Origin of the sequence: Streptomyces sp. NPDC004126 (assembly GCF_050275515.1) — a bacterium.
Taxonomy (GTDB): Bacteria; Actinomycetota; Actinomycetes; order Streptomycetales; family Streptomycetaceae; genus Streptomyces.
Genome location: NZ_JBNNPF010000004.1, coordinates 222347 through 263486, shown reverse-complemented (window position 1 = coordinate 263486; position 41140 = coordinate 222347). Strand labels below are relative to the sequence as shown.

Sequence of the window (41140 nt, the reverse complement as noted above, 5' to 3'; positions counted from 1 at the left end):
GTAAGCCACCACGGTCGCCACCGCGGTCGTCACGGTTGAAACCACCCGACGGACGGTCATCGCGGCGGAAGCCACCACGGTTGTCGTCACGACGGTCGTCACGGCGGAAGCCACCCGACGGACGGTCGTCGCGGCGGAAGCCACCACGGTCGCCACCGCGGTCGTCACGGTTGAAACCACCCGACGGACGGTCATCGCGGCGGAAGCCACCACGGTTGTCGTCACGACGGTCATCGCGGCGGAAGCCACCGGAGGGACGGTCGTCGCGGCGGAACCCGCCACGGTCGCCACCGCGGTCGCCACCGCGGTTGTCGCGGCGCTCGTAGTTGCCCCGGTCGTCGCGGCGCTCGAAGGTGCGCTCCTGGGCGACGGGCTCGGCGACGGCGGCCACGGCGGCGGCGACCTCGGCCTCGGCGGCCTCGGCGACCTCGGCGACGGCGGCCTCCGGGTCCTCACCGCGCTCGCGGGCGGAGCGGGCGACGAGGCGGTCGGCCTCCTCGCGCAGCTCGGCGGCGCGACGGGTCGCGCGCTCCAGCTGCTTGGTCAGGTCGGCGACCTCGCGCTCGGCCTGCTTGGCGGCGTTGTTCGCGGAGTCGGCCTGGACCTCGGTGAGCGAGCGCGCACCGGTGATCTCGGCGACCTCCGGGTCGAACGCGCCGGCGCCCTGGACGATGTGGCGCGAGGCGTCGACGCCCGCGTCCTCCATCAGGCGGAAGATCTGGCGGCGCTGGTGCGGCAGGGCCAGGGAGACGACGACACCGGACTTGCCGGCACGGGCGGTACGGCCCGAGCGGTGCAGGTAGTCCTTGTGGTCGCCGGCCGGGTCCACGTTGAGGACCAGGTCGATGCCGTCGACGTGGATGCCGCGGGCGGCGACGTCGGTGGCGACGAGCGCGTTGACGTAGCCGTCCTTGAAGTCGGCGAGGACGCGGGTACGGGCGCCCTGCGTCATGCCGCCGTGCAGCGCGTCGGCCTTCACGCCGGCCTCGATGAGCTGCTCGGCGATGCGGTCGGCGCCCAGCTGGGTGCGGACGAAGATGATGGTGCGGCCCTTGCGGGCGGCGATGGCGGCGGTGACCGGGGCCTTGTCCTTCGGCTTCACGACGAGGACGTGGTGGGTCATGGTCGTGACGTTGCCCTGGGCGCTGTCGACCTCGTGGCTGACCGGGTTGGTCAGGTAGCGCTTGACCAGGGTGCCGATCTCGTTCTCCATGGTGGCGGAGAAGAGCATGCGCTGGCCGCCGGCCGGGACCTGGTCGAGCAGCTCGGTGACCTCGGGCAGGAAGCCCAGGTCGGCCATCTGGTCGGCCTCGTCGAGGACCGCGACCTCGACGTTCTCCAGGGAGCAGGCGCCGCGGTTGATGATGTCGCGCAGACGGCCGGGGGTGGCGACGAGGATGTCGACACCGCGCTCCAGGGCGTAGATCTGGTTGCCCATGGAGGTACCGCCGCAGACGACCTTCATCTTCAGGCCGAGGACGTCGCCGTAGGGCTGGAGGGCGTCGGCGACCTGCATGGCGAGCTCGCGCGTCGGGGTGAGGATGACGGCGCGGGGCTTCTTCTTCTCCGTGTAGCCGTCGGCCAGGCGGGCCAGGGTCGGCAGACCGAAGGAGAGGGTCTTGCCGGAGCCGGTGCGGCCGCGGCCGAGGATGTCCTTGCCGGCCAGGGCGTCCGGGATGGTCGCGGCCTGGATCGGGAACGGGGTGGTGACACCGTTCTGGCCGAGCTTGCGCACGACGCCCTCGGGCAGACCGAGGTCCGCGAAGGTGATGGTGGGCTCGGCGTCGTCGGCGTCGGCGTCGGCCGCGTCCGCCTCGGCGGTCACGTCGGCGACGTCCGCCACGTCCGCCTCGAGGGCCTCGATGATCTCGTCGCGCTCGATGGCGTCCATGGCCTCGGTGACCGCGAGGGTCTCGGCGTCGACGATCTCGGTGGAGTCGTTCTCGGGCATGACGGAACGGTCAGAACTGGAAATGGACATGCGAAATGCGAAACCTTCCGGAGTCTCGGCACGCGCCCAAACTCCGTGAATCGCAAATCGACCGCCTCAATGCGGTCAGCCACGGCTAGGGAGAGTACGCGCCACACGGCGCTCTTCGGATTCGGCGCCGGGCAATGGGATCAAACGATCTATAACCATACGCACCCTCCCGGGGGTCTGGCAAGTCGCCCCCCGGGCCACGCCCCTGACCTGCGACGATTCCCCCGGGACGGGTTACGCGAACTCCGGACGGGTGCCCCAGAACCCCGCAGAACGGGGCAGAGCACCCCTAGGCCAGGGTCGCCCCGGGACCCGCGTCGGACGACCCGCTCGGTGTGGGTTCCGTCACAGTGGGGGTGGGGTCCGGCGTGGGGGTGGTCGTCCCGCCCGAACCGGTTCCGGAGCCGCCGGAACCGGATCCCGAGCCCGAGCCCGAACCCGAACCGCCGGACCCCGAACCCGAACCGGACCCCGAAGCGGATCCCGCGCCCCCGGCGGCCGAACCCGACCCGCCGGACCCCGAGCCCGAACCGGACCCGCCCGCCGCCGACCCCGAGCCGCCGGCCCCCGTACCGCCCCCGGAGGGCACCTGGCCGCCCTGGCCGCCCGCGCCGCCGCCCGGACCGGCCGACGGGGAGGGCTGCCCGGGCTTCGCGGGCGCGCCCGGGCTGGGCGAGGCGCCGGTCGCCCCGGAGGCCTTCCCGGGCTCCCCGGGCTTGCCCGCCTGGTTCCCCGTACCGTCCTTCACGCCGTGGCCGTTGCCGTGCACCCCGGAGCCGTGGCCCCCGCCCGCCGCCCCGGCGGAGCCGCCCGTGTCCTTGCCGCCGACCGACGCGGAGGGACCCGGCTTCGCGGCGTCCTCGCCGACGCTCATGCAGCCGGCGGTCGCCGCCACCGCGAGCGCGGAGACGGCCAGTCTGAGAGACGCGGACAGGGAAGCGGTCAAAGGGCGCACGGGGGCACCTCCGGAGCACTGCGGCGGGGTCCGCGATGAGTGGGTCAATGAGCCCAACTCCCTTTACCCCGTAAGAGACACGCCCCTTACGCGAACAGCTGTCGCGCCACCTGCGAGCCGAGCGTCACCGCGCCCAGCCCCGCCAGCACGGACGCCGCGACGTTCGCCGCGGCCAGGAACCGCCGGCCGCGCTCGTACAGCCGCAGGGTCTCGTACGAGAACGTCGAGTAGGTGCTGAGCGCCCCGCACAGCCCCGTCCCCAGCAGCAGGTCCACCCGCGAGGAGCCCGCACCGGCCAGCGCCGCCCCCGCCAGCACCCCGAGCAGCAGGCACGCGGCCGCGTTGACCACGAAGGTCCCCCACGGGAAGACGGAGTCGTGCCGCGCCTGCACCGCCCGGTCGGTCAGGTACCGCAGCGGCGCCCCGACGACGGCGCCCGCCACCACCAGCAGCCAGTTCACCGGCGTCCCCGCCGGCCGAGCGCCAGCCGGGTCGCCGACGCCGCCGCCCACACCGCTCCCAGCGCGGCCGCCACCGTCAGCCCGGCGTACGCCAGCGCGGTTCCGGCCTCGCCCTGGTCCAGCAGCCGGGAGAAGTCCACGGCGTAGGTGGAGAACGTGGTGAACCCGCCCAGCACCCCCACGCCCGCGAACGGCCGCAGCAGCGGGTGCGGCGCGCTCCGGCCGCCCTCGCTGATCAGCACCATGAGTACGCCGATCAGCGCGCAGCCCGCGACGTTGGTCCAGAACGTCGCCCACGGGAAGGCCCCCGGCGCGGCCGGCCACAGCAGGGCCAGCCCGTAACGGGCCGAGGCGCCGAGCGCCCCGCCCGCGGCGACGGCCGCGAGCACCCGGCCCTGCGGTTCGGCCCGCTGGGCGGGCACGTGCAGGTCGACGTCGGGGTCGATGGCCTCCGCGCCGGGGACGGGCCGGGTCACCCGTAGCCCAGGGCGTGCAGCCGCTCGTCGTCGATCCCGAAGTGGTGGGCGATCTCGTGCACCACCGTCACCTCCGTCTCGGCGACCACGCTCTCCCGGTCCTCGCACATCCGCAACGTGGGGTTCCGGTAGATGGTGATGCGGTCCGGGAGCACACCGGCGTACCACTCGCCGCGCTCGGTGAGCGGGGTCCCCTCGTACAGCCCGAGCAGCTCGGGGTCGTCGGCCGGCGGCTCGTCCTCGACGAACACGGCGACGTTGTCCATCAGCCGCGTCAGCTCCGGCGGGATCCGGTCCAGGGCCTCTGCGACGAGCTCCTCGAACTCCTCGCGCGTCATCTCCAGCACCCGGCCATTGTCGCCCCGGTGCGGGCGCCCGCAGCCGGTGGGGGGAAACCGTTTTGGCGATAGCTCCTCGGATCCCATATGCTTCTCACGTCCCCGACGCGCTGCAAAGTGCCCGGCGGGCCTTTAGCCCTCATCGTCTAGTGGCCCAGGACGCCGCCCTTTCAAGGCGGTAGCACGGGTTCGAATCCCGTTGGGGGTACGCAACACCATGTGCAAGACTTGCTCTTGCACACACCAGGTCCTGTGGAGCAGTTGGTTAGCTCGCCACCCTGTCAAGGTGGAGGTCGCGGGTTCAAGTCCCGTCAGGATCGCTGAGGCTGGAAACAGTCTCGTGGCTGGGTAGCTCAGTTGGTACGAGCGATCGCCTGAAAAGCGATAGGTCGCCGGTTCGACCCCGGCCCCAGCCACAAAAGGAAGGCCCCGTCCATCGGACGGGGCCTTCCGCGTTCTACTCCTCCTCCCGCTCCGCCCGGGCGGAGCGCCGCCACCGCAGCAGGCCGAAGCCGAGGGCGCCCGCGCCGACGAGGCCGAGCAGCGCCCAGTCGGGGACGGCGTCCGCGAGGGAGCCGACCCACCGCTCGACGTCGTACGAGTCGTCCACGTCCAGCAGCCCGGGCAGGGCGGCCGCCCCGTCGTAGGCCAGGAACAGCGCGCCCAGGGTGATGAAGAACAGCCCGGACAGCAGCGAGGTCGTGTGCAGTTCGAAGCGGCCCGCCCGGAAGGCCCGGCCGCGCAGCCAGCGCCGCCGGCCGAGGTCGAAGCGCTCCCAGAGCAGGGCCAGCACGAACAGCGGTACGGCCATGCCGAGCGCGTACACCGCGAGCAGCAGGCCGCCGTAGACCGGGCTGCCGCTGACGGCGGCCACCGTCAGGACGCTGCCGAGGATCGGGCCCGCGCAGAAGCCGGCCAGCCCGTAGACCGCGCCGAGGGCGTACACGGACAGGGCGGTGGTGGGCCGGATCCGGCCGGACAGCTCGGTGATCCGCCTCGGGGCGAAGCCGAGGCCCAGGATCTGGGCGAGGCCGAGCGCGATGATCAGCCAGCCGCCGCCGAGGACGAGCAGGTCGCGGTTGCCGTGGAGGAACCGGCCCGCGTAGGAGCCCGCCGCGCCCATCGGTACGAGGGTGCTCGCGAGGCCCGCGTAGAAGATCCCGGTGCGCGCCAGGAGCCGCGAGCGGGAGTCGACGGAGTACGCGAAGAAGGCGGGAAGCAGCAGGGCGCTGCACGGGCTGAGCAGGGCGAGGAGGCCGCCGAGCAGGGCGGCCAGGTATCCGATGTGGGTCACTGCTTCGCCGCCGCCTTGGCCTTGGCGATGGCCGCGGTGAAGGCGTCCAGGGGCTGGGCTCCGGCGATGGGCTGTCCGTTGACGAGGAAGGAGGGGGTGGACTGGACGCCGATGCGGTAGCCCTCCTCCTGGTCGCGGCGCAGGGCGGCCGCGGCCTGCTCGCCGGCCAGGTCCGCCTTGAAGCGGTCCAGGTCGGGGACGCCGGCCTCGCGGGCCAGCTCGACGAGCCGGTCCTCGCCGAAGCCCTTGGCCTTGGCGCCCTCGGCGTACGCAGCCGCGTGGAAGGCGGTGAAGCGGTCCTGCTGCCCGGCGGCCCAGGCGGCCTTGGCGGCGGCCTCGGACTCGGCGCCGAAGATCGGGAAGTTGCGCCACTCGATGCGCAGGGTGCCGTCCTCGACGTACCGCTTCACCAGTTCGGGTTCGGTGTCGCGGGCGAACTTGCCGCAGTAGCCGCACTTGAAGTCGGAGTACTCGATGAGGACGACGGGCGCGTCGGCGCGGCCGACGGCGAGCTTGTCGCCGGGCTCGCGGCGGGCCAGCGCCTTGAGCTCGGCGGCGGGGTCGGTGCGGGGGGTGGCGGTCGCGGCGGCGGGGTCGCGGCGCGGCTCCTCCTGGGGGGCGGTGGCCTGCCAGGACACCAGCCCGAGGGCGACGGTGGCGACGGCGACCCCGGCGGAGATCAGCAGGGGCTTGCGGGACGAGCGGGACATGGGTGTGCTCCTGGACTGCGTGGCTGCGTGGGGTGAAAGGGGGGACGGCGGTCCCCCCTACACCCGCATCACGGACAGCTCCACCGGCTTCGGCGCCCGCTGGTCGGGCCCGCGTACGTGCACCCGTGCGCGGGACGGGGCGTGCGGGCGGACCTGCCCGGGCGCGTACCGCCCGGCCGCGAGCTGCGCGTGCTCCTGGCCCCCGCTCCGGGGCAGCACCCCGGCGCCCTGGCCCTGCCCGTGCCCTCCGGGATCGCACGAGGGTCCCCGCTCCCCGCCGGATGCCGCCACCCCCAGGCCCGGCCCCGGACCCCGGTCGGCGGTCGGCCGTGCCGCCCCGGCCGGGGCGGCCACCGCCGCCGGATCCGGACCCCGGTCCACGGGACCCCGTACCGGCCCGGCCAGGGCAAGGGCGAGGCCCAGGAGCAGCACCAGCCCGGCGGCAGCCCGGCGGGTCCACGGGCTGGGACGGAAGGACAAGGGTGGGCGGCCTCTCACTGGCACAACTGGGGGACTCGTCCCGAAATGGTACGGGGAGGGGCACAAATGCGTTCGCCACCCGCCCGGCCCAGGTGAGATCCTCGATCAGGTATGTCTACTTCCTTCGCCGCCCTGCAGACGCTTCTCGGTGAGATCTCCCTCCGTGACGCGCACCGCCTCGGCCGCCGCCTAGAGGGCGCCCGCCGCATCCGCAAGCCCGAGGCCAGGCAGGCCGTGCTCGACGAGATCGCCGCGGAGGCCGAGAAGGCCGCCGCGCGACTGGCCGGCCGCGCCTCGCGCATGCCGGAGGTCACGTATCCCGAGAACCTGCCCGTCAGCCAGAAGAAGGACGAGATCGCCGAGGCGATACGCGACCACCAGGTCGTGATCGTCGCGGGTGAGACCGGCTCCGGCAAGACCACGCAGATCCCCAAGATCTGCATGGAGCTGGGGCGCGGCGTCCGGGGCATGATCGGGCACACCCAGCCCCGGCGGATCGCCGCCCGCACGGTCGCGGAGCGCATCGCGGAGGAGCTGAGGTCCGAGATCGGGCAGACGGTCGGCTGGAAGGTCCGCTTCACCGACCAGGTGGACCAGGACGCCACCTTCGTGAAGCTGATGACGGACGGCATCCTGCTCGCCGAGATCCAGACGGACCGCGAGCTGCGCGCCTACGACACGATCATCATCGACGAGGCGCACGAGCGGTCGCTGAACATCGACTTCCTGCTCGGCTACCTGGCCACGCTGCTGCCGAAGCGCCCCGACCTGAAGGTGGTCATCACCTCGGCGACCATCGACCCGGAGCGCTTCTCCCGGCACTTCGGGGACGCTCCGATCGTCGAGGTCAGCGGGCGGACGTACCCGGTCGAGGTGCGGTACCGGCCGCTGCTGGAGGAGGACTCCGAGGAGAGCGACCGCGACCAGATCACCGCGATCTGCGACGCCGTCGACGAGCTCCAGGGCGAGGGCCCGGGCGACATCCTGGTCTTCCTCTCCGGTGAGCGGGAGATCCGCGACACCGCCGACGCGCTGGTCAAGAAGAAGCTCCGCTTCACCGAGGTGCTCCCGCTGTACGCGCGGCTGTCGCACGCCGAGCAGCACCGGGTGTTCCAGCCGCACACCGGCCGCAGGATCGTCCTCGCGACGAACGTCGCCGAGACCTCCCTGACCGTCCCCGGCATCAAGTACGTGATCGACCCGGGTACGGCCCGCATCTCCCGCTACAGCCACCGCACGAAGGTGCAGCGGCTGCCGATCGAGCGGATCAGCCAGGCCAGCGCCAACCAGCGCAAGGGCCGCTGCGGCCGTACCAGTGACGGCATCTGCGTCCGGCTGTACTCCGAGGACGACTTCAACGGCCGTCCGGAGTTCACGGACGCCGAGATCCTGCGGACGAACCTGGCGTCCGTCATCCTGCAGATGACCGCGGCCGGGCTGGGCGAGATCGAGAAGTTCCCGTTCATCGACCCGCCGGACCACCGCAACATCCGCGACGGCGTGCAGCTGCTCCAGGAGCTGGGCGCGCTGGACCCGGCCGAGAAGGACCACCGCAAGCGGCTCACGCCGATGGGCCGCCAGCTCTCGCAGCTGCCGGTGGACCCGCGGCTGGCCCGCATGGTCGTGGAGGCGGACAAGAACAACTGCGTCCGCGAGGTCATGGTCATCGCGGCGGCCCTGTCCATCCAGGACCCGCGCGAGCGGCCGTCGGACAAGCAGACGCAGGCGGACCAGAACCACGCCCGGTTCAAGGACGAGACGAGCGACTTCCTCTCGTACCTGAACATGTGGCGGTACGTCCGCGAGCAGCAGAAGGAGCGCGGCTCGTCCTCGTTCCGCCGGATGTGCAAGCAGGAGTACCTGAACTTCCTGCGGATCCGGGAGTGGCAGGACATCTACGCCCAGCTGCGTTCGGTGGCGCGGACGATGGGGATCCACGTCAACGAGGCGGACGGCGCCGAGACCAACATCCACATCTCGCTGCTGGCCGGCCTGCTGTCGCACATCGGTCTGAAGGACACCGACAAGAACGAGTACCTGGGCGCGCGGTCGGCGAAGTTCGCGGTGTTCCCGGGGTCGGCGCTGTTCAAGAAGCAGCCGAAGTTCCTGATGTCGGCGGAACTGGTGGAGACCTCGCGGCTGTGGGCGCGGGTGAACGCCAAGGTCGAGCCCGAGTGGGTGGAGCCGCTCGCCCAGCACCTGATCAAGCGCACGTACAGCGAGCCGCACTGGGAGAAGGACCAGGCGGCCGTCATGGCGTACGAGAAGGTCACGCTGTACGGCGTGCCGATCGTCGCCCAGCGGAAGATCAACTACGGCCGGATCGACCCGGAGGTGTCGCGGGAGCTGTTCATCCGCAACGCGCTGGTCGAGGGCGACTGGCGGACCCACCACAAGTTCTACGCCGACAACCGCAGGCTGCTGACCGAGGTCGAGGAGCTGGAGAACCGGGCGCGGCGCCGCGACATCGTCGTGGACGACGAGACCCTGTTCGACTTCTACGACCAGCGGATCCCGGAGCACGTGGTCTCGGGGGCGCACTTCGACTCCTGGTGGAAGCACAAGAAGCGCGAGGAGCCCGAACTCCTCGACTTCGAGCGCGAGATGCTGCTGACGGAGAAGGCGGCCGGGGTCACCAAGGCCGACTATCCGGACTCCTGGCGGCAGGGGCAGCTGAAGTTCCGGGTGACGTACCAGTTCGAGCCGGGCGCGGACGCGGACGGCGTGACCGTGCACGTTCCCCTCCAGGTGCTGAACCAGGTCACGGACGAGGGCTTCGACTGGCAGATCCCGGGCCTGCGGGAGGAGGTCGTCACGGAGCTGATCCGTTCGCTGCCGAAGCCGATCCGCAGGCACTACGTGCCGGCGCCGAACTACGCGACGCGCTTCCTGGCGACGGCGCACCCGATGCAGGAGCCGCTTCCGGTGACGCTGGCGCGCGAGCTGCACCGGATGGTGGGCGTGCCGGTGTCGGCGGAGGACTTCGACCTCGGCCGGATCCCGGACCACCTGAAGATCACGTTCCGGATCGTCGACGAGCGGCGCCGCAACCTCGCCGAGGACAAGGACCTGGAGGCGCTGCGGCTGAAGCTGAAGCCGAAGGCCCGCCAGGCCCTCTCCAAGGCCGCGGCGGCCACCGCCGAACGGGCGGGCGGGGAGTCCCTGGAGCGCACCGGGCTGACGGACTGGACGATCGGCACGCTGGAGAAGGTCTTCGAGACCCGGCGGGCCGGCCAGCCGGTGAAGGCGTACCCGGCGCTGGTGGACGACGGGGCCAGCGTCTCCGTACGGCTCTTCGACACGGAGGCCGAGCAGCAGCGGGCGATGTGGCTCGGCACTCGGCGCCTGATCCTGCTGAACATCCCGGTGAACCCGGCGAAGTTCGCCTCGGACAAGCTGTCCAACCAGCAGAAGCTGGCGCTGTCGCGCAATCCGCACGGCTCCATCCAGGCGCTGTTCGACGACTGCGCGACGGCGGCCGCCGACAGGCTGATCGCCGACCACGGCGGTCCCGCCTGGGACGAGGCCGGCTTCCGCCGGCTGTACGACAGGGTGCGGGCCGACCTGGTGGACACGACGGTGCGGACGGTCGGACAGGTGCAGCAGGTCCTGGCGGCCTGGCAGGCCTGCGAGCGGCGTCTGAAGGCCACGAACAGCCTGGCCCTGATGGCGAACGTCGCGGACGTGAAGGCGCAGTTGGCAGCGCTGATGCCGGCCGGATTCGTGACCCTGACCGGGCTGAAGCGGCTGCCGGACCTGATGCGCTACCTGGTGGCGGCCGACCGGCGGCTCCAGCAGATGCCGACGGGCGCCCAGCGCGACACCACGCGCATGGAGAAGGTCCACGAGATGCGGGACGAGTACCTGTGGCTGCTGGAGCAGCTGCCGAAGGGCCGGCCGGTCCCGGAGGCGGTCACGGAGATCCGCTGGATGATCGAGGAACTCCGGGTCAGCTACTTCGCGCACGCCCTCGGGACGGCGTATCCGATCTCCGACAAGCGGATCGTGAAGGCGGTGGACGCGGCGGCGCCGTGATCCGGTTCGACTGCACCCCCTGACCTGCTGTACAGTCTGATTCGCAGCCGCCCAGTGGCCGCAAATCGAGGACCTGTGGAGCAGTTGGTTAGCTCGCCACCCTGTCAAGGTGGAGGTCGCGGGTTCAAGTCCCGTCAGGTTCGCAGAAACGTCAGGGCCCGCATCCCTCAAGGGATGCGGGCCCTGACGCGTATCCGGGTACCGGGCCGTGCGCGCGTCGCCGGCGGGTCCGGCCGGACCTGCGCGCCGTGATCCGCCGATGCGCGCGGCGCCCCTGTGGGGCCCCTGGGGGCCCCTGCGCCCCCTCGCCGCCCCCCGGGGCCGCCGGCGCGGCCCGGAGGCCTTGCAGGGGCCCCTGAGCGGGCCGGGGGACACATCGCCCGGAGGGGAGAAATCCCCCATACGCATGAGGCGCTCTGTACCGGACTTCCCTTTACGGGGGGCATTGCCGGATGTACAAGAGTTATCAGCTGTGACGGGAGTCACCGCATGAGTTTTTGAGATGCGCACGCTTATCGGACTCATACGCGCGCTCGATTTAATATGTGCAATGGCACCCACCCCGCCGGCGCCCGGGGACGACGGGATCCAGGACCCCTCCCGGAGCCGCCCAGGGGATGCCCCCGGACATAAAAAGATCGCGCTGGACCCGGCGGAGTCCAGCGCGATCGAACGGCAGTGAGCCTGTTGGGGCAGGCCCAGCCGATGAAGCCATGTGGGTTTCATCGGATTGGGGGATCCGACACGTACCCGTTAATGCGGTGTTGCTGCGGGACCTCAGGCCTCGCTGCGCTGCTGCGGAATTCCCGCGAGCAGGGCGCGAACCTCGGCCTCGCGGTAACGGCGGTGTCCACCCAGGGTGCGGATGGACGTGAGCTTGCCAGCCTTGGCCCAGCGGGTGACCGTCTTCGGGTCCACGCGGAACATGGTGGCGACCTCAGCCGGGGTCAGCAGCGGCTCGGCATCAGGGGTGCGAGCGGTCATGAGCGGCCTCCTCGGGAGAACCGAACCATCTCGGTTCTTTCCTCTAAATTCTGCACCTTGGCCCGCGTTGCCCGAAATGGACATACGCAGGCCGAGTCGGTTATAGGACGAACGGCTTGTCCTCGGCACTACAACTACACCATCCGTCCAGCCTCGACGGCCAAACCGATGGAATTGCCCTCCGAGGTGTTCATCAGCGGCGGAAGCCGATGGACCGCCCCATAACGGACAGTCACCCCACTGTGACGATCAGTCACAGAGCGATCAGGAGTCGTCAGACCCCCCATAGAGTGCAATACCGAGCATTCCGCCCAAAGTTGGGTGGAAGGAACCCTCCCCGGACTCCTTGTCCTATTTTGGCACGAGGGTAGGGGAAGGGCGCAAGGGTGTGGATAGTGCGTTCCGTCACGCTTGGGCCAATGGCCCGTATCGGGACGTAGGTCCTGGAACTAAGACCCTAATGCGGTGATCGAACCCCTGATCTGCGGATTGCGACTGATCGGCCGATGACAACCGATACGGGCGATACGCGAGGGGTCCGAACGGGTACCGAACGGGATTCGTACATGATCCCCACCGGCTCCCGGTTCCGAAAGGCCCAAAGCCCCTCTAGTTCGCAAAGAGCCTCTCCCGGACCGCCCGCCACCGCACCGAGAGCTCCCCGTACACCTGCGCGGCGCCCTCCTGGTCGCCCGCCCGCAGGGCCGCGAGCCCCTCCGCCAGGTCACGGGCCGACCGGTCCCCCGCCAGGCCGTCAGCCGGCAGTGCGTGCAACAGCCCCCCGTAGTCCAGTTCGACCATCGAGCGCGGGTGGAACTCCTCCAGCCAGCTCCCGACCTCCACCAGCCCGTCCGCCAGCGGCCCGTAGCCCCGGCCCTCCTCCGCCCGCAGCGTCCGCAGCGCCCGCGCGAGCCGCCGCCGGGCCTGCACCATCGACGTCCGGTAGCGCAGCCGTTCGCCCGGCAGGTACTCCCGCTCCTCGTCCCCCACCAGCACGAACCAGCGCAGCGGGACCTGCCAGACCCCGGTCCGGATCCACGGCCGCCCGTCCGGGTTCCGCTCGCGCCAGGCCTCGTACGCCTCGGCGGCCCGGCGCCGCTGCGCCGGCGGCAGCGCCGCGTCCAGCACCGGCCGCGGGAATTCGGCGACCAGCTCCTGCAGCGCCAGCCAGCCGCGCAGCCGGGTCCGCCAGGGGCACACCAGCAGCACCCCGTCCCGCTCCGCCGTGAAGGCGTCCCCGCTCTCGTGCACCGGCACCCCGACCACGGGGACCCGTACCAAATCGGAGAGCGAGCGCCGCAGTTCGTCCTGGGCCGTCGGGGCGGTCCCGCGCCGGGCGTACGCGGCCCAGTGCGTGCGCTCGGGCTCCGCGAAGGCCGTCAGGGGCTCGTACACGCGCAGGTAGGAGGCGTACGGGACGGCCGGCGCGGGCCGTGGGGATTCGCTCACGCACCGGTCCTCCCCTTTTTGGCGCTCCGGCTCACCTCCGGGGCCGGGTAACCCGGGAGTGTTCCGATCCCCGGACAGGGGGTACCCCCGCGCGCCGCAGGTCTTACTCTGCTCCCAGTGCGCCCTCCCCCACCCGCAGGGCGGGCGTCTTTCCGCCGCATCTCTTCCATGGGAGTCACCACCGTGACCGAAATGACCGACGGCGTCCTGCACACCCTGTTCCGTTCGGAGCAGGGCGGCCACGAGCAAGTCGTGCTGTGCCAGGACCGAGCCACGGGCCTCAAGGCCGTCATCGCCATCCACTCCACCGCCCTGGGCCCCGCCCTCGGCGGCACGCGCTTCCACGCGTACGCCTCGGACGAGGAAGCCGTCCGCGACGCGCTGAACCTCTCGCGCGGCATGTCCTACAAGAACGCCCTCGCCGGTCTCGACCTCGGCGGCGGCAAGGCCGTGATCATCGGCGACCCCTCCACGCTCAAGAGCGAGGAACTCCTGCTGGCCTACGGCCGGTTCGTGGAGTCGCTCGGCGGCCGCTACGTCACCGCCTGCGACGTCGGCACGTACGTCGCGGACATGGACGTCGTCGCCCGCGAGACCCGCTGGGCCACCGGCCGCTCCCCCGAGAACGGCGGCGCCGGCGACTCCTCCGTGCTGACCGCCTACGGCGTCTTCCAGGGCATGCGCGCCAGCGCCCAGCACCTGTGGGGCGACCCGACGCTGCGCGGCCGCAAGGTCGGTGTCGCGGGTGTCGGCAAGGTCGGCCGCCACCTGGTGGAGCACCTGCTGGAGGACGGCGCCGAGGTCGTGATCACGGACGTCCGCGAGGAGTCGGTCCGCGAGATCCTCGACAAGCACCCCGGCGGGAAGGTCAGCGCCGTCGCCGACACCGAGGCCCTGATCCGCGTGGAGGGCCTGGACATCTACGCCCCCTGCGCGCTCGGCGGCGCCCTGAACGACCACTCCGTGCCGGTCCTGACCGCCACGGTCGTCTGCGGCGCGGCGAACAACCAGCTCGCGCACCCCGGCGTGGAGAAGGACCTCGCGGACCGCGGGATCCTCTACGCCCCCGACTACGTGGTCAACGCGGGCGGGGTCATCCAGGTCGCCGACGAGCTGCACGGCTTCGACTTCGACCGGTGCAAGGCGAAGGCCTCGAAGATCTTCGACACCACGCTGGCCATATTCGCACGTGCGAAGACCGATGGCATCCCGCCTGCCGCCGCGGCCGACCGGATCGCCGAGCAGCGGATGTCCGAAGCCCTCGCGGAGCGCGCCGCGGCACGCAAGGCGTAGCCCCTCCGGGACCCGCCGGAGCGCGGCGAGACGGAACTCACTGCGCTTCGGCGGGTCGGCGGCCAGGAAAGCGTTAAAATCGCAGCTGACCAGCGAGTACGGGGTGTCCCGCTGGTTCTGTGGAGAGGCACGTCATGCGGGCGGCGTACCGTATGGCCGCGGAAGCAGGTACCGTTAAACCCCTACGGACGGTCTCTCCACGGAGAGCCCGATCCGAACCATGAACGCGTGTCAGACTCTGGGGCCGTCGAGCCCCGTCACCGAGGGGGTCGAGCCATGGGGCGCGGCCGGGCCAAGGCCAAGCAGACAAAGGTCGCCCGCCAGCTGAAGTACAACAGCGGCGGGACTGACCTCTCGCGTCTGGCCAATGAGCTGGGCGCATCGCCGACAGAGCCGCTGCCTATCAGCGCGCCGGTCGAAGTCGATGACGATCAGGACGACGACGACCCGTACGCGAAGTACGCGGATCTGTACGACGATGACGACGAGGACGAGGACGAGCAGTCCGGTCCCTCGGCGCACCGTCGCGGGGCTTGACGCACCGATCCTCTGTTCACGGCGTGCGGACCCGCAGGCTGACTGAACTTGTTCCACTTGTGCCGAAACCCGGTCCAGGGCATTGCCCCGGACCGGGTTTCAGTGCTGCTCAGACCGCGTAGCTCCCGGTCAGGGTCGCGCCTTCGGCGTGGTCGCCCCGGTCGAGGATCTCCCCGGCGACCCAGGCCTCGACGCCCCGGTCGGCGAGGGTGGTCAGGGCCACGTCCACCGACTCCTGCGGGACCACGGCCATCATGCCGACGCCCATGTTCAGGGTCTTCTCCAGCTCCAGCTGCTCGACGCTGCCGGCCTTGCCGACCAGGTCGAAGATCGCGCCGGGCGCCCAGGTGGAGCGGTCGACGGTGGCGTGCAGGTGGTCCGGGATGACCCGGGCCAGGTTCGCCGCGAGGCCGCCTCCCGTGATGTGCGAGTACGCGTGGACCTCGGCCGTCCGGGTGAGGGCCAGGCAGTCCAGCGAGTAGATCTTGGTCGGCTCCAGCAGCTCCTCGCCGAGGGTGCGGCCGAGCTCGTCGACGTGCTGGTCCAGGGACATCCCGGCCCGGTCGAAGAGGACGTGCCGGACGAGCGAGTACCCGTTCGAGTGAAGGCCGGACGAAGCCATCGCGATGACGGCGTCCCCCGTACGGATGCGATCGGCGCCGAGGAGCCGGTCGTACTCGACCACGCCGGTGCCGGCGCCCGCGACGTCGAAGTCGTCCGGTCCGAGCAGGCCCGGGTGCTCGGCGGTCTCGCCGCCGACGAGGGCGCAGCCGGCGAGGACGCAGCCTTCGGCGATGCCCTTGACGATGGCGGCGACACGCTCGGGGTGCACCTTGCCGACGCAGATGTAGTCCGTCATGAAGAGCGGCTCGGCACCGCAGACGACGATGTCGTCCATGACCATGGCGACCAGGTCGTGCCCGATGGTGTCGTACACGCCCAGCTGGCGGGCGATGTCGACCTTGGTGCCCACGCCGTCGGTGGCCGAGGCCAGCAGGGGGCGCTCGTAGCGCTTGAGGGCGGAGGCGTCGAAGAGGCCGGCGAATCCGCCGAGGCCGCCGAGGACCTCGGGGCGCTGCGTCTTCTTCACCCACTCCTTCATCAGCTCGACGGCGCGGTCGCCCGCTTCGATGTCGACGCCGGCGGCTGCGTAGCTGGCACCGGTGGTCTTCTCTGTCATGACAGGCGAGAGCTTTCGTGTCGTTGCTGCGTGTGGTGCCGGGCCCCGGGAGAAGCCTCAAAGACAGGGCTCGGCGCAGGTGGAGCCGGGCCGGCCCGGGGAGGGCCGGCCCACGGGCCTACGGGCGGCGGAGCGCGTCGGCGGCGTCGGTGCCGCCCGCGAGCTCGTTCTCCAGGAGCTGCTTGCCCAGGAGCTGCGGGTCGGGCAGCTCCATGGGGTACTCGCCGTCGAAGCAGGCGCGGCAGAGGTTGGGCTTCTGGATGGTGGTCGCCTCGATCATCGAGTCGAGCGAGATGTACGAGAGCGAGTCCGCGCCGAGCGACGTGGCGATCTCGTCGACCGTCATGCCGTTGGCGATCAGCTCGGCCCGGGTGGCGAAGTCGATGCCGAAGAAGCACGGCCACTTCACCGGCGGGGAGGAGATCCGGATGTGGACCTCGGCCGCACCGGCCTCGCGGAGCATCTTCACGAGGGCGCGCTGGGTGTTGCCGCGGACGATCGAGTCGTCGACGACGACGAGGCGCTTGCCCCGGATGACTTCCTTGAGCGGGTTGAGCTTGAGGCGGATGCCGAGCTGGCGGATCGTCTGCGAGGGCTGGATGAAGGTCCGGCCGACGTAGGCGTTCTTGACCAGGCCGGAGCCGTACGGGATCCCGCTGGCCTCGGCGTAGCCGACGGCGGCGGGCGTGCCGGACTCCGGCGTCGCTATCACCAGGTCGGCCTCGACCGGGGCCTCCTTGGCGAGGCGCCGGCCCATCTCGACGCGCGAGAGGTAGACGTTGCGGCCGGCGATGTCGGTGTCCGGGCGCGCCAGGTAGACGTACTCGAACACACAGCCCTTGGGCTTCGCTTCTGCGAAGCGCGAGGTGCGCAGGCCGTTCTCGTCGATCGCGATGAGCTCGCCCGGCTCGACCTCGCGGACGAAGCTGGCGCCGCAGATGTCGAGGGCGGCGGTCTCGCTCGCGACCACCCAGCCGCGCTCCAGGCGGCCGAGGACCAGCGGGCGGATGCCCTGCGGGTCACGGGCGGTGTAGAGGGTTCCCTCGTCCATGAAGACCAGGGAGAAGGCGCCCTTGACCTGGGGGAGGACCTTGGCGGCCGACTCCTCGATGGTCAGGGGCTTGCCGTCGTCGTCGGTCTGTCCGGCGAGGAGGGCGGTGACCAGGTCGGTGTCGTTGGTGGCGGCCACCTGCGTGGCGCGGCCGTCCTGACGGGGGAGGTCGGCGACCATCTCGGCGAGCTCGGCGGTGTTCACCAGGTTGCCGTTGTGACCCAGGGCGATCGAGCCGTGGGCGGTCGCCCTGAAGGTGGGCTGAGCGTTCTCCCAGACGGAGGCTCCGGTGGTCGAGTAGCGGGCGTGACCGACCGCGATATGACCTTGGAGGGATCCGAGGGAGGTTTCGTCGAAGACCTGGGAAACGAGGCCCATGTCCTTGAAGACGAGGATCTGGGAACCGTTGCTCACAGCGATTCCCGCGGACTCTTGTCCGCGGTGCTGCAGTGCATACAGTCCGAAGTAGGTGAGCTTGGCGACCTCTTCACCCGGAGCCCAGACACCGAAGACGCCGCAAGCGTCCTGGGGGCCCTTCTCACCGGGGAGCAGGTCGTGGTTGAGTCGTCCATCACCACGAGGCACGCCACCGAGTGTAGGCGAGATCGACCACTGGTCCGAATTGGGGACGGCCGGGAAATCTCACAGCACAGAGGGTGACGGGGCGGCCCCGTCTCGTATTCCGATCACTTTGTTGACAGCTACGAGGGAATTCGTACAGGCTCTCGCACCATGCAGCCTCTCGGTGACCGTTCCGTCACCCTCGTCGAGCGCCGCCACGTAGACCTGGTCCGTGTCGCGAGCGCCATCTGTCGCTGTTCTGCGTAGTCACAACTCTTTCTGATTCTTCCTGATTTCGCTCGCCCAGCCCCGCCCTGCCGTGCCGCGCGCCGTCCCGCGCCCGCCCGGGGCAGGGGCGGCCGGGCCGCGCCTTGGAGTTCCCGTGTCTTCGTACAACAGCAAGCTGTCCCGCCGCGCCTTCGGAGGTGCCGTCGGAGCGACCGCGGCCACCGCCGCCGTGGGGCTCGGCGCCGCTCCGGCGCAGGCCGCCGACGCCCGTGAGGCGGGCCCGGAGGAGCGCGAGTTCCGGGCCGCGCGGGGCCGGCAGTCCCGCCGCCCGAACATCCTGTTCATCCTCGGGGACGACCTCGGCTGGGCCGACCTCTCCTCGTACGGCTCCCCGCACATCAAGACCCCGAACCTGGACCGCCTCGCCCGCCAGGGGGTCCGCTTCACCGACGCCTACTCCGGCTCCGCGACCTGCTCCCCGACCCGGTTCAGCCTGTACACCGGGCGCTACCCGGCCCGTACCAAGGGCGGTCTGGCGGAGCCCATCGCCGACAAGTCGGCGGGCCTGGACCCGACGCACCCGACGCTGGCCTCGCTGCTGAAGGAGGCCGGCTACGCCACCGCGCTGATCGGCAAGTGGCACGCCGGCTACCTGCCCGACTACAGCCCGACGAAGTCCGGCTGGGACACCTTCTTCGGGAACTTCGGCGGGGCCCTGGAGTACTACTCCAAGCTGGGCCTGGGCGGCGAGTACGACCTCTACGAGGGCGACGCCGAGTACAAGGACCTGCGCTACTACACGCGGATCATCACGGAGCGGGCGAGCGAGTACGTCTCGCGCGACCACGGCGGAAAGCCGTGGCTGCTGAACCTGAACTTCACCACCCCGCACTGGCCGTGGATCGCCGACGGGGACACCGCCGAGAGCGCCGAGATCGTCCGTCGGATCAAGGCGGGCGACGCGCGGGCGCTGTGGCACCAGGACGGCGGTTCGGTCGAGAAGTACAAGCAGATGGTCGAGGACCTCGACCGGTCGGTCGGCGAGGTGCTGAAGGCGCTGAAGCGCTCCGGCCAGGAGGAGAACACCCTGGTCGTCTTCTCCAGCGACAACGGCGGCGAGCGCTTCTCCTACAACTGGCCGCTGTCCGGCAACAAGGCCTCGCTCCAGGAGGGCGGGATCCGGGTGCCGAACATCCTCCGGTGGCCCGCCCGGCTGGACGGCGGCCAGGTCAGCCGGGTGCCCGTGTTCAGCCCCGACTGGACCGCGACCCTGCTGGAGGTGGCCGGCACCCGGCCGCACCGGGCGTACCCGCTCGACGGGGTGAGCCTGGCCGGGTACCTGCTGCGCGGCGAGAAGCCCGCCGAGCGGGACCTGTTCTGGCGGGTGCGCGGCGAGCGGGCGCTGCGCCGGGGCGACTGGAAGTACTACCGCGGCAAGGCGGGGCGCGACCAGCTGTTCAACCTGGCCGGTGACCTGCGGGAGCAGGCCGACAAGGCGGCCGTCGAGCCGGCCAGGCTGGCGGAGCTGCGGGGGGCGTGGGAGGCGGTCGACAAGGGCCTGCTGCCCTACCCGGCCTGACCCCCTCACTCCGCGGCGGAAGCGGCCTCGGCGGTGGCGGTGCTGCCGTCGGGGGCGGTGAGGGTGAGGGTCCGGCCCTGGACCTTCCAGGTCAGGGGCCCGGCGCCGAAGAGGGTGGTCAGGGCCCGCTCCACCTCCCCGGCCGCGCCCTCGCACGCCATCCGGGTGCTGGTCACCGGGCCGAAGGTCACGGTGGCGCCGTCGACGGTGACGGGGGCGCTGAAGCGGTTGCAGCCGAGGGTGCCGCCCGCCTCGCCCCCGGGGGTGAGGGTGAAGCGGGCCTCCCGGTCGCCGGGGGCGGCGGTCCCGGCGACGGAGCGCACGGTCCAGGAGGTCACGGTGAGCGGGGCGTCCGGGACGGGCGGCGTGGCGGTGCTCTGCGCGGTCGGGGCGGCGTCGGCGCCGTCCTGCCCGTCCGCGCTGCACGCGGTCAGGGCCAGTACGAGGGCCAGGGCGCCGGTCGTGAGGAGCCTGAGGGTACGCATGCCCCTGGGACGGCAGCGGTGCCCGGCCGGTTCCGTCCCGCTCAGCTCATCAGGGGCAGCAGCCCGGACAGGTCGGCGCGCTCGCCGCTGGCGCTGATCCGGGCGGCGTCCAGTTCCGCGGCCCAGCCGGTACGGCCCGTCGCGAGCCGGATCCAGGTCAGCGGGTCGGTCTCCACCACGTTCGGCGGGGTGCCGCGGGTGTGGCGGGGGCCCTCGACGCACTGGACCACCGCGAAGGGCGGCACCCGCACCTCGACGGAACCGCCGGGGGCCTTGAGCGCGAGGGCGTCGGCGAGGAGGCGCGTACAGGCCGCGAGGGCCTGCCGGTCGACGGGGACGGCGAGGCCGGCGGCACGGTTCAGGTCGTCGGTGTGGACCACCAGCTCGACGGTGCGGGTGACCAGGAAGTCGGCCAGGGTCATGTCCCCGATCCACAGGTCCAGCACCCGGCTGCCCGGGTTGGCCTCCAGCGCCGCGGCGAGGCGGGCGCCGGCCTGCTCGTACAGCTCGGGGAGCGGGGCGCCGGTCAGGGTCTCCCGGGCGGCCTCGGAGATCTTCCCGGCGAGGGAGGCGGTGGCGAAGGGCCACTCGACGGCGGTCAGCTCGGCGACGGCGGCGGGCGGCCGGGCGAGCCCGCCGGCCAGCGAGTCGGCGATCCACGCGACGTGCGCGGCCAGCTCGGCCACGCTCCACTCCCCGAGCCCGCTGGGCCGCGCGAGCTGCTCCGGGGTCAACTCCCCGACGGCCCGGGCCACATGTCCGAACTGGGCGGTGACCGCGGCGCGGATCTTCGCCTGGTCGTAGGTGCGCGGCTTCTTCTTGGCGGGCGGCATGGCCCGACCCTACTCGGGGAGCCGGGGGGCGGGCCGGTGCGGCCGTCCGGGATGCGGGCCGCGCTGACTGCCGACGGCCCCCGCCCGGAAGGTTCCGGGCGGGGGCCGTCGGCACAGGGCGCCGGGACGATCAGGCCAGCAGGCCCGGGATCGTCGCCTCGTGGGCCTCGCGGAGCTCGGCCAGGGGGAGGGTGAACTCGCCCTGGACCTCGATCGCGTCGCCGTCGACCACGCCGAAGCGGGCGGCCGGCAGGCCCCGCGCACCGCACATGTCGGTGAAGCGGAGCTCCTCGCTGCGCGGGACGGCCACGATGGCGCGGCCCGCGGACTCGGAGAACAGGAAGGTGAACGCGTCCAGGCCCTCCGGGACGACCACGCGCGCACCGTTGCCGCCCTTGAGGCAGGACTCGGTGAGCGCCTGGACGACGCCGCCGTCCGACAGGTCGTGCGCGGCGTCGATCATGCCGTCGCGCGAGGCGGAGATCAGGATCTCGGCGAGCAGCTTCTCGCGGCCCAGGTCCACCTTGGGCGGCAGGCCGCCGAGGTGGTCGTGGACGACCTGGGACCAGGCCGAGCCGCCGAACTCCTCGGCCGTGTCGCCCAGCAGGTAGAGCAGCTGGCCGGCCTCCGCGAACGCCATCGGCGTACGGCGGTTGACGTCGTCGATGACGCCGAGGACCGCGACGACCGGGGTCGGGTGGATCGCGACGTCGCCCGTCTGGTTGTAGAGGGAGACGTTGCCGCCGGTCACCGGGGTGCCCAGCTCCAGGCAGCCGTCCGCGAGACCGCGGCAGGCCTCCGCGAACTGCCACATGACGTCCGGGTCCTCGGGGGAGCCGAAGTTCAGGCAGTCGGAGATCGCGAGCGGCTTGGCGCCGGTCGCGGCCACGTTGCGGTAGGACTCCGCCAGCGCCAGCTGCGCGCCCGTGTACGGGTCGAGCTTGGCGTAGCGGCCGTTGCCGTCGGTGGCCATCGCGACGCCGAGGTTGGACTCCTCGTCGATGCGGATCATGCCCGCGTCCTCGGGCTGCGACAGCACGGTGTTGCCCTGCACGAAGCGGTCGTACTGGTCGGTGACCCAGGACTTGGAGGCCTGGTTCGGGGAGGAGACCAGGGCCAGGACCTGCGCGCGGAGCTCCTCGGAGGTCCCCGGGCGGGGCAGCTTGGCCGCGTCGTCGGCCTGGAGGGCGTCCTGCCAGGAGGGACGGGCGTACGGGCGGTTGTAGACCGGGCCCTCGTGGGCGACGGTGCCCGGGGGCACGTCCACGATCTGCTCGCCGTGCCAGAAGATCTCCAGGCGCTCGCCGTCGGTCACCTCACCGATGACGGTGGCGATGACGTCCCACTTCTCGCAGATCTCCATGAAGCGGTCGACGTGCTGCGGCTCGACGATCGCGCACATGCGCTCCTGCGACTCGCTCATGAGGATCTCCTCGGGCGAGAGCGTCGCGTCGCGCAGCGGCACGGTGTCCAGCTCGACGCGCATGCCGCCGGAGCCGGCGGAGGCCAGCTCGGAGGTGGCGCAGGAGAGCCCGGCGCCGCCGAGGTCCTGGATGCCGGCGACCAGCTTCTCCTTGAAGATCTCCAGGGTGCACTCGATGAGGAGCTTCTCCTGGAAGGGGTCGCCGACCTGCACCGCGGGGCGCTTGGTGGGCTTGGTGTCGTCGAAGGTCTCGGACGCGAGGACCGAGACGCCGCCGATGCCGTCGCCGCCCGTGCGGGCGCCGTAGAGGATGACCTTGTTGCCGGGGCCGGAGGCCTTGGCGAGGTGGATGTCCTCGTGCTTCATCACGCCGATGCAGCCGGCGTTGACCAGCGGGTTGCCCTGGTAGCACTCGTCGAAGACGACCTCGCCGCCGATGTTCGGCAGGCCCAGGCAGTTGCCGTAGCCGCCGATGCCGGCGACGACGCCCGGCAGGACGCGCTTGGTGTCGGGGTGGTCGGCCGCGCCGAAGCGCAGCGGGTCCACGACCGCGACCGGGCGGGCGCCCATGGCCAGGATGTCGCGGACGATGCCGCCGATGCCGGTGGCCGCGCCCTGGTAGGGCTCGATGTACGAGGGGTGGTTGTGCGACTCGACCTTGAAGGTGACCGCGTAGCCCTGGCCGACGTCGACGACGCCGGCGTTCTCGCCGATGCCGACGAGCATGGCGTCGTTCTCGGGGACCTTCTCGCCGAACTGGCGCAGGTGGACCTTGCTGCTCTTGTACGAGCAGTGCTCGGACCACATGACCGAGTACATGGCCAGCTCGGCGCCGGTGGGACGGCGGCCGAGGATCTCGCGGATCCGGGCGTACTCGTCCTCCTTGAGGCCGAGTTCCTTCCAGGGCTGGGAGGCGTCCGGGGTCTCGGTGGCGTTCTTTACGGTGTCGAGGCTCATGCGCTGACCAGCTTCTTCAGGACCGACGTGAAGAACGGGAGGCCGTCGGTGCGGCCGGTCCCGATCAGCGGCTCGACCGCGTGCTCGGGGTGCGGCATGAGGCCGACGACGTTGCCCGCGGCGTTGGTGATGCCGGCGATGTCGCGCAGCGAGCCGTTGGGGTTCACGTCGAGGTACCGGAAGGCCACTCGGCCTTCGGCCTCCAGTTCGTCGAGCGTGCGCTCGTCGGCGACGTACCGGCCGTCCATGTTCTTGAGCGGCACGGAGATCTCCTGGCCGGCGGTGTAGTCGCCGGTCCACGCGGTGTCCGCGTTCTCCACCCGCAGCTTCTGGTCGCGGCAGATGAAGTGGAGGTGGTTGTTGCGGAGCATCGCCCCCGGCAGCAGGTGGGCCTCGGTGAGGACCTGGAAGCCGTTGCAGATGCCGAGGACGGGCATGCCGGCCTTGGCCTGCTCGATGATGGTCTCCATCACCGGCGAGAACCGGGAGATGGCTCCGGCGCGCAGGTAGTCCCCGTAGGAGAAGCCGCCCGCGAGGACGACCGCGTCGACCTGGTGCAGGTCCTTGTCGCGGTGCCAGAGCGAGACGGGCTCGGCCCCCGCGAGGCGGACGGCGCGCAGCGAGTCACGGTCGTCGAGCGTTCCGGGGAACGTGACGACTCCGATGCGTGTGGTCACCGTCAGGCCTCGACCTTCACGGTGAAGTCTTCGATGACGGTGTTGGCGAGGAACGTTTCGGCCATCTTGTGGATGCGGTCGAGGGCGGCCTGGTCGACCGGTCCCTCCACCTCCAGTTCGAAACGCTTCCCCTGGCGGACGTCGGCGATCCCGTCGAAGCCCAGGCGCGGCAGTGCACGCTGCACCGCCTGGCCCTGGGGGTCGAGGATCTCCGGCTTGAGCATGACGTCGACTACGACGCGTGCCACTGGCACTCCCGATGAGGTGGTTGGTGCGAAGGCGGTTCCCTCAGCGTACCCGTCCGAAATTTCTACGCGGGTAGATATCTCCCGGCTCCGAACCCGCCGCCGTTTCGGCTTCACCAACGCTTCGCAAAATCCACCGGAAAACCACGCCCTCGGGATTGCGACGGGACACGCGGGGATAATTAACTGGGCTTCGCAATTCAATGGGAATCGCGGTACAAAGGAAACAGCCGGGATTCCAACGGTTTGACGTATTCCACCGAAACATCCACACAGGCGACATCACCGCACGTCAGCGGGCGGCGACGGCGCACGAAGGGACCGATATCCGTGGCGCAGCGCGTAGTAGTCACGATCTCCGACGACATCGATGGCGGAGAAGCGGCGGAAACGGTCACGTTCGCCCTGGACGGTAAGTCGTACGAGATCGACCTCAATGCGGCCAACGCAAAGAAACTGCGGAAGAGCCTGGCCCCCTTCGTGGCCGCCGGCCGCCGCCGGTCGCGCTCCGGGAAGACGTTCAAGACGACGTCGATCGCACCCGACCCGGCGGTCGTGCGGGCCTGGGCGCGCTCGCACGGGCACGACGTGCCGCCGCGGGGCCGCATCCCCAAGACCGTCTACAGCGCGTACGAAGCCGCCCACTGACGGGCCGGTGGCCGCCCGGTGACCATCGGGCGGCCGTCCGCCCGGTGGTCCGCCGACCCGGATTTGCCATGCACCCCCTCCGATCGGCTAGTGTGTGGATCACGCCGAGGGGCCAGGCCGAAAGGCAAGAACCCCGAAGTCGTGCGGGTGTAGTTCAGTAGCAGAACACCCCCCTTCCAGGGGGGAGGCGCAGTGTGCAATCCCTGTCACCCGCTCTGCACCGCTTTACCGGCCACGGTTGTGGATCAGGTAGAGTAGTGCTCGCATCGCAACGACCTCGGTCGTAGCAGCATGCGGACGTAGCTCAGTTGGTAGAGCACCACCTTGCCAAGGTGGATGTCGCGCGTTCGAGTCGCGTCGTCCGCTCAGTGAACGAAGGCCCCGATCGGATTCCGATCGGGGCCTTCGTCATTTCCTCCGCCTCTTTCGCCTTTGTGACGCGGCCCACATCCGATGACAAATGTCATCGCGGGCGGTGACAGCACGCACTGCTCCGCCCGCCGGGCCGCCGCGAGGCTTGAGCCATGACCACCGACACAGTGATCCAGGCAGAGGAACTGCGCCGCGGCTACGCCGGGGGCTTCGAAGCCGTGCGGGGCGTCACCTTCTCCGTGGCGCGCGGCGAGGTCTTCGCCCTGCTCGGCACCAACGGCGCCGGCAAGACCTCCACGGTCGAGCTGCTGGAAGGGCTCGCCGCCCCGACCGGCGGCCGGGTCCGCGTCTTCGGCCTCGACCCCCACACCCGGCGCGCCGAGGTCCGCCCGCGGACCGGGGTCATGCTCCAGGAGGGCGGCTTCCCCTCGGACCTGTCGGTGACCGAGACCGTCCGCATGTGGAGCGGGGTCACCACCGGTGCCCGCCCCGCGGCGGAGGTCCTGGAGCTGGTCGGACTGGCCGCGCGGGCGTCCGTACGCGTCAAGCAGCTGTCCGGCGGCGAGCGGCGGCGGCTCGACCTCGCGCTCGCCCTGCTGGGCCGGCCCGAGGTGCTCTTCCTCGACGAGCCGACCACCGGAATGGACCCCGAGGGCCGCCAGGACACCTGGGCCCTCGTACGGGAACTGCGCGCGCAGGGCACCACGGTGCTGCTGACCACGCACTACCTGGAGGAGGCCGAGCAGCTCGCCGACCGCCTCGCGATCCTGCACGAGGGGGAACTGGTCCTGTCCGGCACCCCCGACGAGGTGACGGCCACCCAGCCGTCCCGGATCCGCTTCACCCTGCCCGCCGGCGTCACGGCCGCCCGGATCCCGCTGGAGCTGCGCGCGGCGGCCGACGGGCAGCGGGTCGAGATCCGCACCGACCGGCTCCAGCACGACCTGGGCGCGCTCCTGCGCTGGGCCGACGCGGCCGGGGTGGCACTGGCCGGGCTCGACGCCCGCCACGCCTCCCTGGAGGAGGCCTTCCTGGAGATCGCCCGGAACCGGCGCCACGCGGGCACCGGCGCTCTTGCCCACGACGACACGATGGCGGGGACCCGATGAACACCATGACCCTGAACGCCGGCCGGATCGCGGCACTCGGCCGCTCCGAGCTGACCCTGCTGCTGCGCAACCGGGCCGCGCTGAGCGTGGCCGTGCTGGTGCCCGCCCTGATGGTGTTCGTCCTGCGCTCCTCCGTCAGCGGGGACACCGCTGCCGCCGTCGCCGAGGCCACCCTCACCGGCGGCATCGGGATGGTGCTGCTGCTCGTCGTCTACATGAACCTGGTCTCCGCGTACGTCGCCCGCCGCGAGGAACTCGTACTGAAGCGGCTGCGCACCGGCGAGGCCGGCGACCTGGAGATCCTCGCCGGGAGCGCGCTGCCCGCCACCGCCATCGCGCTCGCGCAGATCACCGTGCTCACCGTGGCCGGCGGCGCGGTGCTGGACGCGCCGATGCCCGACAACCCGGCGCTGGTCGTGGCCGGCGTGCTCGCCGCGATGCCGCTGCTCGCCGGACTGGCCGCGCTCACCAGCGCGTTCACCCGCAACGTGGAGACCGCGGGACTGACCACGCTGCCGCTGTTCCTGGCGACGATGATCGGCTCGGGCGTGTTCGCGCCGACGGACGCGATGCCCGACGTGGTGGCCTCCGTGTGCGAACTCCTGCCGCTCAGCGGGGTGATGACCCTCGTCCGGGCCGGGTGGAGCGGCGGGACGTCGGGGTACGACCTGCTGGGGGCCGCGCTCAACACGCTGGCCTGGATGATCGTCACGGTGTTTGCTGTCCAGCGGTGGTTCCGCTGGGAACCGCGGCGCTGACCAGAGCGAAGGACCGGGGGGACGGAACGTGTCGAAGCTGACCGGGTGGTGGAAGAAGCGCAGCAGCGCGGGGAAGATCGAGCTGTACACACGCTGGTCCTTCCACCTGTTCGTGCTCGTCGAGATCGTGTCCTTCGGGCTGGTCGCCCTCCTCGGCACCGTGAACGACGCCGAGAACGACACCCCGCGGTCGCTGGCCTTCGCCGGCTTCGGCCTGGTCGTCGCCCACTCGGTCCTCGTCGGCTTCCTCTCCTCCCGCGCCCTCGACGCCGTGTGCGGCCGCCGCGAACGCCCGGTCCGGCTCTCGGTGGTGACCACGGCCGCCACTGCCGCGGCCGTGCTGCTCTTCCTCTTCCTGCGCCGCTTCGGCAGCCTCGACGAATCCGTGGCCCCCGGCCTGGTGGTGGGGGTGACCTGCTTCGGCTGCGGGTCCCTCGTCCTCGCCATGGAGAAGGTCCAGCACATGAAGTACGTCCCCCTGGTCGCCGCGGTCGCCACCTCGGCGACCGTCGCCGCACTGGGCCTGCCGCTGAACGAGATCATCGGGTACTTCGTCGCCGTCCTGGTGGCGAGCGTCTTCCTCGCCTTCACCTGCGGGTTCTCCGGCTGGCTGCTGCGCACCGTCTACGAACTCGACCACGCCCGGGAAGTCCAGGCGCAGTTGGCGGTCGCCGAGGAGCGGCTGCGGTTCGGGCGGGACCTGCACGACGTGATGGGCCGCAACCTGGCGGTGATCGCCCTCAAGAGCGAGCTGGCGGTACAGCTGGCCCGGCGCGAACGCCCCGAGGCCGTGGACCAGATGATCGAGGTCCAGCGGATCGCGCGCGAGTCGCAGCGGGAGGTGCGCGACGTCGTGCGCGGCTACCGGGAGGCGGACCTCTCGGTGGAGCTGGAGGGCGCGCGCGGGGTGCTGAGCGCGGCCGGGATGGACTGCCGGGTCGAGTACGCGGCGGACGGGCGGCAGCTGCCGGGCGAGGTGCAGTCGGCCCTGGGCTGGGTGGTCCGGGAGGCGACGACGAACGTCCTGCGGCACGGGGACGCGCGCAGCTGCCTGATCCGGCTCACCGCCCCGGCGGACTCGGGCACGGTGACGCTGCTGGTGGAGAACGACGGGGTGCCCGAGACACCCGCCGGAATGCCCGGATCCGGGCTCGCCGGGCTGCGGGAGCGGCTCGCGGCCGTGGACGGGACCCTGCTGGCCGGGCCGGCCGACGGCGGCCGGTACCGGCTGCGGGCCGAGGTTCCCCTGGACACACGACGAGTGGAGGTGCGGGCGTGAGCCCCGTACGCGTACTTCTGGCCGACGACGAACACCTGATCCGGGGCGCGCTGGCCGCGCTGCTGGGCCTGGAGGACGACCTCGTCGTCGTGGCCGAGGCGGCCTCCGGGCCGGAGGCCCTCGCCATGGCGCGGGCGCACCGCCCGGACGTGGCGGTGCTGGACCTCCAGATGCCGGGCGCGGACGGTGTGAGCGTGGCCACATCGCTGCGGGCCGAACTGCCCGACTGCAAGACCATGATCGTGACCAGTCACGGGCGTCCCGGGCACCTGAAGCGGGCGCTCGCGGCGGGGGTGCGGGCCTTCGCGCCGAAGACGGTCTCGGCGCAGCGGCTGGCCGAGCTGATCCGCACCGTGCACGCCGGAGGGCGCTACGTGGACCCCGAGTTGGCGGCCGACGCGATCAGCGCGGGCGACTCACCGCTGACCGCGCGCGAGGCGGAGGTGCTGGAACTCGCGGCGGACGGGGCGCCGATCGCGGAGATCGCGGAGCGGGCCTCGCTGTCACAGGGGACCGTGCGCAACTACCTGTCCTCGGCGGCGACGAAGCTCGGCGCGGAGAACCGGCACACGGCAGTGCGTCTCGCACGGCAGCGGGGTTGGGTATAGTAGGTCTCGCGCTACGGCGCACAGGCGGACATAGCTCAGTTGGTAGAGCACCACCTTGCCAAGGTGGATGTCGCGCGTTCGAGTCGCGTTGTCCGCTCAGCTGGCGAAGGCCCCGATCACCGATCGGGGCCTTCGTCGTTTCAGCTCCAGGTCTGGCCGGTGAGGCGCTCGTAGGCCTCGACGTACTTGGCGCGGGTCTGCGCCACGACCTCCTGCGGGAGGGCCGGCGGCGGGAGCTCGCCCTTGGAGTCCCAGCCGGAGGCCGGGGAGGCCAGCCAGTCGCGGACGTACTGCTTGTCGAACGACGCCTGCGTGCGGCCCGGCTGCCACTGGTCGGCCGGCCAGAAGCGGGAGGAGTCCGGGGTGAGGACCTCGTCGGCGGCGACGAGCGTGCCGTCCTTGTCGAAGCCGAACTCGAACTTGGTGTCCGCCAGGATGATGCCGCGCTCGCGGGCGATGTCGCGGGCGCGCCCGTACACGGCGAGGGTGGTCTGGCGCAGCAGCGCCGCCGTCTCGGCGCCGGTGGTGCGGGCGACCTCCTCGTAGGAGACGTTCTCGTCGTGGTCGCCGACCTCGGCCTTGGCGGCCGGGGTGAAGATCGGGGCGGGCAGCTCGGAGCCGTCCACCAGGCCCTCGGGGAGGGCGAGTCCGCAGACCGTGCGGGACTGGACGTACTCCTTGAGGCCGGAGCCGGTGAGGTAGCCGCGGGCCACGCACTCGACGGGGACCATGTCGAGGCTCTTGCAGACCAGCGTGCGGCCCTCCCAGTCGGCGGGGGCGCCGGCGGGCAGGTCGGTGCCGATGACGTGGTTGGGGACCAGGTCGGCGAGCTGGTCGAACCACCAGAGGGAGAGCTGCGTCAGGATGCGGCCCTTCTCCGGGATCTCGGTGGGCAGCACCCAGTCGGCCGCGGAGATGCGGTCGCTGGCGACCATCACGAGGTTGCCGTCCTCGTCGCGGTAGAGGTCGCGGACCTTGCCGGTGTGGAGGTGGGCGAGGCCGGGCACCTGCACCGGCTCGGGCTTTTCGACGAATCCGGGCACGGGGTCTCCCTGTGGTTCTGTACGAGCGCGGGACCATTCTCCCGCACCCGTTCGCGAACGGGGACAACGGGTCCCGGTCAGTCCCGCTTGCAGATCCGGTCGAGGAGGTTGGCCGTCGCCCGCTGGACCCGCTCGTCCACGTGCCCGGGGCGGTCGAGCGCCGGGGACCAGGCGAAGGTGCCGGACGCGAAGACCAGGGCGCCGCTCGGGGCCCGGTACAGGGAGGTCTCCTGGTGGCGCTTGGCCCCCTCGCCGTCGAGGTACGGGGAGTGCGCGAGGAGGATGCGGTCCTGGTGCTCGGGGAGCTGGGTGCGCGGGAAGTAGCGGTCGGCCTCGCCGGCCACCAGCCCGTCGAGCTCGTCGTTCTCGGCGGCTCCGGTGGAGTCCCAGAGCCAGTGCGTGGCGTTGCGGACGATCAGCGGCGCGGGCTCGGGGACCCGCCCCGCGTACTGGATGCCGAGCAGCTGCTGTTCGGGGCGGTCGATCTCGCGCCAGAGGCTGGGGCGGCCGGGGCCGCGGCGTTTTCGGCAGGTCAGGAGCCGGTCCTCGACCCCGGACGGCGAGGGGGACAGCTCGACCTGCCAGTACATGGTGTTGGCGGAGAGGAAGACGAGGGAGGTGCCGTGGTCGCGGGCGCGCTCGACGGTGCGGCGCATGGGGACCGACCAGTACTCGTCGTGGCCGGGGAAGACCAGGCCCCGGTAGCGGGTCGGGTCGACGCGGCCGGAGTGCAGGTCGCGGGTGTCGGCGTAGGCGAGGTCGTAGCCGTAGCGCTCGGCCCAGCGGATGAAGTCGTAGGCGTGGCCCACGTGCAGGGGCAGGCCGGCGCCCGCGTAGGGGCGGTCGAAGGAGACGGTGATGGCGGCGTCGCGCTCGCCCAGCAGCCGGCCCTTCTCGTCCCAGGCGTGGTAGAGGCTGGCGCCCGTCCGGCCGTCCTCGGGGTAGAGGTTGTAGGCCTGCCAGGTGATGTCCGGGAGCAGCAGGAGGAGGTCGGCGGGGTGGTCGTCGCGGACCGTGAAGGGGATGTGGGAGCGGTAGCCGTCGGCCGTGGTGAGGACGGCCACGTAGGCGCCGATGCTCCAGTACGAGGGGACCTGGAGCCGCCAGGAGAGCCACCAGTGGTGGCAGGAGACGGTGCGGTCCGCGGTGAGCGGGGCCGGCTGGACGATGCCCGAGAGCCGGGGGCTGGTGGTGATCTTGGAGGCGCCGTCGCCGCCGTAGTGGCCGATCCGGTAGACGTCGACGGAGAACTGCTGGGGCGGGTCGACGGTGATGTGGAAGTCGATGGCCTCGCCGGGGGCGACGGCTCCGGTGGAGGCGAAGCCCTTGATCTGGCGGTGGACGTCGTCGGCGGTGCGGGGGCCGCCGCCCCGGGGGCCCTGGGCGGGGACGCCGGGATGCCGGCCCGGGCTCTGGCCCGGGGTGGCGACAGCGGGGTCCACGTACCAGGGGACGACCTGGCCGGTGTCGTCGAAGTACAGCTCGCTGCCCCGGAACCAGGGCAGGGGGCCCTGGCCGAAGGGGTCGGTCACCGCGTGCGCGAGCGCACCCGACTCCCAACGCCGGATCTGGTCCGCACCCATACCGCTCCCCTCCCTCGCTCCCCCGAACGCGTTTGCTCCAGTCAGGTGCGCGGGGGCTTTTCGGACACCTTTCCGCGACCGGTCCCAAGCACATCACATAACGCACTCACTCCGTCACCGTTCGTCGTGAATTGACGTGACCGGAACGCGGGGCGGGCGGTTCAGAGGAGGCGTACGGGCCTCTCGGGGCGTACGCCGAGCTCCGCGAGCCAGTCGCGCAGCGGCGCCGGGTCCCCGTCCTCGACGAGGGCGAGCACCCGGGGGGCGAGGTCGGCGCGGCGCACGCCGCCGACCAGCAGGACGGGGCCGTCCAGCCAGTCCAGGCCGGGTCCCGCGCCAGCCCAGTCCACGGCGGCGCAGCAGACCAGGGCGGTGACGTGGTCGGCGAGCAGGTCGCGGCCGCTGCGCGGGGGCTGGAGCGGGAACAGCGGCAGCGTGTCCGCTCCGCCGCGCGGCTGGGGCCTGCCGGCTCCGGCGGCGCGCTCCTCCCGGGCCAGGTCGCCGCTGAGCCGCCCGGCGAGGGCCTCCCCGGCGGCGCCCTCTCCGGCGGGGTCGGTGAGGTAGCCGAGGACCCGCTCCAGCGTCGCCCCGCCCGGGGGGACCGGTTCGCCCGCGGCGGCGGCCCGGTCCGCGGGACGGGCGGTGGCGGGGGCGGGCGCGGCGGGGCCGCCGGGGCCGCCCGGGGCGCCGCTGACGGAGGCTTCCGCCGGGGCGGGGGCGCCCGTGGTGACGGGCACGGGCTCCGCCGGGGCCGCGGGGGCGTCCGGCCGGGGCTGGGCGGCGGCGGGCGGTGCCAGGTCCGCCGGGACGGACAGGCCGTCCAGGGCGGCGTGCAGGCGGGCCGCCTCGGTACGCCACTTGCGGTCCACGACCTCCTGCGGGTAGGCCGCCCAGTCCACGGGGGACCAGTCCGGGCCCGCTTCGGCCGGGCCGCCGTGGAACAGCCGGGCCGCCAGCAGGGAGGCGGCCTCGTCGACCACGCCGGGCTGCTCCAGCAGGTCGCAGGCGGGGCGCTCGCCGAGCCGCGAGGTGAAGCCCTCGGCCAGCCGGTCCCGCCGGGACAGCTCGGTCAGGGCGGAGACCACCCCGGCGTCCAGGTGCGCCGGCCAGCGACCCATCCGCCAGGCGGGCAGCGCGACGCGGGTCAGCAGCCGGTCCCAGCCCGCGTAGGCGAGGCCGACCTGCTCCTGGGCGACGATGCGCAGGCCGTAGTCCACACCCTGTGCACGGTCGGAGGCGGCCGCGGCCACCCCGCGCTCCATCTCGGCGGCGTCCGTCCGGCACAGCCGCAGCAGCAGCCGGGCCGGGCGGCCGATCCAGCCCAGGCCGGGCCTGCCGCCGATGTCCACCGCCGCGTCGAGCCCGCGGACGAAGCCGCGCGCGTCGGCTATGTCCGGGTGCGCGGAGGGGCCCGTACCGGCGACGACGGGTGCGAGGACGGCCCGCAGCTCCGCGACCCGCATCCACCACAGGAACGGCGAGCCGATCACCAGCACGGGGGCCGCGCCGGGCGCGGACTCCGGGCCGCCTCCCGTCCCCCTGCGGCGGTGGGCTGCATGGGCGCGGTCCTCCAGCCAGCTGTCGCAGTCCGGGGTGAGGGCTATCGCGGAGGGCGCGGGGACGTCCATCCGGTCGGCCAGGTCCCGCACGAGGCGGTAGAGGTCGGGGGCGGCGGCCTCCGGCAGGGGCACCGTCGGGGTCACGGCGGGACCCGCGCGCAGCACCACCGCGCCGAATATCCCGCCCGCCAGCAGCACCACGGCGGCCACCGCGCAGACGGCCAGGGTCACCACCGGCCAGGGGTCACCGGCCAGCCGGCCCGTCATCCGGGCGGCGACGAGCACCACCGCGAGGGCGGCGGGCAGCAGCACGGCGGCCGTGGCCCTGCTGCGGACCCGCAGCACGGCGAGGGCCCGCGAACGCGCGGACGGCGCGCCCACTTCTGCGATCGAACCGGTTCCGGACACGGCCGGACCTCACCCCCTCTGCCCTGCGGCGGCTTTGCTCACTCCCCCACTGTGACACCCGCCACTGACATCGCAATGCCGGTGGGCCATGTGCCGGAATGCTTGCGCCGCACCCTAGTTGGGGCGGGCGCGGACGTCAGGCAGTCCGGGTGACGATCACCCGATGGAATGGCTTTGGCTAAAGGTGGCTGCGTTCGAAGGCGGCCGGATGCAGTCGCACGCGTACGCACGCGCGGGCCCGGTGCGCGTCTGCGCGCACCGGGCCCGCGTCATTGCGGCCGTGCTGGTCAGCGGCCTTCGGCCGCCTTGGCGGCGATGTCCGTGCGGTGCTGGGACCCGTCGAGCTTGATCCGCCCGACCGCCTTATACGCCTTCTCGCGCGCCTGCGCCAGGTTGGAACCGGTCGCCGTCACCGACAGGACGCGACCGCCCGCGCTGACGACGGCCTCGCCCTCGCGGCGGGTGCCGGCGTGCAGCACGTACGCGTCGGGCGCGTCCTCGGCCGCCACGTCGCCGAGGCCCTCGATCGGGTCGCCGGTGCGCGGGGTGCCGGGGTAGTTGTGCGAGGCGATGACGACCGTGACGGCCGCGTCGTCGCTCCAGTTCAGCGCCGGGAGGGTGTTCAGGGTGCCGTTCGCGGCGTTCAGCAGCACGCCGGCGAGGGGGGTGCGCAGCCGGGCCAGGACCACCTGGGTCTCGGGGTCGCCGAAGCGGGCGTTGAACTCGATGACGCGGGTGCCGCGGCTGGTGATGGCCAGGCCCGCGTAGAGCAGCCCGGAGAAGGGGGTGCCGCGGTGGCGGAGCTCGTCCACGGTCGGCTGGAGGACCAGCTCCATGACCTCGTCGACCAGCTTCGGGTCCGCCCACGGGAGCGGCGAGTACGCACCCATGCCGCCGGTGTTGGGGCCCTGGTCGCCGTCGAGGGCGCGCTTGAAGTCCTGGGCGGGCTGGAGCGGCAGCACGGTGACGCCGTCGGTGATGGCGAAGAGGGAGACCTCGGGGCCGTCGAGGTACTCCTCGATGACGACCCGGTCGCAGGCCAGCGCGTGGTCCCGGGCGACGGCCCGGTCCTCGGTGACGACGACGCCCTTGCCGGCGGCGAGGCCGTCGTCCTTGACCACGTAGGGGGCGCCGAAGGCGTCGAGGGCCGCGTCGACCTCCTCGGCGGTGGTGCAGACGTAGCTGCGCGCGGTCGGGACCCCGGCCGCGGCCATCACGTCCTTGGCGAAGGCCTTGGAGCCCTCCAGCTGCGCGGCCTCGGCGGACGGTCCGAAGACCGGGACGCCGGCCGCGCGGACGGCGTCCGCGACACCGGCGACGAGGGGGGCCTCCGGGCCGACGACGACCAGAGCGGCGCCGAGTTCGACGGCGAGGGCGGCGACCGCCGCGCCGTCGAGGGCGTCGACCGGGCGCAGCTCCGCCACCTCGGCGATGCCGGCGTTGCCGGGGGCGCAGTACAGCGCGGAGACGTCGGGGTCGAGGGACAGAGAGCGGCACAGGGCGTGTTCGCGGGCGCCGCCGCCGATGACGAGGACCTTCACGCCGCCCAGGGTAGCCCGGACGGCGCGGCCGGTTTCGTGCGGCCACCCCAATCGGCGGGCGCTACTCGTTCGTGTATTCCTCCACAACGGTCGCCCCGAGCTCGCGCACGATCAGGTCGTGTCCGGTCAGGGCGCTGTCCACGAGGTCCGGGTCGTCCTCCTCCGGGACGTCGTCCTCGGGGGCGACCGGCGGGGGCGCCTGGTGCACGGGCGGCTGCGCCGCGGGCGCCGCCTGCGGGGGCGGCGGCTGGTACGCGGGCGGCTGCGGGACCTGCTGCGACAGCGGGGCGGCCGGCGGGGCCTGCGGGGCCGCCGGGGGCGGGCTGTAGGCGGCGGCCGGCGCGGAGTAGGAGGAGTACGAGGAGGGCGCGGCCGGGGCCGGCCCGCCGCCCCCGACCACGGCGTCGATCTTCCAGTTGACCTGGAACTGCTCGGCCAGGACCGCCTTCAGGACGTCCTCGCTGCCGCTGCTCGCGAAGTTGTCGCGGGCTCCGGCGTTGGGGAAGCCGAGCTGGAGGGTGGTCCCGTCGAAGCCGGTGACCTGGGCGTTCTGGCTGAGCAGGATCCAGGTGAAGCGGCGGCGGTTCTTGACGGCCTCCAGGACGCCCGGCCACATCGCCTGGACCTGCCCGGCCCCGGCCGCCATCTCGGCGGAGGGCGCGGCGGCGGCCGGGCCGGCGGGCGCGGAGGCCGCCGGGGCGGGGGCGGGGGCGGGTGCGGGTGCGGCCGGAACTCCGCTGCCGGGCACGGCGGCACTGGGCCACGCCCCGGCGGCGGGAGCGGCGGGGGCGGCCGGGGCGGCGGCTCCGGGCCAGGCGCCGGGGGCGGGGGCCCCGCTGCCGGGCTGCGCGGCCCCGGGCCACGCACCGGGCGCCTGCGCGGGCGCGGCGGCCGGGGCGGCGGCCTGGACGGGCGCGGGAGCCTGGACCGGTGCCGGAGCCTGGACGGGCGCCGGAGCCGGGGCCGGCACGGGGGCCGGGGCCTGCACGGGCGGTGCCTGCGCCGCGGCGGCGTCCGGCACGGGACCGCGTACGGCGGCACGCGCGGCGGCGACCCCGCCGCCGGGACCGGCCGGGGCCATGCCGTGCGCCTCGGGCCCGGGCACGTAGCCCATGGCGGGCGCCGCGGCCGGCGCGGCGAAGGCGGCGGCGGGCGGGCCGCTGCGCTCCAGCCGGTCCAGCCGGGCCTGGAAGGAGCGCTCGTCGTCGAAGGCGGCCGGCAGCAGCACCCGGGCGCAGATCAGCTCCAGCTGCAGCCGCGGCGAGGTGGCGCCGCGCATCTCGGTGAGCCCGGCGTTGACCAGGTCGGCGGCGCGGCTGAGCTCGGCGGCGCCGAACACCGACGCCTGAGCCTGCATCCGCTCCACGACGTCGGCGGGGGCGTCGATCAGCCCCTTCTCCCCGGCGTCGGGCACGGCGGCCAGGATCACCAGGTCGCGCAGCCGCTCCAGCAGGTCGGCGACGAACCGGCGCGGGTCGTTGCCGCCCTCGACGACCCGGTCGACGACCTCGAACGCGGCGGCCCCGTCCCCGGCGGCGAAGGCGTCGACGACGGAATCGAGCAGCGACCCCTCCGTGTACCCGAGCAGGGAGGTGGCCATGGCGTACGTCACACCCTCCTCGCCCGCGCCGGCGAGGAGCTGGTCCATGACGGACATGGAGTCGCGCACGGACCCGGCACCGGCGCGCACGACGAGCGGCAGCACGCCGTCCTCGACCTTGGCGCCCTCGCGCCCGCAGACCTCGCCGAGGTAGTCGCGCAGCGTCCCGGGCGGCACGAGCCGGAAGGGGTAGTGGTGCGTCCGGGAGCGGATCGTCCCGATGACCTTCTCGGGCTCGGTGGTCGCGAAGATGAACTTGAGGTGCTCCGGCGGCTCCTCGACCACCTTCAGCAGGGCGTTGAAGCCCGCCGAGGTGACCATGTGCGCCTCGTCGATGATGTAGATCTTGTACCGGCTCGACGCGGGCCCGAAGAAGGCCTTCTCGCGCAGGTCACGGGCGTCGTCGACGCCACCGTGGGACGCGGCGTCGATCTCGATGACGTCGATGGACCCCGGGCCGTTCCTGGCGAGGTCCCGGCAGGACTGGCACTCCCCGCACGGATCCGGGGTGGGACCCTGCTCACAGTTGAGGCACCGCGCCAGGATGCGCGCGCTGGTCGTCTTGCCACAGCCGCGCGGGCCACTGAACAGGTACGCGTGATTGACCCGGTTGTTCCGCAGGGCCTGCATCAGCGGGGCAGTGACATGCTCCTGCCCGATGACCTCGGCGAACGACTCGGGGCGATAGCGGCGGTACAGCGCAAGGGACGACACGTCTACGAGGTTATCCGGGCCCACCGACAACAACGGCCCGCCGACGCCCCCGGACCCGCCCCGGAACGCAAAGCGCCCCTCACGCACCCGCCAGAGCCCACTTACCCTTGCTGCCTTCCGGCCCTGGGGGAGTTGGGTGAGATAGCGCCACGTGAGGGGCTGGGCCCCACCCTAGCGGATACGGGGCCCCGGAATCGAGCCGGACCCCTCCGCGGATCCGCCCGGGCCCCCCGGACCGGATCGTGTTCGCGAGCACCCCTCAACGTCTTGTATTGTTTGCGGCGGAGGATTCGCCTAGAGGCCTAGGGCGCACGCTTGGAAAGCGTGTTGGGGGCAACCCCTCACGAGTTCGAATCTCGTATCCTCCGCCAGCCCGAAGGGCCGGACCGCATCAGCGGTCCGGCCCTTCGGCGTTTCCCGGGTTGCGGTTCAGGGTTCGCGCAACACCGCCCGCGAAACATCCTCCCCGAGGGAGGAACCGCTTCCGTTCGCCACCCGTGCTGCCGGCGTCTGCACCATGCTGGGCTCTGTGCCGGGGCCGATCCGGTGCTGCCGTCCGGTCCGGCGAGGTGCCCCGTGAAGTCCCGATCAACGCTGACAGCCTGGCTGGGTTCGCTCGACGCTCCGCGCCTGGCACGCGTACTCGCCACGCGGAGGGACGCGGCGGCGGCGCCAGAACCGCGCACGCTGGGGGAGCTGGCGGACCGCCTCCAGCGCCCGGGGTCGGTGGCACTCGCCCTGCCGCCACTCACGCTGCCATGCCTGCAAGTGGCCGAAGCGCTGGCGGCGCGGGGAGGAGCGGCCTCGCGCGACAACCTGGCCAAGCTGCTGGGAGCAGCGGACGGCGATGCCGCTCGCGGGCTGGACTCCACGCTGAAGGCGCTGGCCGATCACGCACTGGTGTGGCCAGACGGCACCGGAGCACTCCGTATGGCCTCTCCGCTGCGGCAGGCGTGGGAGGCACCCCTCGGGGTGGACGACCCCCTGGAGAAACTGCTGGCAGGCGCGACCTCGGACGAGCTGCGCGCCATGCTGGTGGCACTCGGCATCAAGCCACAGAGCACCAAGCAGCAGCGGCTGGCAGCCCTGGTGGAACACCACAGTGACCCGGGAGCCGTCGCCGAAGTCGTGGCACGGGCACCCGCGATCACCCGGAAGCTCCTCGCCCGCCGAGCGGACCCCACCGCGGGGCAGCGGCAGTTCATCATGTTCGGGTCGTCCGGGCCCGAGCTCGAACCCGGCGCGCGATGGGCACTCGACCGGGGACTCCTGATCGTGGACCGCCACCGGTACGGCCCCGTACACATGCCCGTTGAAGTCGCGCTGGCACTGCGCGGGCCGGCCTGGCACGCCCCGTTCGATCCCCTACCGCCTTCCACGCCGTCGGTCGCCATCGGCTCCGCCGCGGTGGAACGGGAGGCCGCAGCCGCGGCCACGGCATTCGCCGCCCAGGCCGCGTCGGTCCTCGCCGCCTGTTCGGCGTCTCCGCCGGCCAGACTCAAGTCCGGCGGGATCGGCGCCCGTGAACTGGCCCGGATCAGCAAGGCCGCCCAAGCCGACGACGCCGTCGTACGCCTCACCCTGGAGGCCGCGTACGCGGCCGGGCTGCTGGGCCGGGACCATGACCGCGTGGTACCCACCGCGGCATACGACGCCTGGGCGGACCAGGAGCCCGCCGAACGGCACACCGCACTGCTCCACGCATGGCGCAACCTGGCACTCACCCCGACCCGGGCACGAGACGGGGACAACAAGGCGCTCCCCGCCCTCGCGGGAGCACCACCCTGCGGCGGCTGCCTGCAAGCCCGGCATGGACTGCTCCACGCGGCGGCACAGCTCCCGGCAGGGCACGGCGCGGCCACCGCCTCGGAGCTGGGGCCGCTGGTGGCCTGGTACCGCCCCTTCGCCGACGGGGCGCCCCAGGACGGGACGCCGTTCGCTCTCCTGATCCACGAGGCCGGGCTGCTCGGCGTACTCGCTCGCGGTGCGCTGTCTCCCCTCGGCACCGCCCTGCTGGAAGACGACGCGGCAGGCTTGGCCGCCGTGTGCGGGCGGCTCCTGCCCACGGCTACCCGAACAGCACGGATCGGCGCCGACCTCACCGCAATCGTCACCGGCACACCGTCCGCGCCACTCGCCTCGCTGCTGGATTCCGTCGCCGACCGCGAGACCAGCGGCACGGCCTCGGTGTGGCGGTTCAGTACGGGCAGCGTCCGCCGGGCCCTGGATGCCGGACACTCGCCTGACGGCCTCGCAGCCGACCTGGCCACCGTCACTTCCGGGCCGCTGCCCCAACCCCTGACCTATCTCATCGCCGACACCGCCCGCAGTCACGGCCGCGTACGCATCGCCACCGCCGCATGCGTCATCCACGGCGAGGAGCCGACGCTCCTCACCGAGCTCGCCGCCCACCGCAAGCTCGCCAAACTCGGCCTGCGACAGCTGGCGCCCACGGTGCTGGTCAGCCGCAGCCCGCTCGACGCGACCCTCGCCGCACTCCGGGCCGAGGGCTACGCCCCCGTCGCCGAGACCACCGACGGGACCGTGCGCATCGAGAAGAAGCGACCCCACAGGGCAGCCGCCCCCGTGCCGCCCCCACGACGGGCCGGCACGGGCACCGACCACCACAACGCGGTCCGCGACACCGCGGCGACACCGGCCACCGCCGACCCGAACGCCCTGGCCGCCCGCCTGCTGACCGCACCACCGACCACCCCGGACCCCGACCCGTTCGGCAGCGGGGTTCCTTTTGGCACCGACACCGAAGAGATCGTCGCCGGGTGGGCGAAGCGCTTGCCGTACAGCGACGTCCGCCGGCTCGCCCACGCCATCGACGCCGGTCAGGCCATCACCGTCGAGTACGTCGCCGCATCCGGCAACCGGACCGTGCGCACACTCAGCCGCCTCGCACTCGACCCGCCCTACCTCGAAGCCTGGTGCCACCTGCGGGACGACGAGCGCGTCTTCACCCTGTCCCGCATCCACGGCGTCATGCCGACGTGAACCCATGACATCGATGGACCACGGAAGGTATACTTGGTTCCATAATTGATATAAAGGAGGTGCACATGAGCCGGACGGTGATTGACCTCGATGACGAGCTGTTGGCAGAAGTAGCCAAAGCCCTGGGGACCAGCACCAAGAAGGAGACGGTCAACACAGCCCTGCGCGAGGTGCTGGAGAACAGGCGGCGGGCGCTGGCCCTGACCCGTCTGCGCGCCGCGGCCGCCGAAGGCGCTTTCGATCTGACGCTCTTCGAGGACAAGCGGAACTACCGACGGTGAACGCCGCTCTCTACCTGATCGACACCAGCGCCCTCGCCCGCTTCATGCAGGGCGACGCGGAGCAGTACGGCTGGGACCAGGCGGCGGCCGCGGGCCTGATCGCCACATGCCCCATCACCGAGCTGGAGTTCTTCCACAGCGCCCGATCGGCTGCCGACCGGGCGCGCGGCATCGAGGACATGCGGCTGCTCTTCGGCTGGGTTCCCGTCGACGACCGGGCTTACGACCGGGCCTGGCAGGTCCAGGAGGCCCTCACCAAGCAAGGCAGGCACCGCAGCGCCGGTGCAGTGGACCTCGTGGTCGCCGCGACTGCCGAATTGCAGGGACTCACCCTCCTGCACTGTGACCACGACTTCGAATGCATCGCCGCAGTAACCGGCCAGCCCCTTCAGTGGTACGGCCCGGAGGGCCGCAAGCCCGGG

At 72.3% G+C, this 41140-nt stretch carries 35 protein-coding genes, 8 tRNA genes and 1 other RNA gene (1 of these 44 only partly in view); 21 read left to right on the top strand and 23 right to left on the bottom strand.

Annotated elements, in window-relative coordinates:
* The 5 genes from ACQKM2_RS06585 to ACQKM2_RS06565 form a co-directional block, all read right to left on the bottom strand.
* On the bottom strand, nucleotides 1-1981 hold a 1981-nt coding region (locus tag ACQKM2_RS06585; protein WP_427707175.1), incomplete at its 3' end, for a DEAD/DEAH box helicase.
* Nucleotides 1982-2270: 289 nt separating this feature from the next.
* Complete coding sequence (locus ACQKM2_RS06580; RefSeq protein ID WP_427707173.1) at nucleotides 2271-2936, bottom strand: hypothetical protein; 666 nt, start codon at nucleotides 2934-2936, stop codon at nucleotides 2271-2273.
* 86 nt (nucleotides 2937-3022) lie between these two features.
* Complete coding sequence (gene crcB / locus ACQKM2_RS06575; protein ID WP_427707171.1) at nucleotides 3023-3397, bottom strand: fluoride efflux transporter CrcB; 375 nt, start codon at nucleotides 3395-3397, stop codon at nucleotides 3023-3025.
* Complete coding sequence (locus ACQKM2_RS06570; protein ID WP_427707170.1) at nucleotides 3394-3873, bottom strand: FluC/FEX family fluoride channel; 480 nt, start codon at nucleotides 3871-3873, stop codon at nucleotides 3394-3396. The genes crcB and ACQKM2_RS06570 overlap by 4 nt, the downstream gene beginning before the upstream one ends.
* On the bottom strand, nucleotides 3870-4220 hold the full coding sequence (locus tag ACQKM2_RS06565; protein WP_030225620.1) for a metallopeptidase family protein: 351 nt from the start codon (nucleotides 4218-4220) through the stop codon (nucleotides 3870-3872). The genes ACQKM2_RS06570 and ACQKM2_RS06565 overlap by 4 nt, the downstream gene beginning before the upstream one ends.
* Nucleotides 4221-4346: 126 nt before the next feature.
* Here ACQKM2_RS06565 and ACQKM2_RS06560 point away from each other — a divergent pair.
* The 3 genes from ACQKM2_RS06560 (at nucleotide 4347) to ACQKM2_RS06550 (ending at nucleotide 4627) form a co-directional block, all read left to right on the top strand.
* A tRNA-Glu gene (locus ACQKM2_RS06560) sits at nucleotides 4347-4419 on the top strand.
* A 38-nt stretch (nucleotides 4420-4457) separates the two neighbouring features.
* Nucleotides 4458-4531: transfer RNA gene (locus tag ACQKM2_RS06555), tRNA-Asp, on the top strand.
* Between the two features lie 22 nt (nucleotides 4532-4553).
* A tRNA-Phe gene (locus ACQKM2_RS06550) sits at nucleotides 4554-4627 on the top strand.
* A 41-nt stretch (nucleotides 4628-4668) separates the two neighbouring features.
* Here the strand turns inward: ACQKM2_RS06550 and ACQKM2_RS06545 are convergent.
* From ACQKM2_RS06545 to ACQKM2_RS06535, 3 genes are read right to left on the bottom strand one after another with little or no spacing between them, the layout of a single operon-like run.
* Nucleotides 4669-5505 (bottom strand): cytochrome c biogenesis CcdA family protein, encoded by an 837-nt coding sequence (locus tag ACQKM2_RS06545; protein ID WP_427707169.1) that lies wholly within the window; start codon nucleotides 5503-5505, stop codon nucleotides 4669-4671.
* On the bottom strand, nucleotides 5502-6215 hold the full coding sequence (locus tag ACQKM2_RS06540; RefSeq protein ID WP_427707168.1) for a DsbA family protein: 714 nt from the start codon (nucleotides 6213-6215) through the stop codon (nucleotides 5502-5504). Before ACQKM2_RS06540 ends, ACQKM2_RS06545 begins: the two co-directional genes overlap by 4 nt.
* A gap of 57 nt (nucleotides 6216-6272) precedes the next feature.
* Nucleotides 6273-6695: a hypothetical protein gene (locus ACQKM2_RS06535; protein ID WP_427707167.1), complete on the bottom strand. Its 423-nt coding sequence runs from the start codon at nucleotides 6693-6695 to the stop codon at nucleotides 6273-6275.
* A gap of 111 nt (nucleotides 6696-6806) precedes the next feature.
* Between ACQKM2_RS06535 and hrpA the strand changes: the two genes are divergently transcribed.
* Nucleotides 6807-10730 carry an ATP-dependent RNA helicase HrpA gene (gene hrpA / locus ACQKM2_RS06530; protein WP_427707166.1) on the top strand — a complete coding sequence of 1308 codons (3924 nt, stop codon included), beginning with the start codon at nucleotides 6807-6809 and terminating at the stop codon, nucleotides 10728-10730.
* A gap of 69 nt (nucleotides 10731-10799) precedes the next feature.
* Nucleotides 10800-10873: transfer RNA gene (locus tag ACQKM2_RS06525), tRNA-Asp, on the top strand.
* A 634-nt stretch (nucleotides 10874-11507) separates the two neighbouring features.
* Here ACQKM2_RS06525 and bldC read toward each other — a convergent pair.
* The gene (gene bldC / locus ACQKM2_RS06520; protein WP_003949541.1) at nucleotides 11508-11714 is read right to left on the bottom strand and encodes a developmental transcriptional regulator BldC; all 207 of its coding nucleotides are present in this window, start codon (nucleotides 11712-11714) and stop codon (nucleotides 11508-11510) included.
* Between the two features lie 609 nt (nucleotides 11715-12323).
* The gene (locus tag ACQKM2_RS06515) at nucleotides 12324-13163 is read right to left on the bottom strand and encodes a hypothetical protein (RefSeq protein WP_427707165.1); all 840 of its coding nucleotides are present in this window, start codon (nucleotides 13161-13163) and stop codon (nucleotides 12324-12326) included.
* A 183-nt stretch (nucleotides 13164-13346) separates the two neighbouring features.
* On the opposite strand from ACQKM2_RS06515, the gene ACQKM2_RS06510 reads away from it, so the two are divergent.
* Entirely contained in the window at nucleotides 13347-14456 is a 1110-nt protein-coding gene (locus ACQKM2_RS06510; protein ID WP_427707164.1) for a Leu/Phe/Val dehydrogenase, read from the top strand.
* A gap of 276 nt (nucleotides 14457-14732) precedes the next feature.
* Nucleotides 14733-14993, top strand: coding sequence for a DUF3073 domain-containing protein (locus ACQKM2_RS06505; RefSeq protein WP_427707163.1), 261 nt, complete (start codon nucleotides 14733-14735; stop codon nucleotides 14991-14993).
* 109 nt (nucleotides 14994-15102) lie between these two features.
* Here ACQKM2_RS06505 and purM read toward each other — a convergent pair whose 3' ends face one another.
* Nucleotides 15103-16173, bottom strand: a complete 1071-nt coding sequence (purM, locus tag ACQKM2_RS06500; protein WP_362456326.1) for a phosphoribosylformylglycinamidine cyclo-ligase — start codon at nucleotides 16171-16173, stop codon at nucleotides 15103-15105.
* A 118-nt stretch (nucleotides 16174-16291) separates the two neighbouring features.
* Nucleotides 16292-17809, bottom strand: a complete 1518-nt coding sequence (gene purF / locus ACQKM2_RS06495; protein WP_389612959.1) for an amidophosphoribosyltransferase — start codon at nucleotides 17807-17809, stop codon at nucleotides 16292-16294.
* A gap of 147 nt (nucleotides 17810-17956) precedes the next feature.
* Here purF and ACQKM2_RS06490 point away from each other — a divergent pair, with 147 nt between their 5' ends.
* Both ACQKM2_RS06490 and ACQKM2_RS06485 read left to right on the top strand, forming a co-directional pair.
* Complete coding sequence (locus tag ACQKM2_RS06490) at nucleotides 17957-18052, top strand: putative leader peptide (RefSeq protein ID WP_350325720.1); 96 nt, start codon at nucleotides 17957-17959, stop codon at nucleotides 18050-18052.
* A 115-nt stretch (nucleotides 18053-18167) separates the two neighbouring features.
* The gene (locus ACQKM2_RS06485) at nucleotides 18168-19592 is read left to right on the top strand and encodes a sulfatase-like hydrolase/transferase (RefSeq protein WP_427707162.1); all 1425 of its coding nucleotides are present in this window, start codon (nucleotides 18168-18170) and stop codon (nucleotides 19590-19592) included.
* A 5-nt stretch (nucleotides 19593-19597) separates the two neighbouring features.
* Here ACQKM2_RS06485 and ACQKM2_RS06480 read toward each other — a convergent pair whose 3' ends face one another.
* The 5 genes from ACQKM2_RS06480 to purS form a co-directional block, all read right to left on the bottom strand.
* A complete protein-coding gene (locus ACQKM2_RS06480; RefSeq protein ID WP_427707161.1) occupies nucleotides 19598-20077 on the bottom strand; it encodes an META domain-containing protein in 480 nt (159 codons plus the stop codon).
* A 41-nt stretch (nucleotides 20078-20118) separates the two neighbouring features.
* A complete protein-coding gene (locus ACQKM2_RS06475) occupies nucleotides 20119-20910 on the bottom strand; it encodes a sterol carrier family protein (RefSeq protein ID WP_427707160.1) in 792 nt (263 codons plus the stop codon).
* A 130-nt stretch (nucleotides 20911-21040) separates the two neighbouring features.
* Nucleotides 21041-23290 carry a phosphoribosylformylglycinamidine synthase subunit PurL gene (purL, locus tag ACQKM2_RS06470; protein ID WP_427707159.1) on the bottom strand — a complete coding sequence of 750 codons (2250 nt, stop codon included), beginning with the start codon at nucleotides 23288-23290 and terminating at the stop codon, nucleotides 21041-21043.
* A complete protein-coding gene (gene purQ / locus ACQKM2_RS06465; RefSeq protein WP_125594811.1) occupies nucleotides 23287-23967 on the bottom strand; it encodes a phosphoribosylformylglycinamidine synthase subunit PurQ in 681 nt (226 codons plus the stop codon). The genes purL and purQ overlap by 4 nt, the downstream gene beginning before the upstream one ends.
* 2 nt (nucleotides 23968-23969) lie before the next feature.
* Entirely contained in the window at nucleotides 23970-24215 is a 246-nt protein-coding gene (purS, locus tag ACQKM2_RS06460; RefSeq protein ID WP_042801325.1) for a phosphoribosylformylglycinamidine synthase subunit PurS, read from the bottom strand.
* A gap of 327 nt (nucleotides 24216-24542) precedes the next feature.
* On the opposite strand from purS, the gene ACQKM2_RS06455 reads away from it, so the two are divergent.
* The 8 genes from ACQKM2_RS06455 to ACQKM2_RS06420 all read left to right on the top strand — a co-directional run bounded on the left by ACQKM2_RS06455 (nucleotide 24543) and on the right by ACQKM2_RS06420 (nucleotide 29083).
* On the top strand, nucleotides 24543-24860 hold the full coding sequence (locus ACQKM2_RS06455; RefSeq protein ID WP_125819353.1) for a histone-like nucleoid-structuring protein Lsr2: 318 nt from the start codon (nucleotides 24543-24545) through the stop codon (nucleotides 24858-24860).
* Between the two features lie 143 nt (nucleotides 24861-25003).
* A tRNA-Gly gene (locus ACQKM2_RS06450) sits at nucleotides 25004-25075 on the top strand.
* 78 nt (nucleotides 25076-25153) lie between these two features.
* A tRNA-Gly gene (locus tag ACQKM2_RS06445) sits at nucleotides 25154-25226 on the top strand.
* Nucleotides 25227-25384: 158 nt separating this feature from the next.
* Nucleotides 25385-26341, top strand: a complete 957-nt coding sequence (locus ACQKM2_RS06440) for an ABC transporter ATP-binding protein (RefSeq protein WP_427707158.1) — start codon at nucleotides 25385-25387, stop codon at nucleotides 26339-26341.
* Nucleotides 26338-27099: an ABC transporter permease gene (locus ACQKM2_RS06435; RefSeq protein ID WP_427707157.1), complete on the top strand. Its 762-nt coding sequence runs from the start codon at nucleotides 26338-26340 to the stop codon at nucleotides 27097-27099. The genes ACQKM2_RS06440 and ACQKM2_RS06435 overlap by 4 nt, the downstream gene beginning before the upstream one ends.
* A 28-nt stretch (nucleotides 27100-27127) precedes the next feature.
* The gene (locus tag ACQKM2_RS06430; RefSeq protein WP_427707156.1) at nucleotides 27128-28378 is read left to right on the top strand and encodes a sensor histidine kinase; all 1251 of its coding nucleotides are present in this window, start codon (nucleotides 27128-27130) and stop codon (nucleotides 28376-28378) included.
* Nucleotides 28375-28986, top strand: a complete 612-nt coding sequence (locus ACQKM2_RS06425; protein ID WP_007265383.1) for a response regulator transcription factor — start codon at nucleotides 28375-28377, stop codon at nucleotides 28984-28986. Before ACQKM2_RS06430 ends, ACQKM2_RS06425 begins: the two co-directional genes overlap by 4 nt.
* A 24-nt stretch (nucleotides 28987-29010) precedes the next feature.
* Nucleotides 29011-29083, top strand: a tRNA-Gly gene (locus ACQKM2_RS06420).
* Nucleotides 29084-29126: 43 nt separating this feature from the next.
* On the opposite strand, the gene ACQKM2_RS06415 is transcribed toward ACQKM2_RS06420, so the two are convergent.
* The 6 genes from ACQKM2_RS06415 to ffs all read right to left on the bottom strand — a co-directional run bounded on the left by ACQKM2_RS06415 (nucleotide 29127) and on the right by ffs (nucleotide 37598).
* A complete protein-coding gene (locus ACQKM2_RS06415; protein WP_427707155.1) occupies nucleotides 29127-30029 on the bottom strand; it encodes a phosphoribosylaminoimidazolesuccinocarboxamide synthase in 903 nt (300 codons plus the stop codon).
* Between the two features lie 77 nt (nucleotides 30030-30106).
* Nucleotides 30107-31612 (bottom strand): N,N-dimethylformamidase beta subunit family domain-containing protein, encoded by a 1506-nt coding sequence (locus tag ACQKM2_RS06410; RefSeq protein WP_427707154.1) that lies wholly within the window; start codon nucleotides 31610-31612, stop codon nucleotides 30107-30109.
* Between the two features lie 161 nt (nucleotides 31613-31773).
* A complete protein-coding gene (locus tag ACQKM2_RS06405) occupies nucleotides 31774-33579 on the bottom strand; it encodes a hypothetical protein (RefSeq protein WP_427707153.1) in 1806 nt (601 codons plus the stop codon).
* A 287-nt stretch (nucleotides 33580-33866) separates the two neighbouring features.
* Complete coding sequence (gene purD, locus ACQKM2_RS06400) at nucleotides 33867-35120, bottom strand: phosphoribosylamine--glycine ligase (protein ID WP_427707152.1); 1254 nt, start codon at nucleotides 35118-35120, stop codon at nucleotides 33867-33869.
* Between the two features lie 61 nt (nucleotides 35121-35181).
* A complete protein-coding gene (locus tag ACQKM2_RS06395; protein WP_427707151.1) occupies nucleotides 35182-37434 on the bottom strand; it encodes a DNA polymerase III subunit gamma and tau in 2253 nt (750 codons plus the stop codon).
* 65 nt (nucleotides 37435-37499) lie between these two features.
* Nucleotides 37500-37598: signal recognition particle sRNA small type (gene ffs, locus ACQKM2_RS06390), an RNA gene on the bottom strand.
* A 119-nt stretch (nucleotides 37599-37717) separates the two neighbouring features.
* On the opposite strand from ffs, the gene ACQKM2_RS06385 reads away from it, so the two are divergent.
* The 4 genes from ACQKM2_RS06385 to ACQKM2_RS06370 form a co-directional block, all read left to right on the top strand.
* Nucleotides 37718-37805: transfer RNA gene (locus tag ACQKM2_RS06385), tRNA-Ser, on the top strand.
* Nucleotides 37806-38010: 205 nt separating this feature from the next.
* Nucleotides 38011-40437 carry a helicase C-terminal domain-containing protein gene (locus ACQKM2_RS06380; RefSeq protein ID WP_427707150.1) on the top strand — a complete coding sequence of 809 codons (2427 nt, stop codon included), beginning with the start codon at nucleotides 38011-38013 and terminating at the stop codon, nucleotides 40435-40437.
* Between the two features lie 65 nt (nucleotides 40438-40502).
* Nucleotides 40503-40718, top strand: a complete 216-nt coding sequence (locus ACQKM2_RS06375) for a type II toxin-antitoxin system VapB family antitoxin (protein WP_427707149.1) — start codon at nucleotides 40503-40505, stop codon at nucleotides 40716-40718.
* Nucleotides 40715-41140: the 5' portion of a PIN domain nuclease gene (locus tag ACQKM2_RS06370; protein ID WP_427707148.1), read on the top strand. The gene runs 15 nt beyond the window's last position; the window shows 426 of its 441 coding nt (coding positions 1-426); its start codon is at nucleotides 40715-40717; its stop codon lies beyond the right edge, outside the window. The genes ACQKM2_RS06375 and ACQKM2_RS06370 overlap by 4 nt, the downstream gene beginning before the upstream one ends.

Excerpts from the sequence above, each read along its gene's own strand:
- ACQKM2_RS06375 (WP_427707149.1), top strand. The coding sequence starts at position 40,503 with ATGAGCCGGACGGTGATTGACCTCGATGACGAGCTGTTGGCAGAAGTA.
- purM (WP_362456326.1), bottom strand. The coding sequence starts at position 16,173 with ATGACAGAGAAGACCACCGGTGCCAGCTACGCAGCCGCCGGCGTCGAC.
- ACQKM2_RS06505 (WP_427707163.1), top strand. The coding sequence starts at position 14,733 with ATGGGGCGCGGCCGGGCCAAGGCCAAGCAGACAAAGGTCGCCCGCCAG.
- ACQKM2_RS06490 (WP_350325720.1), top strand. The coding sequence starts at position 17,957 with ATGCAGCCTCTCGGTGACCGTTCCGTCACCCTCGTCGAGCGCCGCCAC.
- ACQKM2_RS06435 (WP_427707157.1), top strand. The coding sequence starts at position 26,338 with ATGAACACCATGACCCTGAACGCCGGCCGGATCGCGGCACTCGGCCGC.
- purL (WP_427707159.1), bottom strand. The coding sequence starts at position 23,290 with ATGAGCCTCGACACCGTAAAGAACGCCACCGAGACCCCGGACGCCTCC.
- ACQKM2_RS06480 (WP_427707161.1), bottom strand. The coding sequence starts at position 20,077 with ATGCGTACCCTCAGGCTCCTCACGACCGGCGCCCTGGCCCTCGTACTG.
- ACQKM2_RS06410 (WP_427707154.1), bottom strand. The coding sequence starts at position 31,612 with ATGGGTGCGGACCAGATCCGGCGTTGGGAGTCGGGTGCGCTCGCGCAC.
- hrpA (WP_427707166.1), top strand. The coding sequence starts at position 6,807 with ATGTCTACTTCCTTCGCCGCCCTGCAGACGCTTCTCGGTGAGATCTCC.
- ACQKM2_RS06540 (WP_427707168.1), bottom strand. The coding sequence starts at position 6,215 with ATGTCCCGCTCGTCCCGCAAGCCCCTGCTGATCTCCGCCGGGGTCGCC.
- ACQKM2_RS06475 (WP_427707160.1), bottom strand. The coding sequence starts at position 20,910 with ATGCCGCCCGCCAAGAAGAAGCCGCGCACCTACGACCAGGCGAAGATC.
- ACQKM2_RS06440 (WP_427707158.1), top strand. The coding sequence starts at position 25,385 with ATGACCACCGACACAGTGATCCAGGCAGAGGAACTGCGCCGCGGCTAC.
- bldC (WP_003949541.1), bottom strand. The coding sequence starts at position 11,714 with ATGACCGCTCGCACCCCTGATGCCGAGCCGCTGCTGACCCCGGCTGAG.